This is a genomic window from Pleurocapsa minor HA4230-MV1 (assembly GCA_019359095.1).
GTDB classification, from domain to species: Bacteria; Cyanobacteriota; Cyanobacteriia; order Cyanobacteriales; family Xenococcaceae; genus Waterburya; species Waterburya minor.
Genome location: JAHHHZ010000020.1, coordinates 57,672 through 115,342, shown reverse-complemented (window position 1 = coordinate 115,342; position 57,671 = coordinate 57,672). Strand labels below are relative to the sequence as shown.

At 39.5% G+C, this 57,671-nt stretch carries 55 protein-coding genes (1 of these 55 only partly in view); 31 read left to right on the top strand and 24 right to left on the bottom strand.

What is annotated here, in order from left to right; genetic code table 11:
- Window positions 1-448 precede the first annotated feature (448 nt).
- Window positions 449-598, top strand: coding sequence for a hypothetical protein (locus KME09_11245; GenBank protein MBW4534500.1), 150 nt, complete (start codon window positions 449-451; stop codon window positions 596-598).
- A gap of 200 nt (window positions 599-798) precedes the next feature.
- Here the strand turns inward: KME09_11245 and KME09_11240 are convergent, their stop codons facing one another.
- Window positions 799-1,539: a rhomboid family intramembrane serine protease gene (locus KME09_11240; protein ID MBW4534499.1), complete on the bottom strand. Its 741-nt coding sequence runs from the start codon at window positions 1,537-1,539 to the stop codon at window positions 799-801.
- A 534-nt stretch (window positions 1,540-2,073) separates the two neighbouring features.
- Here KME09_11240 and KME09_11235 point away from each other — a divergent pair.
- Both KME09_11235 and KME09_11230 read left to right on the top strand, forming a co-directional pair.
- The gene (locus KME09_11235; GenBank protein MBW4534498.1) at window positions 2,074-2,712 is read left to right on the top strand and encodes a hypothetical protein; all 639 of its coding nucleotides are present in this window, start codon (window positions 2,074-2,076) and stop codon (window positions 2,710-2,712) included.
- A gap of 106 nt (window positions 2,713-2,818) precedes the next feature.
- Entirely contained in the window at window positions 2,819-3,715 is an 897-nt protein-coding gene (locus KME09_11230; protein ID MBW4534497.1) for a LysR family transcriptional regulator, read from the top strand.
- Between the two features lie 10 nt (window positions 3,716-3,725).
- On the opposite strand, the gene KME09_11225 is transcribed toward KME09_11230, so the two are convergent.
- From KME09_11225 to KME09_11215, 3 genes are all read right to left on the bottom strand, one after another.
- Window positions 3,726-4,313, bottom strand: a complete 588-nt coding sequence (locus KME09_11225) for a (2Fe-2S) ferredoxin domain-containing protein (protein ID MBW4534496.1) — start codon at window positions 4,311-4,313, stop codon at window positions 3,726-3,728.
- Window positions 4,314-4,517: 204 nt separating this feature from the next.
- Window positions 4,518-4,799, bottom strand: a complete 282-nt coding sequence (locus tag KME09_11220) for a hypothetical protein (protein MBW4534495.1) — start codon at window positions 4,797-4,799, stop codon at window positions 4,518-4,520.
- A gap of 143 nt (window positions 4,800-4,942) precedes the next feature.
- Entirely contained in the window at window positions 4,943-6,328 is a 1,386-nt protein-coding gene (locus KME09_11215) for a DUF1669 domain-containing protein (GenBank protein MBW4534494.1), read from the bottom strand.
- Window positions 6,329-6,544: 216 nt separating this feature from the next.
- Here KME09_11215 and KME09_11210 point away from each other — a divergent pair, with 216 nt between their 5' ends.
- The 3 genes from KME09_11210 (at window position 6,545) to grxD (ending at window position 8,002) form a co-directional block, all read left to right on the top strand.
- Window positions 6,545-7,207, top strand: a complete 663-nt coding sequence (locus KME09_11210) for a hypothetical protein (GenBank protein MBW4534493.1) — start codon at window positions 6,545-6,547, stop codon at window positions 7,205-7,207.
- Between the two features lie 149 nt (window positions 7,208-7,356).
- Window positions 7,357-7,608: a BolA/IbaG family iron-sulfur metabolism protein gene (locus KME09_11205; GenBank protein MBW4534492.1), complete on the top strand. Its 252-nt coding sequence runs from the start codon at window positions 7,357-7,359 to the stop codon at window positions 7,606-7,608.
- A gap of 70 nt (window positions 7,609-7,678) precedes the next feature.
- The gene (gene grxD, locus KME09_11200) at window positions 7,679-8,002 is read left to right on the top strand and encodes a Grx4 family monothiol glutaredoxin (GenBank protein MBW4534491.1); all 324 of its coding nucleotides are present in this window, start codon (window positions 7,679-7,681) and stop codon (window positions 8,000-8,002) included.
- Window positions 8,003-8,120: 118 nt separating this feature from the next.
- Here the strand turns inward: grxD and KME09_11195 are convergent, their stop codons facing one another.
- Entirely contained in the window at window positions 8,121-8,384 is a 264-nt protein-coding gene (locus KME09_11195; GenBank protein MBW4534490.1) for a hypothetical protein, read from the bottom strand.
- Window positions 8,385-8,718: 334 nt separating this feature from the next.
- On the opposite strand from KME09_11195, the gene KME09_11190 reads away from it, so the two are divergent.
- The gene (locus KME09_11190) at window positions 8,719-9,489 is read left to right on the top strand and encodes a response regulator transcription factor (protein MBW4534489.1); all 771 of its coding nucleotides are present in this window, start codon (window positions 8,719-8,721) and stop codon (window positions 9,487-9,489) included.
- 14 nt (window positions 9,490-9,503) lie between these two features.
- On the opposite strand, the gene KME09_11185 is transcribed toward KME09_11190, so the two are convergent.
- Complete coding sequence (locus KME09_11185) at window positions 9,504-10,262, bottom strand: ATP-binding cassette domain-containing protein (GenBank protein MBW4534488.1); 759 nt, start codon at window positions 10,260-10,262, stop codon at window positions 9,504-9,506.
- 220 nt (window positions 10,263-10,482) lie between these two features.
- Between KME09_11185 and KME09_11180 the strand changes: the two genes are divergently transcribed.
- Together KME09_11180 and KME09_11175 are read left to right on the top strand one after the other, a co-directional pair.
- On the top strand, window positions 10,483-11,295 hold the full coding sequence (locus tag KME09_11180; protein ID MBW4534487.1) for a hypothetical protein: 813 nt from the start codon (window positions 10,483-10,485) through the stop codon (window positions 11,293-11,295).
- 118 nt (window positions 11,296-11,413) lie between these two features.
- Complete coding sequence (locus KME09_11175; protein ID MBW4534486.1) at window positions 11,414-11,773, top strand: DUF1815 family protein; 360 nt, start codon at window positions 11,414-11,416, stop codon at window positions 11,771-11,773.
- Between the two features lie 121 nt (window positions 11,774-11,894).
- On the opposite strand, the gene KME09_11170 is transcribed toward KME09_11175, so the two are convergent.
- Complete coding sequence (locus KME09_11170) at window positions 11,895-12,872, bottom strand: ABC transporter ATP-binding protein (GenBank protein ID MBW4534485.1); 978 nt, start codon at window positions 12,870-12,872, stop codon at window positions 11,895-11,897.
- 187 nt (window positions 12,873-13,059) lie between these two features.
- On the opposite strand from KME09_11170, the gene KME09_11165 reads away from it, so the two are divergent.
- The 4 genes from KME09_11165 to yidD all read left to right on the top strand — a co-directional run bounded on the left by KME09_11165 (window position 13,060) and on the right by yidD (window position 18,346).
- Window positions 13,060-14,160 carry a glycosyltransferase family 4 protein gene (locus tag KME09_11165; GenBank protein MBW4534484.1) on the top strand — a complete coding sequence of 367 codons (1,101 nt, stop codon included), beginning with the start codon at window positions 13,060-13,062 and terminating at the stop codon, window positions 14,158-14,160.
- A 34-nt stretch (window positions 14,161-14,194) separates the two neighbouring features.
- The gene (locus KME09_11160; protein ID MBW4534483.1) at window positions 14,195-15,325 is read left to right on the top strand and encodes a DegT/DnrJ/EryC1/StrS family aminotransferase; all 1,131 of its coding nucleotides are present in this window, start codon (window positions 14,195-14,197) and stop codon (window positions 15,323-15,325) included.
- 145 nt (window positions 15,326-15,470) lie between these two features.
- The gene (locus tag KME09_11155; protein MBW4534482.1) at window positions 15,471-18,071 is read left to right on the top strand and encodes a polysaccharide biosynthesis tyrosine autokinase; all 2,601 of its coding nucleotides are present in this window, start codon (window positions 15,471-15,473) and stop codon (window positions 18,069-18,071) included.
- A gap of 35 nt (window positions 18,072-18,106) precedes the next feature.
- Complete coding sequence (gene yidD / locus KME09_11150) at window positions 18,107-18,346, top strand: membrane protein insertion efficiency factor YidD (GenBank protein ID MBW4534481.1); 240 nt, start codon at window positions 18,107-18,109, stop codon at window positions 18,344-18,346.
- A gap of 63 nt (window positions 18,347-18,409) precedes the next feature.
- Here yidD and KME09_11145 read toward each other — a convergent pair whose 3' ends face one another.
- Both KME09_11145 and KME09_11140 read right to left on the bottom strand, forming a co-directional pair.
- On the bottom strand, window positions 18,410-18,862 hold the full coding sequence (locus KME09_11145) for a YsnF/AvaK domain-containing protein (protein ID MBW4534480.1): 453 nt from the start codon (window positions 18,860-18,862) through the stop codon (window positions 18,410-18,412).
- An 85-nt stretch (window positions 18,863-18,947) separates the two neighbouring features.
- A complete protein-coding gene (locus KME09_11140; GenBank protein ID MBW4534479.1) occupies window positions 18,948-19,835 on the bottom strand; it encodes a DUF2382 domain-containing protein in 888 nt (295 codons plus the stop codon).
- Window positions 19,836-20,135: 300 nt separating this feature from the next.
- On the opposite strand from KME09_11140, the gene KME09_11135 reads away from it, so the two are divergent.
- Complete coding sequence (locus KME09_11135) at window positions 20,136-20,336, top strand: hypothetical protein (protein MBW4534478.1); 201 nt, start codon at window positions 20,136-20,138, stop codon at window positions 20,334-20,336.
- A 235-nt stretch (window positions 20,337-20,571) separates the two neighbouring features.
- Here the strand turns inward: KME09_11135 and KME09_11130 are convergent, their stop codons facing one another.
- Complete coding sequence (locus KME09_11130) at window positions 20,572-21,054, bottom strand: WGxxGxxG-CTERM domain-containing protein (protein MBW4534477.1); 483 nt, start codon at window positions 21,052-21,054, stop codon at window positions 20,572-20,574.
- A gap of 323 nt (window positions 21,055-21,377) precedes the next feature.
- Complete coding sequence (locus KME09_11125; protein MBW4534476.1) at window positions 21,378-21,665, bottom strand: hypothetical protein; 288 nt, start codon at window positions 21,663-21,665, stop codon at window positions 21,378-21,380.
- A gap of 219 nt (window positions 21,666-21,884) precedes the next feature.
- Between KME09_11125 and KME09_11120 the strand changes: the two genes are divergently transcribed.
- Window positions 21,885-22,517, top strand: a complete 633-nt coding sequence (locus tag KME09_11120) for a histidine phosphatase family protein (GenBank protein MBW4534475.1) — start codon at window positions 21,885-21,887, stop codon at window positions 22,515-22,517.
- A gap of 148 nt (window positions 22,518-22,665) precedes the next feature.
- On the opposite strand, the gene KME09_11115 is transcribed toward KME09_11120, so the two are convergent.
- The gene (locus tag KME09_11115) at window positions 22,666-23,970 is read right to left on the bottom strand and encodes an ammonium transporter (protein MBW4534474.1); all 1,305 of its coding nucleotides are present in this window, start codon (window positions 23,968-23,970) and stop codon (window positions 22,666-22,668) included.
- Between the two features lie 794 nt (window positions 23,971-24,764).
- Between KME09_11115 and KME09_11110 the strand changes: the two genes are divergently transcribed.
- Together KME09_11110 and KME09_11105 are read left to right on the top strand one after the other, a co-directional pair.
- Window positions 24,765-24,914 carry an isochorismate synthase gene (locus tag KME09_11110; protein ID MBW4534473.1) on the top strand — a complete coding sequence of 50 codons (150 nt, stop codon included), beginning with the start codon at window positions 24,765-24,767 and terminating at the stop codon, window positions 24,912-24,914.
- Window positions 24,915-25,180: 266 nt separating this feature from the next.
- Window positions 25,181-28,015, top strand: a complete 2,835-nt coding sequence (locus KME09_11105) for a cation-translocating P-type ATPase (GenBank protein ID MBW4534472.1) — start codon at window positions 25,181-25,183, stop codon at window positions 28,013-28,015.
- Window positions 28,016-28,371: 356 nt separating this feature from the next.
- Here the strand turns inward: KME09_11105 and KME09_11100 are convergent, their stop codons facing one another.
- Window positions 28,372-29,937, bottom strand: coding sequence for an AAA family ATPase (locus KME09_11100; GenBank protein ID MBW4534471.1), 1,566 nt, complete (start codon window positions 29,935-29,937; stop codon window positions 28,372-28,374).
- 766 nt (window positions 29,938-30,703) lie between these two features.
- Here KME09_11100 and KME09_11095 point away from each other — a divergent pair.
- The 3 genes from KME09_11095 to KME09_11085 all read left to right on the top strand — a co-directional run bounded on the left by KME09_11095 (window position 30,704) and on the right by KME09_11085 (window position 34,004).
- A complete protein-coding gene (locus tag KME09_11095; protein MBW4534470.1) occupies window positions 30,704-31,105 on the top strand; it encodes a hypothetical protein in 402 nt (133 codons plus the stop codon).
- 366 nt (window positions 31,106-31,471) lie between these two features.
- Entirely contained in the window at window positions 31,472-31,666 is a 195-nt protein-coding gene (locus KME09_11090) for a heavy-metal-associated domain-containing protein (protein ID MBW4534469.1), read from the top strand.
- A 64-nt stretch (window positions 31,667-31,730) separates the two neighbouring features.
- A complete protein-coding gene (locus KME09_11085; GenBank protein MBW4534468.1) occupies window positions 31,731-34,004 on the top strand; it encodes a heavy metal translocating P-type ATPase in 2,274 nt (757 codons plus the stop codon).
- Window positions 34,005-34,073: 69 nt separating this feature from the next.
- Here the strand turns inward: KME09_11085 and KME09_11080 are convergent, their stop codons facing one another.
- Window positions 34,074-34,382 (bottom strand): hypothetical protein, encoded by a 309-nt coding sequence (locus KME09_11080; GenBank protein ID MBW4534467.1) that lies wholly within the window; start codon window positions 34,380-34,382, stop codon window positions 34,074-34,076.
- A 160-nt stretch (window positions 34,383-34,542) separates the two neighbouring features.
- Window positions 34,543-35,118 carry a TetR/AcrR family transcriptional regulator gene (locus KME09_11075; GenBank protein ID MBW4534466.1) on the bottom strand — a complete coding sequence of 192 codons (576 nt, stop codon included), beginning with the start codon at window positions 35,116-35,118 and terminating at the stop codon, window positions 34,543-34,545.
- A gap of 50 nt (window positions 35,119-35,168) precedes the next feature.
- Between KME09_11075 and KME09_11070 the strand changes: the two genes are divergently transcribed.
- Window positions 35,169-35,672 (top strand): hypothetical protein, encoded by a 504-nt coding sequence (locus KME09_11070; protein MBW4534465.1) that lies wholly within the window; start codon window positions 35,169-35,171, stop codon window positions 35,670-35,672.
- Between the two features lie 7 nt (window positions 35,673-35,679).
- On the opposite strand, the gene KME09_11065 is transcribed toward KME09_11070, so the two are convergent.
- Together KME09_11065 and KME09_11060 are read right to left on the bottom strand one after the other, a co-directional pair.
- Window positions 35,680-37,224 carry a bifunctional pantoate--beta-alanine ligase/(d)CMP kinase gene (locus tag KME09_11065; protein MBW4534464.1) on the bottom strand — a complete coding sequence of 515 codons (1,545 nt, stop codon included), beginning with the start codon at window positions 37,222-37,224 and terminating at the stop codon, window positions 35,680-35,682.
- A 260-nt stretch (window positions 37,225-37,484) separates the two neighbouring features.
- Window positions 37,485-38,069, bottom strand: a complete 585-nt coding sequence (locus tag KME09_11060; protein MBW4534463.1) for a septal ring lytic transglycosylase RlpA family protein — start codon at window positions 38,067-38,069, stop codon at window positions 37,485-37,487.
- A gap of 416 nt (window positions 38,070-38,485) precedes the next feature.
- Here KME09_11060 and purM point away from each other — a divergent pair, with 416 nt between their 5' ends.
- Window positions 38,486-39,508 (top strand): phosphoribosylformylglycinamidine cyclo-ligase, encoded by a 1,023-nt coding sequence (gene purM / locus KME09_11055; GenBank protein MBW4534462.1) that lies wholly within the window; start codon window positions 38,486-38,488, stop codon window positions 39,506-39,508.
- Between the two features lie 86 nt (window positions 39,509-39,594).
- On the opposite strand, the gene KME09_11050 is transcribed toward purM, so the two are convergent.
- Both KME09_11050 and KME09_11045 read right to left on the bottom strand, forming a co-directional pair.
- A complete protein-coding gene (locus KME09_11050; protein ID MBW4534461.1) occupies window positions 39,595-40,434 on the bottom strand; it encodes a M56 family metallopeptidase in 840 nt (279 codons plus the stop codon).
- Window positions 40,434-40,856, bottom strand: a complete 423-nt coding sequence (locus KME09_11045; protein MBW4534460.1) for a BlaI/MecI/CopY family transcriptional regulator — start codon at window positions 40,854-40,856, stop codon at window positions 40,434-40,436. The genes KME09_11050 and KME09_11045 overlap by 1 nt, the downstream gene beginning before the upstream one ends.
- Window positions 40,857-41,139: 283 nt before the next feature.
- Here KME09_11045 and rpsB point away from each other — a divergent pair, with 283 nt between their 5' ends.
- From rpsB to recG, 6 genes are all read left to right on the top strand, one after another.
- Window positions 41,140-41,943 (top strand): 30S ribosomal protein S2, encoded by an 804-nt coding sequence (rpsB, locus tag KME09_11040; protein MBW4534459.1) that lies wholly within the window; start codon window positions 41,140-41,142, stop codon window positions 41,941-41,943.
- Window positions 41,944-42,233: 290 nt separating this feature from the next.
- Window positions 42,234-42,893, top strand: coding sequence for a translation elongation factor Ts (tsf, locus tag KME09_11035; GenBank protein MBW4534458.1), 660 nt, complete (start codon window positions 42,234-42,236; stop codon window positions 42,891-42,893).
- A 264-nt stretch (window positions 42,894-43,157) separates the two neighbouring features.
- Entirely contained in the window at window positions 43,158-44,177 is a 1,020-nt protein-coding gene (locus KME09_11030; GenBank protein MBW4534457.1) for a hypothetical protein, read from the top strand.
- 30 nt (window positions 44,178-44,207) lie between these two features.
- Window positions 44,208-44,954: an SDR family oxidoreductase gene (locus tag KME09_11025; GenBank protein MBW4534456.1), complete on the top strand. Its 747-nt coding sequence runs from the start codon at window positions 44,208-44,210 to the stop codon at window positions 44,952-44,954.
- 18 nt (window positions 44,955-44,972) lie between these two features.
- A complete protein-coding gene (locus KME09_11020; GenBank protein ID MBW4534455.1) occupies window positions 44,973-45,776 on the top strand; it encodes a methyltransferase domain-containing protein in 804 nt (267 codons plus the stop codon).
- A 116-nt stretch (window positions 45,777-45,892) separates the two neighbouring features.
- Complete coding sequence (gene recG / locus KME09_11015; GenBank protein ID MBW4534454.1) at window positions 45,893-48,397, top strand: ATP-dependent DNA helicase RecG; 2,505 nt, start codon at window positions 45,893-45,895, stop codon at window positions 48,395-48,397.
- A gap of 10 nt (window positions 48,398-48,407) precedes the next feature.
- Here the strand turns inward: recG and KME09_11010 are convergent, their stop codons facing one another.
- Entirely contained in the window at window positions 48,408-49,169 is a 762-nt protein-coding gene (locus KME09_11010; GenBank protein ID MBW4534453.1) for an HIRAN domain-containing protein, read from the bottom strand.
- Window positions 49,169-50,080, bottom strand: a complete 912-nt coding sequence (locus KME09_11005) for a HipA-like protein (GenBank protein ID MBW4534452.1) — start codon at window positions 50,078-50,080, stop codon at window positions 49,169-49,171. The genes KME09_11010 and KME09_11005 overlap by 1 nt, the downstream gene beginning before the upstream one ends.
- A 128-nt stretch (window positions 50,081-50,208) precedes the next feature.
- Here KME09_11005 and KME09_11000 point away from each other — a divergent pair, with 128 nt between their 5' ends.
- The 3 genes from KME09_11000 to KME09_10990 all read left to right on the top strand — a co-directional run bounded on the left by KME09_11000 (window position 50,209) and on the right by KME09_10990 (window position 53,603).
- The gene (locus KME09_11000) at window positions 50,209-50,946 is read left to right on the top strand and encodes a succinate dehydrogenase/fumarate reductase iron-sulfur subunit (protein ID MBW4534451.1); all 738 of its coding nucleotides are present in this window, start codon (window positions 50,209-50,211) and stop codon (window positions 50,944-50,946) included.
- 1,127 nt (window positions 50,947-52,073) lie between these two features.
- Window positions 52,074-52,280, top strand: coding sequence for a hypothetical protein (locus KME09_10995; protein ID MBW4534450.1), 207 nt, complete (start codon window positions 52,074-52,076; stop codon window positions 52,278-52,280).
- A gap of 108 nt (window positions 52,281-52,388) precedes the next feature.
- Window positions 52,389-53,603 carry an amidohydrolase gene (locus KME09_10990; protein ID MBW4534449.1) on the top strand — a complete coding sequence of 405 codons (1,215 nt, stop codon included), beginning with the start codon at window positions 52,389-52,391 and terminating at the stop codon, window positions 53,601-53,603.
- Window positions 53,604-54,112: 509 nt separating this feature from the next.
- On the opposite strand, the gene KME09_10985 is transcribed toward KME09_10990, so the two are convergent.
- From KME09_10985 to KME09_10975, 3 genes are all read right to left on the bottom strand, one after another.
- Window positions 54,113-56,842: a GAF domain-containing protein gene (locus tag KME09_10985; GenBank protein MBW4534448.1), complete on the bottom strand. Its 2,730-nt coding sequence runs from the start codon at window positions 56,840-56,842 to the stop codon at window positions 54,113-54,115.
- A gap of 208 nt (window positions 56,843-57,050) precedes the next feature.
- Window positions 57,051-57,425, bottom strand: a complete 375-nt coding sequence (locus KME09_10980) for a hypothetical protein (GenBank protein MBW4534447.1) — start codon at window positions 57,423-57,425, stop codon at window positions 57,051-57,053.
- A gap of 194 nt (window positions 57,426-57,619) precedes the next feature.
- Window positions 57,620-57,671, bottom strand: the end of a protein-coding gene (locus tag KME09_10975; protein ID MBW4534446.1) for an HlyD family secretion protein. 1,490 nt of this gene lie beyond the right edge of the window; only the last 52 of its 1,542 coding nucleotides appear in the window; the start codon falls outside the window, past its right edge; its stop codon occupies window positions 57,620-57,622.

The following is a 57,671-nucleotide window of genomic DNA, read 5'->3' as shown; positions in this document are numbered from 1 at the left end:
AATTACGATTATGTAGGGAAATAGGGCAATAAGGAGCATGAAATTAACGTATCACTGATTCCCCAAACCCCTAATTCCCCGACGCGAAGGACGCGAGCTTGCGAGCTAATCCTTGTATCTTGAAATTAGGATCTAAAATCCTGATAGTTTAGAGAAAGTAGTAGATCGTCTAATCCTTGGTCGTTCAAAATCGTCCTAAAGCTTGGTCGCTACTAATTCTCTCTCCAAAGCGTAAACTCAACAGCTTCAATAGCCTCAACGGGGGAAACCCCCGCGACGTGAAGGACGCGAGCTTGCGAGCTAATCCTTTAGGGCTAGTCCTTTAGGGCAACGGCTTTTCGCTCAAACAATCGCCTGGGTAAACCAAACCCGTATTTTAGCAAGGAAGAGTCAAAGATTGAGGAGAAAAAATAGCTCAAATTATAATTATTTTGATTCAAGAAAAGTAATGAGCAAGCAACAATGGGTAGGAATAGATGTTTGTCAGAAATATCTTGACGTTTATGTCCGTCCAGCAGGAAAGCTATCTCAAGTCACTAATAATGAAGTAGGCATCATCAAACTAGTCCAGACTCTAAACAAGAGATTGTCATTGTGATGACTGATTAACTTGACTGAATTGTTAAAGCAACGCGATCGCCTTTAAAAACAAATTAAACTTGACATTCAAGACAATCGCTTTAGGGCCAGTCGTTTAGGGCGCGAGACTTACAATTAAAATATTGAGTGCAACCTCATGAAGAAATGGTATAAGACAGCGCTTTAAGAAGTAGCTATGGGCGAAACCTGTATTCGCCCCTACGATTCATTGAAAGATCTAGTGGAAACAATACTCTTTTCCTCTGAACTATGAGAAAACAAACCCAATATAGGGCCTAATACAGCTCCTGCAATAAATCCACCTGCGTGCGCCCAATAGGCAACTCCACCGCTTTCCATCCCTACACTGGCGGTAACTTCAAAAGAGGCAATCCCGTTTAAAGCTTGTTCGACAAACCAGAAGCCTAAAAAATACACCGCAGGTATTCTAAATAAAGGAAAAAAGAATCCCAAAGGAATAACTGTAACAATTTTGGCTTGCGGGAACTTAAGAATATATGCTCCCATCACACCAGCGATCGCTCCACTAGCACCTAAAGAAGGTACGCTAGACATAGAGGAAAAAAACCATTGAGCCATTACTGCCAAGATCCCACAAGACAAGTAAAAGAACAAAAATTTAGCTCTACCTAACTGCTCTTCGACATTGTTACCAAAGATATACAGAAAAAGCATGTTGAAGCCAACGTGAGTAAATCCTGCGTGCAAAAATTGCGAAGTGATCGGCGTAACTGCTTCAGGAATACCCTGATGAAGATCGACGCCACTTAAACTCGCGGTTAACTCCTGGGGAACAACGGCGAATAAATGAAAGAAAAGCTCTAATTGATTGGAGTTAAGGGTAAGTTCATAAACAAAAACCAGGATATTAGCTGCAATTAAAATATAGGTAACATAAGGAGTTATTTTAACTGGGTTTTCGTCTCTTAAAGGAACCATGTTTAGAGGAAAAAAGAGTGATGGATCGACAGCGCAACTGGAACACCTAAAGATTTGCTTCTTTAGATTGTTTAGATTACTTTATGAGAACATTATTACTTGAAAGTTCATCAAATCAATCTGCCTTTAGAGCCTTTTTAAAATACAAATCAAGGTATACAATCATCACCGCTAATGTCAGGAACTATAGTTTACTATCTGACTTCAGTATGTATAACAAAAAGATGTCTGTTTAATTTATTACGGGTAAGACTGTTGCTAGAATCATAAAAGTAATAATGCCTAGAGCTAAATTGCGATAGATTCGCTTTTCTGGTCTACATCTTTGGTATTTGATTAAATACTTCATGGCGATAGATAGGATTAAATATAATTTTCTCCTTTATAACAAATTAAACTTACTCAAAAGCGTATAATCTTCACATGCTGCTCACAATAATCGGCGAGCAATTGCCTTAACAAGCTGTAATAATCGGTTGTTTTACTATTGCTGAGTAGATTGAAAGTCAAAGGATTTTGAGAATCAAAAAACCAATGCTAGATAACTATAAATCAATACCTTTCCTAGCTGGCATCTGCATTTTATTCATAACTCCCTTGAGTCTTGGCGCATTTGTCTATTCCTCTTTTCGTGCTGATTCAACTGACCAATCAACCAATTCAGCAGAGGACTCTACGGCAAAAAAGGACTCTTTGGGAGGATTGTCCACAGAGAGTAATATTAAGGCTGCACCATTACCCTTATCTGAATCTGGTAGTGGAGGAAGTAACAGTGATTCCACCACAGGTATTCCGACAGGAAAGTATTCTAATCCACCTACTACAATCGAAACTGGTAGAGAAGGACTAATCCCCCAGACAAGTCAGAATCCAATCGATAATTTTGAATCAAGCGTCGATCGCAATCGCGCAATCCAGCAGACAATGAACGATTCAATCAATGACTCAATGGATCCTTCAATTCCCGACTATAACGCTCCTGCTTCGAGCAATAATTATAATGACACTCAAGAAAACAGCTTGATCGAACCTTTAGAAGATGACAGTTTGCTCGAAGCACCTACAAGTACTTCTGAAACCGATCCTCTTGCTCCTGTTACTGAACCTTTGTCTCCGTCGTCTCCATCCTCTTTATCTTCGCCATCGTCTTCGTCTTCCCTATCTCAACCATAAAACTTGTCTGGTTTTCATGTCACCGTATTGAAATAAATTGCCTAAAGATTAAGAGATTGCCACGTATATCATTAAACTAAAGAACAACTGGTGAAAATCTCGTCTCATGAAACTTTCTCAGATTAGATCATTTGTCGCCGTGGCAAGGTGCGGTAAGTTTAGTCAGGCAGCAATTGAATTAGATCTTACCCAGCCTACTGTAAGTCATGCGATCGCTACTTTAGAAGCTGATTTAGGGGTGCAATTATTGTTTCGAGGCAAAAAAGGGGTAAATTTAACACCTGCTGGGGAGAGCGTCTTAGTCCACTGCGATCGCGTATTACAATCGATTGAAAATATTCAGCAGGAAGCTAACCGCTGTAAAAGCTTAGCTGGGGGAAAAGTGAGAATTTCTGCTTTTCGTGGCGCAGCAGCGCAGTTACTACCCAAAATTAAAGCCGAATTTCAATTTAAACATCCTCAAATTGAAATCAAGATTATCGAAGAAAAAGACTGTCCTCAAGTCGAGCAAATGGTTTATGAAGGGCAAGCCGATCTTGGCTTGACGATTTTACCCACTTCTAAGGATTTAGCCACAATTGAAGTGCTGCGGGATAACTATATTGTTCTGTTACCACCTAATTTCAAATTAGATGCACAGTCAGACGGACAGCAAATTAGCTGGACACAACTAGTTTCAATACCGATTATTTCCTATCCTCATCAAAATAGTTGTTTTAAACAGATCAAACATTATTTTGAATCGGCAGGGTATCAATTTAATCCTGCTGAACAAGTTCGCGAAAGTGATACGATTGTTAGCCTAGTTGCCACAGGTTCGGGTGCAGCTATTCTGCCCCAACTGTCGGTATTTTATCTTCCCGCAGGAGTTACTATCTGCCAGTTGCCCATACCTCTACAGCGTATTGTGGTGGCAGCAACTCCCAAAGATGTCGATCTTTCTCATGCCGTTTGGGCATTTACCGATTTTCTCCAGCAGCAATCAGCACGGTTAAATCAATGATCAGTAATTACTAATCAGCAATCAAATGTTTTTCTACCATCTTGGCTACCTGCTTGGGTTTAACTTGGTTGTAACGAGCTTTATCAGGCATCATTACTAACGCTGGAGCTTTCTTGCACTGCTTAAGACAGCCTGTTTTCTGAATGGGAATTTCTTTAGTTAAACCGCGATCGCTTAATATAGATTCTATTTCGGCACAAACTTTTTGACCGCCTTTTTTCCAGCAGTTAGATTTTTGACAAATCAGCACTTTTGCCTTGGACTTAATTTTGCTATCAAATAAAGGCAATAGGGATACTGTTTTGGTCTTAACTTTGGGCAGTGTGGCCAATGCCTCTGGCGCAACAATCGCTATTCTTTTAGCTTTATATTTGGTTTTGCCCGTTTCAGGATCTTGTTTTACTTTCCCTTCGACTTCCAATTGACATTCAGCAGATAAACCAGCAAGTTGTTTGCTTAACTGCTTAGAAACTTTGATCCAGTATTTACCCTGCTCTGTTTCTAGTTTGAGATATTTGATTTTCTTTTGCTTATAAGCAATTTTACTCAGCTTGCCCTTAAAATTAAAGCTGGTGACCATACTGTTAATGTTACTCATTTGTATTCTTGAGAGTAATCTTTATTATTAGCTAAAATTGCGCATATTTCTCTAGATAATGCTCAAAGTTTCAAAGAAGTTGGTAATTCATCTACCAAGCTACAATTTTAGTGATTTAAATTTATTGATTAGTGAGCAACTTACACTCTGCTTTAACGTTGATTTGCTCTAATTACTTTTTGTCTATCTTGCAAGGCGATCGCACTACATGTAATGATCGTAGTTCATACTCCAGCAATCATTTAACCAATCCACTAACTGATGACGCTGCGCAGTGGATTGTCTCATTACGCTCCATACTTGTGCCAAAGTTGTCGGGCTATCCAAGTTTACCAGTAGAGGTTCATTAGTCGAACATTGACAATCTATTTCTAATGCTTGCAATCGCCTAAACACCTCCCAACGATGAGCCCATTTTACGGCTATTACTTTTCTTGTTTGCTGACTTGTTAAAGAATTGGGTTTTTCTGAATTGCGATCGCTCATCTTGGATTTTGCTAAATATTTGAGGGTTAAATTAACTTGCTTATTGAAAATAAAAATCAATAATTGTCTTTGAAAAGATTATACACGCTAATTGATAATAAGTCTCAATAAAATTTGATCGATTTGCTACATATCCCAAGATCTCAACTACCGCATTTTTGTTGCTGTTGCTCAAGCTTGCTGTTGAGCTTGGTCGATAATCCCAGAAAAGCTGAAGTGTAGAGCCGTTGCAACTCTTGAACAAAATGCTGAGCTAGTTTGGAGTTGGTAATGATAATTACTGCCTCATCATTTTGATAGTTAGCCGCCTCTGACCAATTTTGTGAGCCAGAAATTATAGTTTTGTCATCTATAACTGCAACTTTATGATGGAGTTTGTCTCCAGAACTGACTAGTGCAGTTCCAACTGTATCCAAGTGATTGAGCCAAGGATTATTATTTGCTTCAGGTTGACAATTTAAATAGAGACTAACTCCTAACATATCTAACATTTCGCTGTAATAACGATAGGCAAAACCAGGATCGAATATTCCTTTAATTTCCACCCCTTGCTCGTGTTTCTCTTGTAGAATATCGGCCAATTCTTGTTCACTAAAGACAAATAGAGCCAAGTCAATTGATTTTGTGGCGCTGTCAATTGTTTCACCAATTAAACCATTAGTACTAAAACTCCAGTTTTGCTGTTGAGAAGTGGGAGAAAACTGGATGGTAATTTGAGTATTTTGCCAGTTAAAAGATTGTGGCGATCGCCAAGATTTAGCTACACCAAACCTACTCTCAATTCCCGCATTAGAATTACCCCACATATAGTTAAATTCTTCACTAAATAAATTAGCTACTTGAGTATTATTAATCCGTAAAAGATGATTAACATTACCTTGAGTTTCTGGATTATTAAAATCGCCATGTATATCACTAAGAGTATAGTTAGTCGAGCCAGCAATTACTTTTTTCTGGTCAATCACCATAAACTTATGATGCATTAAACCACTCCCTTTTGACCCATCAGCAGTATCATCAATTACCTTGACTCCTGCCTGTTTAAGAATGGTTAAAGCATCTTGTTGAGCCACTTCAGCAGAACTTAATTCATGGTCTTGATTAAGATCGACTAATTGTAAAAGCTGTTCGTATTTTTGCCGATTATGCTGATTTAATTGGCTAATTTCAGTAGAACTCAATTCCGTAAAAGACTGACTATTATCATTATCTAAAACTACTCTCACTTCAACTCCATCACGGTGCTTTTCAGCTAAAGCTTGAGCAATTAAAGGCAAGTTTAACTCATAAACAGCAAGCTCAATTGAAGACTGTGCGGTGGCAATTTCCTCAATAATTATTGCTTCTAAATTATCTCCTGAACGCTCAATTTGGCGATAGGGATCGATATATGTTTGTGACTGGGTTGCTCGATGGTTAAAGTAAGCTTGAATAAATTCATCTTGAGGTAGATTATTTGCTCTGTCAGTATCTTTTGCGCAAGAGGCAAGCAACAAACAGCAATAAAATAGCCTAGTTAGGCGATGCATATACAATTATCAGCGTACTGCCATTAAATAAACTGCTCCAGCATAAGGCAAGTAACTCAGAATCAACTACTCTTTTACCAAGAAAACCATCTCTTTTAATAGGTCTGACACTAAGCTGTTGGGGTGATAAGATACCTGAAGTCTAAATTCAAATCTAATTTCGCTTTCTCGCATAGTGAAACAGAGTCAAAGTAGATAACTGATATCAAAACTAATATGTCAAAGCAGAATATTATCCGCCACAGTACGCATTATTTATTATTTTTGCTCCTGTTAATCGGATTACCTGGAAAGCTACAGGCGCAGTCAGCAGTGGATTCTTCAAAAACCGAAGCGCAAAGCAAACCAGATACTCCCTCCAGTCAGCCAGCCAGTATCTTGAGTATCGAAGGTGGAAAAAAACTCATGATGGAGGCAGATCAGGCAATTGAGGCTCAACAATATGATCTAGCCGTCGAAAAGCTACAGAATGCGCGACAGGTCTATAACCAGCTATCTAACTTCTATCTCCAGCTATTCAATAGCTTTACAGGATTAGATAATGCTGCGGCTGAAGCTCACCGTAAAAAAGCCTTAGACACTAGCCTAGAAAGAGATCGAGCGACCTACCAATTAGCTTTAGTCCATCGCTCACAAAATAAACCAGAGCTTTCTGTTCCCCTACTGATTCAAATCATTACTTCTCAAAGTCCTGGTGTCGGCTTGGGTAGAAAGGCATATGAACAATTACTAGAAATTGGTTTTGTTGATACTCCCTATACTGCTCCCCAACCAGGTGCAGTTACCTCTCCTCCACCCCAAACACCGCCAAGTCCTGATAGTCCACCAGAAGGTCAAGCTCCATCTCCCGAAGCTGCACCCATAGCTCCTACTCCTTAATTTGTTTCATAACCAATCGGGATTCTACCTACAAGACTTAGGTGTTTTTGCTTAGAATAAATGTAAAATAGTTAGTCTAATTACTTAACTACTCTGAGCAAAAGTCATAACTTCACATCGATTAACTCCATCAAACCAACCACAAAATTATGATTAGTCCAGAACAAGTACAAATTATGATTCAAGAGAGGCTAAGCAATGCCGAAGTCAAAGTTGTTGGCGATGGACAGCATTTTGAAGCCATTATTATTTCTCCAGATTTTGCGGGTAAAACCAGAGTTAAACAGCATCAAATCGTATATGGAGCATTGCAATCAGAGCTGGCATCAGAGACTATCCATGCTTTATCGCTGAAAACTTACACTCCTGAAGCTTGGCAAGCTAATGGTCAAACCGTATAGGGTATTCATGGGACTAATCCCGACGAATCTTGGTTAGCGTAAACAATCAAAAAATAGATAATTAAAGATTATGACACCAGAAGTAAAAGCAAAAATAGAACAGTTGCTCAATCAAAACAAAATTATGGTCTTCATGAAGGGATCAAAATTAATGCCTCAGTGTGGTTTTTCCAACAATGTCGTGCAGATCCTCAATACCCTAGGTGTTCCTTATGAAACCGTAGATATTTTAGCCGATCCTGAAATCAGACAAGGAATTAAGGAATATTCCAACTGGCCCACAATTCCCCAAATATATATTAATGGAGAATTTGTTGGTGGTTCAGATATTGCGATCGAACTATATCAAAATGGAGAATTACAGCAAATGGTAGAAGTTGCTTTAGCTTCTTAAACAGCTTTTTGATTGAACTTAAAATTAACCACAGACGACTAACTAGATCTAGATTTAGTCGTCTTTTTTGCTCAAAGCTAAAATTTCCTGATTAATTTAATTTGACGTAATCTATTAATTAATAATAGTCAGTGTCAACTTCCATTTGAGTTTGGGGATTAGCTAATTCAAAATTTGAAGGGTCACGCAAAAAACTGAGTGCCTGCTCTTCAAGACGATGAATAAGATATTGTTCGACAAAATTACTGTTACGCAAACAGGAAATATAGCCGTCTAAATACAGCCTAATCTCTTCAAAGCTGTAGCGTCTACGCCATAGATCGACCATGCCGTCAGTAATTTTTTGATAGTGTCTAATTGTTTGTGCATCTTGGAGAATCATAAATCTAATTAGGCTATCCTGCCCAGAATGTCAGTCGAAATTGAACTGTTGTTAAGTTTTTTGTCTTTTTATATTTTACCGTGTTGGGTTTTAACAATCACACTTTTGGGAAAAATCAGTCTTTTGAATTAAGCCAAATCTATTAGCAGGTTCAATAATTAACTGACGTTACGCATTCCTCACGGCTACATATTACTAAGTACGTAAAAAATTCTTGGAAATGCAAAAGCAAACTGTCAGTGTTACTGCATCGTAACCTTTGCTACAAAATATCGTCAAAGCCTCTGTTAGCCTTATCTTTATAAGAATTTTCCTAAGCTTAAATGAGGCAAAAGTGGTTTCAGGACATATTTTGATAGTTGAAAGTAATCCTCACTTGCGCTCACTACTAGGTTGGCATCTGCAACAAGCAGGTTATACAGTTAGCCAATCTGCTAGTCTGCAACAAGGTCGGGATGCTTGTAATCGACATCAACCAACATTAGTTATTCTCGACTCAGATTTACCCGATGGGGATGGATTAGAGTTGTCTCATTGGCTTTATCAACAGCAAGATTCTTTAATTCTGTTGCTTTCGGCTCGCAGTGGAGAACAAGATGTTGTTAAAGGCTTAAAAACTGGCGCTGATGATTATTTGACCAAGCCATTTGGGATGCAAGAATTTTTGGCACGAGTTGAGGCTTTGATTCGCAGAAGACGCTCTGCTGGGATCGCTCCTTTGTCGATGGAATGTAAAGATCTTAAGATCGATCTAGCACAGCGGCGAGTGCAGTTAAAAGGCAGCTTTATTGAATTAACCCCACAGGAGTTTAGCCTCTTGTATGTTTTAGCTCAGGCGGAAGGAAACCCTTTAAGTCGCTCAGAGTTGTTGCAGCGAGCTTGGCCAGAAGCGATCGATAATCCCCGCACAGTAGACACTCATGTTTTATCTTTACGTAAAAAAATTGAGCTGAATCCAAGGGAGCCTAAAATAATTCAAACAGTACGTAATATTGGTTATCGTTTTAATCCTGAATTAGTGGAAGCAGATAATAGTTTTTTAGCCGCCGTTAATTTACCAGTAGGTCATCAATCTCATTTAAGCTCTGTATCCCATCTTGTTTAGAATCTTACCCAATCTTAAAGCCAATCTTGTGTTTCTTCTGACCGTAGCTGAAATATCTTTTGACTGACTTTTTGCCAGTTAGCTGTTGTTGCAGGTAGATCTGCTAACAGATTTCCCTGATTAAGCAGCAAAAGTCGATCGCCAAAATTTTGAATTAGCTCTAGTTGATGGTTAACCATGATAATGGTGAGGTTTTGCTCTCGATTTAACTTTTCTAATACTTTCAATAAGTAGGTTGCTGTTTCTACATCTAAAGCTGATGTTGGTTCATCTAATAAAATTACTTGAGGCTTCATGATTAAAGCGCGAGCGATCGCCACTAGCTGTCTTTGCCCTAAAGATAGCTGTAATTCGGTTTTCATCAGCCATTCTGCGGGAATACGCAGTAAATCAAGCCAAGTATCGATTTGAGCGCGGATTTCTGACTCTGATAACTGTTGTAACTGGAGAGGATAAGCTAAAGCATCGATTACCTTCATCCCTAATAACTTTGGTTCTTGAGGTGCTAGAATTAATCGGCGACGCAATTCTACTGGGGTGTATTCCTCAACTGCCAGTTCGGCAAAATAAATTTTTCCCTGGCTAGGAGAAACCAAACCGTTTAATAGTCTGAGTAGGGACGTTTTACCCGATCCTGATGCCCCAACAATATCGACAATTTCTCCAGGTTGAACCTCAAAAGAAATGTCTCGCAACAGCAAATCAGCACCTATAGTAGCTTGAAGAGTAACTTGCTCTAGACGCAATACAGGAATTGAATTGCGATCGCTCATACATTATTTAAATTAAATAGGGAGTGCATTACAATCCAGCATAGTCTAAATCTTAAGTTAGAATTTAGCTGAGTAATCCTAATTTTAGGTTGTTTTATGCTGTAATGTAAGTTCCTTGCCAAGCTGGCAACCTCTCTGGTTGGGATGTATAAACAAGGAAGATTAACTTGTGTTCCCCCATTCCCTGTAACTTAAACATCATTGCTAGAGGAGTAATATTTTGAAGCTGAAAAAACTGGCAAATTGGTTTTCCGACGAAGATCCTGACAAAAATAAGCTCGAACAGCCACCCCAGCAGACAGATGTTAAATCAGATGCTAAATGGGCAAAAATGCAGTCAACAATCGAGAAACTAAATCAGGAGCTACAAAAATCTCACAAAGAACTAGCTCAAACTAAAGCGCAGCTACAAATTAACCAGGGTTTTCAAATTGAGTTGGGAGAAACTCAGCTTAAACTGCAAAAAACGGTAGCTGAATTACAACGCTACAAACAAGAGCTTTTTGAACAACAAAAGCAGTTGAGCAACCTTCAGGCGCAGTATCAAAAAACTCAGCAAACTTTGGCACAAATAGCAGAACAACACAATTGGCTGAGTTTGCTCAAAACTCCAGTTCAAGTTATCGAGATCAAAAAGACTTTACCAAAACAAGAGTTTGAAACTTTGTGGGGTTTTGGGATTATGAGTCCTACTGTTGAAGAGATCGTTACCACAGGAGCAATTCTGGTTCGGGGTTGGGTATTGGGCAAAAAAGCTCAGGCTAAAACTGTAAAAGTTCTTTATCAAGGAGAAACCTTACTAGAAACGATCGTTGACCTGCGTCGTCCTATAATTGCACAGCAGTATCCTGATATTCTCACGGCTGGGCAAAGTGGTTTTGAGTTTTCTTTAGCTGTCACAGGAATAACCACCGAAACTGAATTAAATCTTGAAGCCTGCTTAAAAGATGAAACTATTGTCTCTTTGTGTAATTTTGTTTTAAAACCTCAAACAATTGAATCAAAAGACACACAAAGTTCTATTCTAGATTAGTTAAACTAGTCTAGAGAAGATGCACAAGAATGTGATGGTGCTTTGGCAAATCTTAAGAAAAAATTAAAAAAAGCACTTGAGCGTTTACAATAAAATTTAAGGTGTTCGGAGGAACAAAGTGTTCACAAGACTAGCGCAACAACATCGCCAATTTGTCCAAGATTTAGTAATGACTCTTCAGGCATTAGCGATCGTTTTGGAAAATAAAGGTTATTTAGCATCTTGCTATACCTGTGGCGGTGAAATGAACAGTGCTTCGTTTATGGTTAGCTTAGGAGACGGTCATCTAATTCGTTTTTTAGTCTCAGATTATGGTATCACCTGGACTGAAATGAGAGACGATCGCGAGTTAATGAAATTAGAAGGAGCAGAAGCAATAAATCAGCTACAGGATTTGGCAGACTTGATTAAACATCAATTTCAACCATCGGTATCTGCCGCTTCCAAATCAGGTTTTGATTCCCTACAATCCATTTAGCTGTCCATTTAGCTGTGACTTTGGTGATTTAATGAGCAACATTGCCATAGAGAATACCCAGGCTATATAGTTAGTCTGGGTATTTTAGCGCTTCAATATGTTCAATATTTTACTCATTACCTCAACGGCTGAATTCGATCCCTCTTTCACGCAATTGCTGCATAAAAAATTCTTCTAAAGAAGGTCTGGCTAATTGAATACTGACTAGTCGAGCATCACTATCATTAAGTTGAGCAATAAACTGATTCGGTTCTACTTTGAGTTGACCATGCCAGTAATGATTTTCTTGAGTCAGATTAGTCATCCAGGGAGCTAAAGTTTCTGAGGTTGCGCCGATCACTGTTGCCTGATAAGCATTACCCGTACCCAATAATTCATCTAGTGAACCCTGACAAATTAATTCTCCCAAGGCCAAAAAAGCAATGCGATCGCAAATTTGTTCAATATCAGATAGGATGTGGGAATTAAAAAAAATCGTTTTACCCTGCTGCTTGAGAGATAAGACAATTTCTTTCATCCGATAACGTCCCATTGGGTCAAGTCCTGACATCGGCTCATCCAAAAAAACAATTTCAGGATCGTTAATTAATGACTGTGCCATTCCCACACGCTGGAGCATCCCTTTAGAATACTGCTTAAGTTTCTTATTACGGGCGGTAGACTGAGCTAATCCAACTAAATCTAGCAATTCAGTAATGCGCTGGCGTTGTTTACTTTTAGGTATTTGGAACAATCCTGCAATAAACTCCAGAAACTCCCAAGCAGTCAAAAAATCATAGAGATAAGCATTTTCAGGTAAATAGCCAATTTTTTGCTTGACCTGGCGATCGCCAATTGGCTGCCCAAAAATAACTGCCTTCCCTGTAGTTGGACGGGTAATACCCAGTAAAGTTTTAAGCAAAGTAGTCTTACCTGCTCCATTGGGGCCTAATAAACCAAAAGTTTCGCCTTGATAAATACTTAAGGAACAGCTTTTGAGAGACTCAATTTTTTGGTTCATCCAGAAGCCAGTACGATAGGTTTTGCTTAAGTTCCAGGTTTGCACTACTGGTAGGGAATCACTAGGAGAATAAGAGGATGACAAATCAGCAGAATGCATAAATAACGTTTGCCTATGCTATGAAAGTATAATTTCCTCCTATCATTCCCGTTTAATCGTTTTTTGTTCAACTCATCATCATGTTTCTCGAATACTTCACCAAAAAATTATGAAATAAATCGTTGAATTCACTTATGGTAAATATAGTTTATACAACTCAATTTTTAGATTCCTATTTTATCAAATCATGAATGTTCTTTTTATCATCACTCGTTCAGATGCTATTGGTGGCGCACAAGTGCATGTTAAAGATCTGACGGTGGCTTTGCAAGAAGATGGTCACAAGGTTTTGGTTTTAACGGGAAAATCAGGTATTTATAACGAAAATTTACAGCAAGCAGGTATCGAGTCCGTAGCTTGTGACTCTTTGAAAAGAGCAGTTAACCCCATCCTGGATGGCAAAAGTCTGAGATACATCTTATATATAATTAATCAATTTAAGCCAGATTTGATTGCCTCTCATTCAAGTAAAGCAGGAATTTTAGGTCGTTTAGCTAGTCAAATTACCAAAGTCCCTAGTGTGTTTACGGCTCATGGCTGGTCTTTTACGACAGGGATTCCCGAACCTAATCGGACAATTTATCTCTGGCTGGAAAAGTTAACAGCATCTTTGGCGGACAAAATAATTTGTGTTTCCGAATACGATCGCCAAATAGGCTTGAAAGCAGGAATAAGTTCGGACAAACTGTTAACGATTCAAAATGGGATGAAAGATGTTGCAGGTGAGCTAAAGGCGAATCCAGCTCAAATACCAATTAAGGTGGCTATGGTAGCCCGTTTTGACCGACAAAAAGATCAGGCGACGCTGATTGAAGCTTTTAAAGATCTCAATGCGCAGCTAGTGTTGATTGGAGATGGGCCTAGCTTAGACAAGACCAAAGAGAGAGTAGAGCAGCTAGGAATGAGCGATCGAGTATCGTTTCTCGGTTTTCGCCAGGACATTGCAGAAATATTAGCGCAAGTCCAAATTTATGCTTTGATATCCAATTGGGAAGGTTTACCCTGTACCATCATTGAAGCCATGCGAGCAGGTTTACCAGTAGTAGCCTCAGATGTTGGTGGTGTCAGTGAAATTGTGCTTGATGGACAAACAGGTTATCTAGTTTCCCCTGGAGATGTCCAGACTTTACGTCAAAGGCTCAGTTATCTAATTAGTAATGAGCAAGCCAGAATTAGCATGGGTATTATGGGTCGACAAAAATATGAGTCACAACTGACGTTTCGACATATGTACGAAAAAACATTGTCAACTTATGAGGAGGCGATCGCTCAAAAATCTGAACTATAAAATTTATCCATAAATTTATTCGTCTTACAAATTAGTGAAACAACCGATTCTTCTATCAACTCCCCATATTGGGGAGCAAGAGCTAAAGTTTGTCCAAGAAGCTTTCGATACCAATTGGATTGCTCCTGTCGGGCCTCATATTGACGCTTTTGAGCAGGAGTTCTCTCAGGTAGTGGGCGCAAAATATTCTGCTGCCTTATCATCGGGTACGGCTGCTTTGCATCTAGCGTTAAAGCTAGCGGGAGTGTCGGCAGGGGATGAAGTTTTTTGTTCTACCTTCACTTTTATTGCCAGCGTTAGTCCAATTACTTATTTGGGAGCAAAACCTGTCTTTATTGATAGCGATCGCACTTCCTGGAATATGGATCCCGACTTACTAGCAACTACTTTGGCTCAAAAAGATAGAATCGGCAAACTACCGAAAGCTGTAGTGCTAGTCCATCTCTATGGTCAAAGTGCTGACATCGAGCCAATTCTCCAAGAATGCGATCGCTATGGCATTCCCTTAATCGAAGATGCTGCTGAAGCTTTGGGCGCAACTTATAAAAATACTTCTCCTGGTACTTGGGGTCGTGCAGGCATTTTTTCTTTCAACGGTAATAAAATTATTACTACCTCTGGTGGTGGCATGTTAGTTTCTGGCGATCGCGAGCTAATTAGTCAGGCGAAGTTTTTGGCTACCCAAGCTAGAGACCCCCAACCTCATTACGAACATACTGAGATTGGCTTTAACTATCGACTAAGTAATGTCTCGGCAGGAATCGGTCGAGGGCAGCTAATGGTGCTAAAAGAGAGAGTCGCTGCTCGTCGTCGTAATTTTGCCTTCTATCAAGAGACATTGGGTGATTTACCAGGAATTGAGTTTATGCCTGAAGCAGATTTTGGCACTTCTACTCGCTGGTTAAGTTGCTTGACTTTTGATCCTGATGTTGGCGGAATAGATCGCGAACAAGTTCGTCTCAAGCTCCTAGAGCAACAAATTGAAAGTAGACCTGTTTGGAAACCAATGCATTTACAGCCAGTATTTAGCAATTGTGAATGTGCCAATAATGGAATAGCAGAAGATTTATTTCACAAAGGCTTGTGTTTACCCTCTGGTTCTAATCTTACAGACGAAGATTTACAACAAGTAACCAATCAAATTAAAAAACTATACAGCAAATGACTTTATTTGAGCTATATATTCAACGAAACTTTATTATTTAAATTTTAGTTTTCCGCTACTATAGCATAATCAGATTTTTGTCTATAATTTACCTTAAATTTCTTAAATTAATTCCCACTAACGTCATCAAATATAACAATTGATTATGAACTCTTCACCAGCTTCTTTAGGAACTGATCAATATTGGCAAATAATTAAGAGACGTTGGCTTCCTGGTTCGATGGTTTTCCTAACAGTGCTTACTTTAGGAGTTATTGTTAATACTCTTAAACAAAGCGTTTATCAAGCAGATGCCAAATTAAAGTTTAAAGGTAATACCGTTAGTTCATCTCTAACTGAAGTTAGCAGGGCAATCGGTGAATTAACGCCAATTGTCGCTCAGGGAAACCCTCTTGATACTGAAGCAGAGGTATTGCGTTCTGTCCCTCTAATTGAGAAAACGATCAATGATCCAGAATTGCAGTTAAAAAACAGTGACGGAGAAAAATTAAGCGTTGATGAATTCTTAACGAATTTAAAAGTCGGTTCAATTGTGGCGACTGATATCTTGGAAGTCAGCTATGCAAGCAAAAATCCAGAAGAAGCAGCGAAGGTAGTCAATATTCTCATCAAAAACTATCTAGACAATAATTTAGTCGTTAATCAGGCTGAAGCAGTATCAGCTAAAGAGTTTCTTGAGGGACAGTTGCCCAAAGTACAAGCTTCTTTGAAAAAAACGGAAACAGAAATACGTCAATTAAAAGAATCTAACGAATTTATTGCTCCAGACGAAGATACTAGGGCATTGATTGAGGGCCTGCGAGAACTTCAAGCAGAAATATCTAAAGCCCAAGGAGAGATGGCAAGTGCTAATTCTCGAGCCAACTATATTAGAAATAAACTAGGTTTGACAGCCGAGCAGGCGGTAGTCTTAACGACAGTCAGTCAGGCACCTGAAGTAAGAGAAACCATAGCCAAGCTACAAAGTGCAGAATCTGAATTAGCAGTTGTCCAAGCTCGGTTTACCCCCAATAGCCCTAACGTAGTTGAGCTACAGGAGCAGGTCGGCTCTTTAAAAAAATTATTGGGACAGCAGACTATTTCAATTGGCGGCGAAAATGCAAAAGGCATTATCGACAAGATCAAAACTGGAGAAATTCAGCAGCAGCTTACTAACGAATTGATTAATCTCGAAGCCAGTAACTTTGGTCTGAAAAAACAGATTGCCAGTTTGACGGAAATTGAACAAACTCGTCGCAGTACAATGAAACGAGTACCCGAGTTAGAACAAAAACTACGGCAATTAAATAGAGAGCTAGATTCCTTTGAGTCCACATACAAAGTTTTATGGCAGCAGCTTCAGACAGTTAGAATCGCCGAAAGCCAAGACCCTGGTAATGTTAGGGTAATCTCTAATGCTGTTGTACCCACTGAACCAGTTTCTTCTCGTGCAGTGGGTTATCTAGCTTCTGGTTCATTAGCACTTTTGGCAGCAGCAGGAGTAATTTATCTGCTTGAAATTAGCGATAAATCGATCAAAACCATTGATGAAGCAAAGCAGCTTTATGGTTATGCTTGGTTGGGAACAATTCCCAGAACAGACAAAAGCAGAGTATTAAGCTTACCAGGATCTAAACAAAATGCTGCGGTTCCTAAAATAGTGGCTCGTGACTATCCTTCACTACCTCTAAGTGAATCCTATCGAATGTTGCAGTCTAATATTAAGTTTTTGAACTCTGGTCGTTCGGTCAATAGCATTGTCATTACTAGCTCTACGGCTCAAGAAGGTAAGTCAACTGTGGCTGCTAATCTAGCTGCATCTATGGCTCAGATCGGTAACAAGGTTTTATTGGTAGATGCCGATCTACATCATCCAATGCAGCACCATATTTGGAATAGGCACAACGATCGCGGCTTAAGTAATGTTGTTGCCGAGCAGTTAGATCCCAGAATGACCATAGAAGAGGTGATGCCAAATCTTGACTTGATTACTTCTGGAACAATGATTCCTTCTTCAGCTACTCTACTTGATTCCTCAAGAATGAGAATGCTAATCGACTACTGGTCTGAATCATACGACTATGTAATTATTGATACACCTGCTTTAGATTTAACTGCCGATGCGCCAATTATGGGTCGCATAGTTGATGGTGTTTTGCTGGTTGTTAAGCCAGGTTCTGTAGATCGCCCACAAGCTACATTTACGAAAGAAATTCTCGATCAGTCTGGGCTTAATATGTTAGGAATTGTCTTCAACGGGGTGGCTTCTCAATTTGATTCTCGTTCCTATTCTCTACCACCTATTCCAGAGCCAAGAAGTGTTCAGCCTTTGAGCAAGCTGCCAGCGAATTATGAGCAAGGTGAACTGTGGGATACAATTTCTATTTTGGCAAAAGAAGCTAAAAAAGGTTGTCTAGGCAGTAACCTAGATGATGCTGAATTAAGAGAAGCTCCTTTAGACAAGTTAGAGGAAATGGTATTCCATCTACAGCAAGATCTATCTGATTTGACTAGATTAGTCAAAGAGCAGGAAGATGAATTATCTGCACAACGTCACAAAGTCAAGAAGCTTCAGCGTCAGGCTAATATTGCCAGCGAGAATGAACTATTACAGATTGAGAATCAGTTGAATCAAGAGCAGGAAAGAAAAAACATGCTAGATGAAACTTTAATAGGTCAAAGACGCAATCTAGAAAAACGTCGTGAAATACTTCATCAATATCAGCAGGTACTCAAAAGTAGAAAAAATCCGCTTTTTATAATTTAAGTTCTCTGTTTATTTATTACTGATCGCCAGAAAACGTGAAAATTATTTTGCTAGGTATAATTCAAGCTTATCGTCGGTTCATTTCTCCTTTTTTTCCTCCCACTTGCCGATTTCAACCTACTTGTTCCCAATATGCGGCGGAAGCGATCGCCAGCTATGGTACGATTCAAGGTAGTTGGTTGGCGATCAAGCGGATTTTACGTTGTCACCCTTTTCATCCAGGTGGCTACGATCCTGTTCCTTGTAAGAATAAAGATCTTAAAGGCTCTGAATAATATCAGGTTCGATGCAATAGTTAACGATAAAATTGCTTTAATTACCTTTTAAAAAATAGACAATTATTGATAGCGATCGCAAATATGCTTAAGCTCTGATACGGTTTTACTATCAGAACAATTAGTAACTATTTCTAAACGTATTTTAATATTAGCTGTGGATGAAAGCTGTCTAATATCTGTTAGTAATTCTTGAGCAGTTGATGGTGAAAGAAACTGACTAGTATTAAGACAAAGACTATCATTATTATTTAGCTCGTTGTACTTAAAACCACTAACTCCTTCCTCAGCAACAACTACTTCAGTTAATTTTTGGGGATTCTCTCCAATTCTTTCAACGATTAATTTTTCTCGTCTGAGGGGTATGTTAATCATTCGTGTCTCAACTTGCTTACGAATGACTACTTCTCCAGCTTTCTCTTTACGGCGAGTAACCTTTAACCTTTCTTCTAATAGAGATATTTGATAGAATTCTGCTGGATTTATCTCGGAGCGTTTATCGTTACTTAAAGTCATATTATTAATATTATGTCGATTGTAAATAAACACAGGTAGAATAAGCTACCCTACCTGTATTAATTAACCTTTACACTGGAAGTATTTAAACTTGAGGATCTCGATTGATGACTGTATCACCATCGTTTTCGATTTCTAGTTCTTCACGACGGATTGTTTCTCTAGCAGTTACAGTCTCTTGTTCTACTTCTTTGTGTACATTGACTTCTTCACGTACAAAAGCCTGCTTTTCAATATCAGCAGTTTCTTCATAAACTTCGATGCGAGCTACTTCGGTGTCACTAAAGGTAGCTTCACCAGGGCTAACTGCTCTACCGCTAGTAGGAGTAGTGCGCTCAATCACGACTCTTTCTCTTTCCACAGGCACGGATACATTAGCAGTTTCTGTTTCAACTCTTTTGCCAACTTTGACGGTGCCAGCTAAGAAACGTTCTTTATTGGCTACTAAACGCTCTTCATACAGCTTGAGGCTTTTACGATCATCTGTGTCCATTTCATTATGAGCGTAAAGACTCGGTTCACGATCATGACTGTAGGTATCACGATTATAGGCGCTACTATCGTAACCTGTTGCTGCATTTTCGTTGAGATAAGCAGGGTTGTCCTTGTCGTATTCGACGCCTCGATAGACTGTTCTGACTCTTTCTTCGTAGTCGTAGTCGATTGTCATATTATCGTCATATTGTGGCAGACTTTCCACCTGTTCTTTGGTCAAGTCTTTGGCATAGATTCTTTCTTGGGCATAATCAATGCTAGCTCTACCTACGGGTAGCAAAACTTTTTTTCCAAAAACCCAAAAACCAGTGTCAATAACTAAATAACGAAACTTTCCTGATTCATCGACAATAATGTCATAAACTGAACCAATTTTATCGTTAGTGTGGTCATAAACAGAGAAACTTTTAATATCTTCACCGCCAAAAATATCTTCTTTATAATTGGGATATAAGTCTGCGATTTTAGCTAAAGCCATAGATATACTCCTATGTTTAATTTATTTACTGAATTCATGTTAGTAATTAGTCAATATTTTTCCATCTAACCTATGAAATAGATAAAAACAATAGTTAATATGTCTTAAGATATAAATCAATAAATATTTGTATTGACAATCTTTAAATATTTAGTGTTTTTCTAATAGATAGAGTTTTATTTTGACCGTAAATCCTCTTTCTATATCTTTAGATAGGTTTGCTCGACCATATTATTATCAATAATTACTAATAGTATTAAAAAGAAAAGGAACTTAAAAAACATGGACAATATGGACAATATGGACAACACACCTAAGCAAGAAGAAGAGAAGGAAGAAACAACTCCTATGGGAGATGGTGGAAAGCAAACTACCATCGAGCCTGGTCTACGCAAAACTGGGCAAGGTTCAAATCAGGACACGCGTTCTGGCGCGACACCTGAAGCTCCTGGAGGCAACAAAGTTCCTGGTAACCCAAATCAAGGTACTGAAGCTCGTTAAATAAACATAATTTTTTGATATTTTCACAGTGGTTAGGAATTACTTTAAGTAACTAACTACTGTTTTTACATGCTTATTAGTTTTCTAGAAAAAATAGCCAAAAAAACCTAAGGGCGAACAAAAGTTCGCCCTTGAAAAATAGTTAAGCTATTAGTAAGCTAATTAAAACGATTTAATATATAACTCAAGTTGTAGATTGAGCTATATATTATTAACCCAATCTACAATCAGTGATTTATAATGCAGTGGTACGGTTAACTTCGTTATGGTCTAGAGGATCTAAATCGCGATGTACTACTTCAGTTCTTCTATTTTTCCCAGCTAAACCAAATAGACCTAAAAGACCTAAAAGACCTAGCCAACCCCAGTTAGATTCTTCCTCAATTGCATTAGTAGCTTGGTTGACATTTTCTTCTGCATCAGCGGCAGTCTCATTTACATTTTCTTCAACTTGGTTATAGTTGCGTTCAACCGCTTGTCCAGCATTATTTAGGTCTTCTTCAACAGCTTCTCCTGTATTTTCTAGACCTTGTTTAGCGGCTTCTCCTGTATTTTCTACACTATTGCCGAGAGCTTTTCCTGCCTCCTGCAAATTTTCACCAGCTTGGTTAAGATTCGTGTCTACAGTTTGCTCTTTTTCCTGACTTAATACTTGACCAGTAGGTAAAGCAATTGTCAGAGCAAGAATAGTAGCAGCAGTTAATTTAGATAAATTCATAAAAACTCCTGTTTAGATTTGCTTTAAGTTTAAAATTATAAGATTTAGATTTGATGAATGTTTTTTATTAATTGTCGTAAAACATTCACCTGTACAATATTATTGCGTTGCTTTTTTCTCGACATCTCTCTAATGATATATGGTTTGTAAAAGAGAATCTTACAACACTATAATCAAGCTAGTTTAAATTAATTGGACGATGAATTCCTGCTCGCAATTATGGCAAAAAGACATATTTGGCACAGGAAAACATCTAAGAGCTTAATACAATTAAAATTTAATTAAAGCTCTTGGTAGCTAATTAAACTAGCATTAAGCGTTAATTACCATTTGCGATCGCCATCTTCATCAACTCTAGCTTGGCGAATAACATCAGAAATTTCGTCTGCATCTTTAACATGGTGTAATGCTTTTTCTTCCCCATCTTCTTCTACAGTAAAGTAAGTAGGAACTTTTACGTGACCAGCAATGTCCCAGCTATCTACTGCAACTTGCTCTTTTTTCTCTTCTAAAGATTTGGAATCATCAACGATATCGCCTTTATTAGCAGTGCGAAATCCTTCTTCGCTATTACTTTCGCGATATACTCTTTCATGTTCTTGATTACTCATGATTATCTTTAGTTATTTTGTTAAAGTGTAATTTACATTGAACTAAATTATTGACTAACTTTAATCCAGCTATTGATATAAATTACAATCCAACTAAAGACAGATTGGCTTTATTACTTAATCACAAATAAATAATACTTGTGATCGAAGTAAGATAAAGAGGAAAACCCAAAACAAAGGGTTGTCAACCTGTGAGGAAAACTATCAAAACTATCATTAATGACTCTCAATCTATTTTTTTTAAGACATGGTGAAACCGTTGCTAGTAAGACAGATGACTTCTGTGGAACTACCGATATAGAGTTGACCGCAACAGGAGTAATTATGGCAAAAGACTTCGCTGTTACTTATTCTAATCTGCACTGGACAGCGATTTTTTCTAGTCCGATGATTCGTACTATAGCTACAGCTCAACCTTTGTGCGATCGAATAGGGCTAAAAATGCAGCTAAGGGATGGCTTAAAAGAAATAAACTTTGGTCAATGGGAAGGTAAAACCCCCGCCCAAGTTAACCAGCAAGATCACGACAAATATGTGCGTTGGCAATCCGAACCTGGTTGGAATTCTCCCCCTGATGGCGAAAGAGCGATTGATATTGCTCGGCGTAGTTCTGAAGTCATTGAAGAAATTGAGAAGACTTATCAATCTGGTAATGTGCTAATTGTTTCTCACAAAGCCACTATTAGGATCATGTTGTGTTCTCTGCTAGGCATAGATGTAGGACGGTATCGCGATCGCATAGACATGCCTGTTGCTGCTCTGAGTATAGTCGAATTTTGCGCACAAGGGCCAAAACTGAAAAAGTTGAGCGATCGCTCTCATCTCAAGCATCGATCATCAAGGAAAAACTAATTTAAAATATCGAACTAAAAAATTGACTCAAGCATCGCCAAGATCTCTAATACTTTGATTAAAAACGACTAGGGTTATCTTGAGTCTAAATTTTAAAAATATTCTTGAAAAATATTTGTTGCCAATTTTGACATTATCGATCGGAAACTTAAGAAGCAATAGTTTTTGAATCAGTAGGCATACCAGAATTGTATTCAAATTCTTGTCCGTAAGCATCTTCTCCATGTTCAGGTACATCTAATCCCTGCTGCTCTATATCTTGTTTTACCCTCAAAGGCATAATCAACGACAAGAGTTTCAAAATCACAAAAGTGCCAACAGCAGCAAAGACATAGGTAGCAACAACTGATTGAAACTGAATCCAGACTAACCCTGGATTGCCAAACAGCAAACCATCGTTACCCGCTGCATTTACCTGCTTAGTAGCAAAGACACCAGTTAAGATTGCTCCCACTGTGCCACCGAATCCGTGAATCGGAAACGTATCTAAAGAGTCATCGAATTTTAATTTAATTCTGAGACTAACTGCGAAAAAGCAACAAACTGAGGTAATTGAACCGATTAATATTGCTCCAATTGGCAGAACAAAGCCTGCTGCTGGAGTAATGCCGACTAATCCAGCCAAAAAGCCACTAGCAATACCAATTGCAGTTGCTTTCTTTTGCAGTATCCATTCAACGATTAACCAAGTTAAACCAGCGGCAGAAGCTGAGATGAAAGTGTTTACCAAAGCAGTGGTTGCTAAAGAACCTGAACCCAAGGCACTGCCACCATTAAAGCCAAACCAACCAAACCAAAGCAACCCTATTCCCAATAAGACATAGGGAACATTATGTGGCGCATAAGGCTGTGTGGTAAAACTACGACGAGGCCCAATCATATAGGCAGCAACAACAGCAGACACTCCAGAACTAATATGAACTACTGTCCCTCCTGCAAAATCAAGCGCTCCCATGGCACCAATCCAGCCTTTTCCCCATACCCAATGAGCCAGTGGTGAGTAAAGAAAAGTTGACCAAAGTAATAAAAACCAAAAATAGGCTTTAAAGCTAATTCTTTCGACGATCGCTCCAGAAATTAAGGCGGGAGTGATGATGGCAAAAGTCAACTGGTACGCCATAAACAGTTGATGAGGAATAGTCGGCGCATAGCCAATGGGATCGGGTTCTGTAGCCGTCACTCCATTAAGAAAGAACCAATCAATTCCACCAATAAAAGCTTGTATTCCTTGACCAAAAGGCTGAGCATCAGTAATAGTGACATCAAAAGCGAGACTATAGCCAAATAAACACCAAGTGACGCCGATTAGCGCCATGGAAACAAAGCTCATCATCATAGTGTTGAGAACATTGCGAGAACGAACTAAGCCACCATAAAAAAACGCTAATCCTGGAGTCATTAGTAAAACTAACCCCGTAGCCATAAGCATCCAAGCTGTATCGCCTAAATCAATTGGGTTAGTAGATTCTTGTGCTAAAGCAGGAGGCATGACTAAAGCAAACAAAATAGCATTTGCAATAATCACTATGTAAATCGATTTTTTTTTGAGCATATTTTTTAGCCAAAATAAAGTCATTTGTCTGGAAAACAACATAATATTCGCTGATCTGTCACTTATATAGCTTTTAGCTTCCCGTCTTTTGTATATTTCAATACTGAATTTTTGAAGGACATGTTTTATGTGCAACTTATGTTTTAAGCAACTGATGAATATATACAAAATTAGGATTAAGTTGAACCTGGATTGCTTAAGAGGATATCTGAAAAGTCTAATTGCTCCGTTTCCAGTGGGTAGATCCCCCTAAATCCATGCCACTTGCTCTACTTGGGGAGACCCCAAGACCGCAGTGGCTCCCCTTGTTAAGGGGGACTTTGATTCCGATTCCCCCCTTGTTAAAGCGGGCTAGGGGGGATCTGCTAGGGTCTAAGCATAACCGAATTGAGTTCTCAGACATCCTCTAAGCCAAATAATTTTGCACAGCCTGCAAATTATAACAACACCAATACTCCAGAGATTTATGGTGGTAATCAATAGGTAAATAAAGTAAATCTTTGGTCATCCTCACAAAATCTTCAAATTTTATCAATACTCTTAAACCAAAGAACTAAATTCTTGCTCAATTTCACGATGGATAGCTTAACCGTAATGTTCCACGAGCAGAAAAAATTTAAAGACTATCCCATTTGACAAGTTGGCAGTTCAACCAAGACATCCGAGCTAAATAATAAATTAAAAAGGTAAAAGATATGAAGATTTTTACATGGATGCAAAGCACAGTTCAATATCTTTGGGATGGAGTTTCAAGACTTTTTAAACCTACAGACGATGACTATCCAAAAACTGGAGTGCAGCCATTTAGTGGAGAACCTGGCGATGACTCCCAGAAATATTCTTGATAGTTAAACAGTAAAAATTAATCTTCCCAAGACAAGCTAGTAGAGACAAAAAAATGTTCTACTGGCTTTTTAATTGATGCTACTACACTTTTTAAATCTTAATTAAACATGCTGGGGCTGGGATAAAAATTATTAATCGCGATCGCGTAACTTAACACTACCTTCTTTACATCAAAAAACATTTGACTAGAATGTTAAGATGAGTCTTCGTAATAAGTCTTACCTAAATACTTTGCTTTCTCAAGCGATTAAAACTGCCCTAAGCGATGAATTCTAAAACTACTTCAAGTGTCTTGAGTACATCTACAAGTACAAAAGATTGGCATACTCTTAGCTCTCAACAAGCAATTGAATTACTCGAAAGCGACCCGATTGCTGGTTTGAACAGTAACGAAGTTATTCAAAGACAAACATATTTTGGTGAGAACGAACTCAAACAGACAGATGGACGAGGAAAGTTAACTATTTTGTACGAGCAGTTTACCAATATTATGTTGGTAATGCTGATTGCGATCGCCATAATTTCGGCAGTCCTCGATCTGCGCAAGGGTGCTTTTCCCAAAGATTCCATCGCAATTTTCACGATTGTCATTTTAAATGGCATCTTAGGCTATGTTCAAGAAAGTAGAGCCGAACAAGCTTTAGCTGCTCTCAAACGTCTCTCTTCTTCTTCGGTGAAGGTGACCCGCGACGGTATAACTCAAGAAGTCGATGCTAAAGAGTTGGTTCCAGGAGATATCGTATTTTTAGAAGCAGGAGTACAAATAGCTGCGGATGGTCATTTGCTTGAGACGCAAAACTTACAGATTAACGAGTCTACCCTCACAGGCGAGGCTACGGCTGTTAATAAAAATGCCGATCCTATTTTCCCAGAAGATGCTCCTTTAGGGGATCAATTAAACCTGATCTTCAAAGGTACACAAGTGTTTCAAGGTCGAGGTAAAGCGATCGTTACCAAAACGGGGATGGACACCGAAATTGGTAAAATTGCCACGATGTTGCAAGGGGTAGAAGCGGAAGAAACTCCTCTGCAAAAACGCATGACCCAACTAGGAAATGTCCTGGTTAGTGGTTCTTTAGCTTTAGTCTTCTTGATCACTGTTGGCGGTTTACTAACATCAGGATGGCGGATTTTTGAAGAGATCTTGGAAACTTCTTTAAGTATGGCTGTAGCAGTTGTTCCAGAAGGATTGCCTGCTGTAGTAACCGTAACTCTCGCTATTGGTACCCAAAAAATGATTCGTCGTCAGGCATTAATTCGTAAATTACCTGCGGTGGAAACTCTGGGTTCAGTGACGACGATTTGTTCTGATAAAACAGGTACTCTGACCCAAAATAAGATGATTGTGCAGGAGGTACAAACAAACTCTTTTAACTTTGGAGTTACGGGAATAGGCTATCAACCATCAGGAGAATTTCAAGCGCCAGATCATCACCAGGTAGAAAAAGAGCCAGAAGTCGAAAAGTTGTTGCAAGCTTGCGTACTGTGTAACGATGCTTTGCTGCAATATTCACAAGACCAGACGAAAAAAACTGTAGAGTGGACAATTCTGGGAGATCCAACCGAAGGCGCACTGTTAGTTTTAGCGGGTAAAGCAGGAATTTTCAAAGCAGAATTAGAGAAGCAAATGCCTCGTTTAAACGAGTTTGCTTTTTCTGCCGAACGCAAACGCATGTCGGTTGTGGTGGCAAATCCAGAACCTGGCGAATTTCCCTATGTCATGTTTACCAAAGGCTCGCCTGAGTTGATTTTAGACAGATGCAATCGCATCGCTTGGACGAAGCCTAATCAGGAGCAAATTAAAGATAATTCTGAACCAATTACCAAGCCAAAAAAACAGCAGATTATCGAATCTAATGCTCATTTAGCTAGCACAGGCTTAAGAGTTTTAGGTTTTGCCTATAAATTCTTGAGTGAAATTCCCGCAGCAAATACAGAAGAAGAAAATGAGCAGGGACTTACTTGGTTAGGTTTGGTCGGAATGTTAGATGCACCGCGAGAGGAAGTAAAACAAGCTGTGCAAAACTGTCGTCAATCAGGTATTAGACCGATTATGATTACAGGCGATCATCCTTTAACTGCTATGGCGATCGCTAGTAAGCTAGATATTGCTAATGTAGGTGAGCCAGTGGTTTCAGGGCAAGAAATCGCCAGGATGTCCGCTGAAGAATTAGAGGAATCTGTTAAACAAGTTAATGTATATGCTCGCGTTGCTCCCGAACATAAACTGCGGATTGTTCAAGCACTGCAAAAACAGAATGAATTTGTGGCAATGACAGGGGATGGAGTCAACGATGCTCCAGCTTTGAAACAGTCCAATATTGGGATTGCAATGGGTATCACGGGTACTGACGTGAGTAAAGAAGCCAGCGACATGGTTTTGCTAGATGATAACTTTGCCACCATCGTGGCAGCGATTAAGGAAGGCAGAGTAGTCTATGACAATATTCGTCGCTTTATTAAATATATTTTAGGTAGTAATATCGGCGAGGTATTAACGATCGCCGCAGCACCTCTACTGGGTTTAACTGTTCCCCTCTCTCCCCTGCAAATCCTCTGGATGAACCTAGTCACCGATGGTTTACCTGCTTTGGCTTTGGCTTTAGAACCAGCCGAATCCAATGTCATGAATCGTCCAGCCTACGATCACCAGGAGAGTATTTTTGCTCGTGGTTTGGGAGCATATATGGTACGAATCGGGATTATCTTCGCCCTCGTAACTATCGCTTTAATGGCATGGTCTTTCAATTACGATCGAGCTACTGGAGCAGATCCCGATCACTGGAAAACAATGGTGTTTACTACCCTTTGTTTAGCACAAATGGGTCATGCCTTAGCTGTTCGCTCAGATAGTCGGCTGATCGTAGAATTAAACTTTTTTTCCAATCCCTATTTATTAGGTGCGATCGCCTTAACTACTATTTTACAAATGTTACTAATTTACGTTGCTCCTTTACGCAACTTCTTTGGGACTACCGTTCTTAGTTTGACAGATATATTAATTTGTTTGGGCTTTAGTATGTTGGTGTTTGTTTGGGTGGAAATGGAAAAGCTATACTACCGTCATTTTTCGGCTCGTCGTAGTCGTCCTAGTCGCTAATTTTCAGTTTGTAGTTTGTTATCACTTTGAATTGACCGACTTATCAATAAGCAGGCTTTAATCTAATATTAGAGCCTGCTTAACTAATTTCAAGATGTTTAAATGTTTTATAGCAATACTAGACAATGTTAGGACGTTTTTTAACTAAAATATATTACCTACTACCCAGGGCTATTTCGTTCTAAGTGAACCAAGAAATAAATTTCTTGGCTTAACATTAAAGTCCGTTTAAACGGACTTAATGTACTTAAACAGAGAATTTATTCTCTGGATAGATGAGAATGAAATAGCCCTGCCTACTACCTACTACCTACTACCTACTACCTACTACCTTCGAGCCGATTACTATTAATGTCCTAATCTAACTTTGTACGGCTATAAATGTTGCTCAATTTTTCTGACCAGTTTGCTTGAGACGTATCGATGGTGATGACATAATCTCGTTCTTGGCTGCTGAAATCTTCGGCTTTTGCCTGCTGAGTGGCGATTAAATCGGCTGTAGCATCAGATATATCATTTTGGCGCAGACTAAGGCGATCGCGTAATACTGATTCTGGAGCAGTACAATAAATTATCTTCAGTAGTATATTTTGTTTGGCTTGGGTGATTACAGCTTGGCGCAGACTAAGGCGATCGTATTTGGCATCGAGAATTACTGTGTATCCTTCTTTGACTAAAATTAAGCCTAGTTCTAAAAGGCGATCGTAGGTTTTTTGGGTCATAGCTGCTGTATATAAGCGATCGCTTGCCGATCGATCTACTCGATCTACAGGTATTCCTGCTAGATGTTTACGTACAGCATCAGAACGAATCTGAATTGCGCCTTTATTCCGCGCAATAGTTCTGGCGACAGTACTCTTACCCGAACCTGATAAACCAGACATCAGGAGCAAACTACCTGATTTAGTTTGAGTATACTGATAGGCTAATTGATAGTACTCCCTAGCAGTTTTTTTGGCTTGTTGTTTTTTGTCCTCACTAACTTGAGGATCGTCCAGCAGAAATGAATTTACCTTCGCCCTGACATAGGCTTGTCTACTTAGATATAAAGGTAAGACTAGTAAGCCTGTCCAGTCACCAGTATATTCTAAATAGCTATTCAGAAAAATATTAGCTAAATCTGGCTTTTTTCTCGCTTCTAAATCCATAACGATGAATGCTACATCGTACATCGTATCAACGAAGCGAAAGGATTCGTTAAATTCAAGGCGATCGAATAATTGAATTTGCTTGTGCCAGAGACAGATATTATTAAGATGCAAATCTCCATGACATTCTTTAATTTTTCCTTGCTTAACTCTCTCCTTCAGTAAAGATTCTCGCTCTGTAAAAAAATAGTCAGTATAAACTTTAGTAGCTTCTAACTGCTCCCTAGTTTGAACTTTTCCCACATATTTTTGAGATTGTTGATAGTTTTCATCAAAAGCTACTCGAATGTTGGCAGCAGTTCCAAACTTACTAATATATTCATTAGTATCAGCATTCTGATGAAATTTTGCGACAACTTTTCCTAATTCAATTAAGCGACCGCTGCTAAGTCGATCTGTTTCTAAAAGATTACTAAATAAATTTTCTTGCGGAAAGGCGTACATTTTAAGAGCATATTCAACAATATTAGCTGAATTAGCCAAAATAAATTTAGAATCATGCTGGCTAATGGGAAGAACTTCTAAATAAAGTTCTGGAGCAATTTTTCTATTTAGTCTTAATTCTTCATCTAGAAAAAACTTTCTTTTAGTTAAACTGGAATAATCAAGAAAACCATAATTTACATTTTTTTTAACTTTATAAACATAGTTTCCAGTTAAAAAAACATAAGAAGCATGAGTCTGAACTAATTTAAGATCTTCAACTACAGCATGAGGATAAAAATCTGGCTGCTGCATTTGAATAATTAGTCTAGAAGTATTACTATTAGCCATAATCAGAGAAGTATCACTATCGTATTTGCTGTATCTATCAGGTTTTGATGCGATCGCGATCGTCAATTAATAAAATATGCTTGATGCTCATATCATTAGAGGTCAGGTTCCCTGCCGTCCTAAAGGACGACGCGAAGCTAGTCCTAAAGGATAAGCTCCGCAAATGCTTTAGCATACACCTTCGGATATAAAACGACAGGGCTTGCCTGACCGTTGGTCAACAAACTTAAGGATCATATCTGCTAAATATGATTATGCTGTGATCATTGATTATTTTCCCACCTCAAATTACCAATAGCCGTTCGGCTTCTGACTTTCTGGTTATGGTTAGCGCGATCGCCTTTTGATACATAACTTAAACTCACGATTAACCTCGGACTTTAAAATTACTCGTTCTTCACAAGTTCCTCAAATTGTTATTTTATATTCTATTAATCAATACGGTCAGATAACTTTAATTCAATAACTCAAATGGTGATCTCAAAGTGTTAGGGCAATTAATTTTTTGTGAGCAGTGTGGCAGGGGGATATTGTTTGTTGTAGTGACTGTATCAAGATGCGTTCTGAAGTAAAAGTTTCTCAAGACGCAATTTATTTTGCCTAAAAATACAGGATCGAGGATTTAGTATCTTGCCTATAATTCTTTGGCGATCGAGATTGCTCAAATATCAACTAGTTAGATTTTGCTTTTGATCGGGGCTACATAGCAACTTAGGTTCGCTAGCTTGTAAGACCCGTTTAGTTAGAAGTATCTCAATTAAACACAATGAAAATAAACAAAGAATATACCTACTCCTTTTCTAACGCCAGTTTTACCCTGAGAGTTATCAAACATTTACGCAACCAATATCAACCATACTTAGATTCTGTGGCAGTTATCAACCAAATTGACCGCTGGATAGTTAAAGTATGTTTGAAAAATTTTATCCCTGCAGGATTAGCTGAGAATCTTCAGGCTTTTTTAAACGAAATGGGACTTTCTGCTCAACCATCATCGAAAGTAATTCAAGCCTTAGATAGATTAGAAGCTGGAGAATCTCCTACTACGGTTATGAACCGCTATCAAGTGGTTGTAGTAGTTCACGGCAAACCAGAGGCTAAAGAAATTGAAATCTTCCGCGATCAGATTGTCAACAGATTAGGGTATTGTCCGCAAAACATGGCGTAAATTTGCAGTGCTGCCATGACGTAAACAATTGAAAATCAGTTTAAATAAATAATCACAATTGTTGAAATCCATCTTTTAAGAGTGATTTAAAATATTTAACTTGTTGGGTTAAAACAATCAAAATCCGTAGGGTGGGCAATGCCCACCCTACTTTGTAATTATTTTCGTCGTTGAGAAGCTAATTATAAATATTAATAAAATTTTGCCTTAAAGCGATCGCTTTTAAGTTACGGCAATACTAGACATAGACAATGTTCGGACGTTTTTTAACTAAAATCTAAAATCTACTACCTACTAGGGGCTTGACTCTATAGTCGACTAGAGAGTTTAAACTCAATTTATAACCAAATAAATCAGGTAATCATTATGACAATAGAACTGAACGTTCCTGATATGGCTTGCGGTGCTTGCGCTGAAACCATCACTAAAGCAGTTCAATCAATCGATCCGACTGCCGAAGTACAAGCCGATCCTCAAACTAAACAGGTAATGGTAGAAAGTACTGTTTCAGAATCATCCGTGCGAAAAGCGATCGCTGCTGCTGGCTATACTCCTGCTTAAGTAGTCATGCAAAAATATAAAACTCTCTGTCAGGGTGGATGCTCATTCGCCCCAGCTATTAATCATGAGTACGACGACAAATACAGAAAAAATAAATCTCAAACTCAGAGGGATGAGTTGTGCTTCCTGTGCCAGCAGTATTGAACAGGCGATTAGCCGCGTACCTGGGGTAGAGTCGTGTAACGTCAACTTTGGTGCAGAACAAGCTAGCATCCAATATAATCCTCGCCAAACTAGTATTGAAGATATCCAAGCTGCCATCCAAGAGGCAGGATATTCTGCTTATTCTCTGCAAAAACAAGCAATGGTTACGGGAGAGGATGATCCAGAAAAAGCTGCCCGTAGATTAGAATCACGGGATTTAAAGCTCAAAATAATTGTCGGTGGCATAATTAGCCTGCTGCTGATCGTTGGTTCGTTACCAATGATGATGGGTTTAAACTTACCTTTCATTCCCACATGGTTGCATAACCCATGGCTACAGCTAATCTTAACTACCCCTGTACAATTTTGGTGTGGTTATCGGTTTTATATCGGTGCGTGGAAAGCTTTTAAGCGTCATGCTGCGACTATGAATACTTTGATTGCGTTAGGTACAAGTGCAGCCTATTTTTATTCTCTATTTGCTACCGTTTTTCCTAACTTCTTTCTTAGCCAAGGCTTGATGCCAGAGGTTTACTACGAAACCGCAGCGGTTGTTATTACTTTAATTCTTTTAGGGCAATGGTTTGAAAATCGCGCTAAAGGACAAACCTCAGCAGCAATTCGGCAACTGATGGGTTTACAGGCTCAAGATGCCAGAGTTATTCGTAATGGGCGAGAAATTGATCTACCGATTAATGAAGTACAGATTGACGACACCATCTTAGTACGCCCTGGGGAAAAGATTCCTGTTGATGGAGAAATTATTAGTGGTAATTCCACAATCGACGAAGCAATGATCACGGGGGAAAGTATTCCTGTTAAAAAAGAGCCAGGGGATCGGGTGATTGGCGCAACCATTAATAAGACAGGCAGTTTTAAATTTAAAGCTACTAGAGTCGGCACAGATACAGTCTTGGCGCAGATCGTGCAGTTGGTACAGGATGCTCAAGGCTCAAAAGCACCTATACAAAGACTTGCCGATCGCGTTACAGCTTGGTTTGTACCTGTGGTGATTGCGATCGCCATTGCTACTTTCATCCTCTGGTTTACCATCATGGGTAATGTCTCTGTGGCATTAATTACAACGGTAGGAGTATTAATTATCGCCTGCCCCTGTGCATTGGGTTTGGCAACACCTACATCTGTAATGGTAGGTACGGGGAAAGGTGCGGAAAACGGCATTTTAATTAAAAGTGCAGCCAGCTTAGAATTGGCTCATAAACTGCAAACAATAGTTCTTGATAAAACAGGGACAATTACTCAAGGTAAACCTACGGTTACTAATTACCAAACAGTTAGAAGATTCAGCCATGACGCAGAACTAAAGTTATTACGTTTGGTGGCAGCAGTCGAACGCAATTCTGAACATCCCCTTGCCGATGCAGTTGTTAGATATGCCCAGTTACAGGGTGTCGATTTATCAGAGGCGAAAGATTTTAACGCGATCGCAGGTAGCGGAGTTCAAGGTATAGTTTGCGATCATTTAGTCCAAATCGGTACTCAACGCTGGATGTCGGAGTTGGGCATCAAAACCGCTAGTTTACAACAGCAAAAAGACACCTGGGAAGCAGCAGCCAAAACTGTAGTTTTAATTGCCGTGGATGGTGAACTTGAAGGAATCATCGGTATTGCCGATGCCGTTAAACCTTCATCTGTCGCAGCAGTTAAAGCATTGCGTAAGCTCAATCTAGAAGTAGTGATGCTGACAGGAGATAACCAAAAAACTGCCGAAGCGATCGCCCGTCAGGTAGGTATAGTTAGAGTAGAAGCGCAAGTGCGCCCCGAGCAAAAAGCAGCCAAGATCGGGGAACTACAACAGGAAGGAAAAATTGTGGCAATGGTGGGAGACGGCATTAATGATGCCCCTGCCCTAGCTCAAGCCGATGTGGGTATTGCTATTGGTACAGGAACGGATATAGCGATCGCAGCTAGCGATATTACCCTTATTTCAGGAGAGTTACAAGGCATTGTCACCGCAATTGAACTAAGTAAAGCAACTATTAATAATATCCGTCAGAATCTTTTCTTTGCCTTTATCTACAATATTCTCGGTATCCCCATTGCAGCAGGGATTTTATTTCCTTTCTTTGGCTGGCTACTCAATCCGATTATTGCTGGTGGGGCAATGGCATTCAGTTCGGTTTCGGTAGTCACTAATGCTTTGAGATTGCGTAATTTTAAGAAAAGCTCTTAGCTATTGTAAATCCTTCTAAAAATAGTGCGATCGCTGTATAGTTAAGACTATTTCTTAAAACAATAGTTTTTATTCTTGATTTTCTTCGCCATAAATACGATCCAAAATACGGCGATTTTCAACTTGCAAACCTCTAATTTCACTCTGCATTTCTCGCATTACACCCATTGAGTCAATAAATATTTCTGTAGCTCGATCCATTTGTTGGGTAAGGCGATCTATTTTGAGATCTTGGCTAGCGATCGCTTCTGTATTAGCTTGAATTGCTTCTGCATTAGCTTCAATCTTAGCTGTGTTGCTATGACTCAGTTTGATTGCTGATTCTAGCAGTTTTTCGATTTGAGTCAGCCTTTGAGAAGGGGTAAGTTCTTGAGGCATATTTTAGAGGGTTTTTCTGATTAGAACCTATTATTATAAAGCGATCGCACTTTAAATATTACTGATGACTTTTAGAATTAGATGATATTCAAGCAGTTTTACTTTTTGCTGCAAGATTGAGTCAACTTAAAAGTATTCATAAGATATGTTTACCTGCTTTTTAAAACAACAGGTGTAATGCTTTGCGAACATATTGTGTCCAAGATTCGGTTTCAGGCGGAAAAATCAGGGCATAAAGCATAATTCCACTCATAGAGTCAAATATCAGACCAGAATCAACATCAACCTGGATTTCATTTCTCATTTTTGCTCGTTCAATCACACTAGCAAATGCTTCTCGTCGTGGCTGTAGATATTTTGTCCAATAAATTTGAGCGAATTGAGAATTGCTAGCAGCACTACTGATAATCATGGCTACTGTTTGCCTGCCTAAAGCGCTAAGAGTAATTTGTGCAGCATTTTCAATCAACTCATCAAGGTCATGATCGAGATTTCCCGTATCAGGAATCACCACATCTTGTCTAATGCTTTCAATTGCGTCAGCTACTAACTCCTCTTTGCTGTTATAACGCCGATAAATAGTAGTTTTCCCGACTCCTGCACGAGCCGAAATTGCCTCAATACTCATGTTTTCAAAACCAACTTCTCCTAGCAATTCTAAAGCAGCCTTTAATATGGCTTGATGAGACTTGGTACTACGAGGTCTACCTGGCGTTTTCTGATTAGTCTTATTCATAGGTGTTATTATAAAATTACGAAACAGTATCGTATCGTAACAATGGAATTATGATTAAACGTTCCCTGCCTAAGTACCTCAATAAACATAGCACCCAGACTTTACAGCAAGGATTAGAAGAGTATTACGCGATCAATTCTAATATTACCGATCCTAGAAAACTGCCTCCAGAATTTGCTCAAATTTTGTTGGCACATGATATTACTCATATTGTTTTGGGTTGCGACACCAATATGTATGACGAAATTAAGTTATTACCATTGAGCTTTTGGACGAGTGATTTTAAATTCAGCGATTATCTAAACACTCGCAAAGACCCCAAAATTAGACCAGCAATCGACATTATGTATGATGACCTAATTAAACAGCATGGATTATGGCTGTATAGTTCAATTTTGTTCGTATTACCGCGATTACTACCAGAAGTTATCGTTATCTGGTTTAAGACTCGTGGTACAAGAAAATATTACCCTTTTCTCGATTATGAATTTTTGCTCAATCGCTCTCTTTTAGAAATACGTCAAGAATTTAGTTTATTACCGTTAATCAGATGATTATTAACTAAATTTGTCGATATAAATCCATAATTGTTTTAATTACCTCATCAATGCTGAGATTATCGCTGATTAGCTCGATCGCATCATCGGCTTTTTTCAAAGGTGCGATCGCCCGATTGCTATCTTGTTCATCTCTGCGTTGAATATCTTGCTCTAACTGTTTAAGATCAATATCATTGATACCTTGAGCTTGTAAATCTGGTAAACGTCTTCTAGCTCTTTCTGCGGGTGTTGCGGTCAAAAATATTTTTAATTCGGCATCAGGAAAGACATTCGTACCAATATCTCGTCCTTCGGCAATTAAGCCTCCTTTTTCTCCCCATTGCTGCTGCATTTGCACTAACTTTTCTCTCACCGCAGCTTGAGCAGCGATCGCCGATACATTTGCCGTAACTTCTAAAGTACGAATAGCCGTAGTTACTTCTTGTCCGTTGATATGAACGATGGTGGGTAAATCCATGCTACTGGGAGAAGTTAATTTTAAGTCTAGATCTTGGAGTAAATTAGCGATCGCCTGATGGTCATCAAGGGCAATTCCCGACTCCATGACTAACCAAGTGACCGCACGATACATTGCTCCTGTATCCAGATACAGTAATCCTAACTGATGGGCTAAAGAACGAGTAACGGTAGATTTTCCAGCGCCTGCGGGGCCATCAATAGCAATAATAGGCTGACGTTTTTGCAACACGATATTATCAATTAAACGAGTAGAACCAAGATAAACAGCGATCGCCAGTAATCCAGTCTGCTTAATCTGTTCAATTGATTGCAGACTGAGAGGATCGACTAGCTCAACGTATTGAATTTTAACTTCTTCTGTGGCTGCTAATTCTTGTCTGACTAAATTAGTTAAAGCTGTGGCGTTAATTTCTCCTTGAGTAAAGGCTAGTTTTGCCTGGTGTAAACTGTGATAGATTTTAGCAGCCTGTTCTTTCTCTAACTCAGTTAAATATTGATTGCGTGAGCTTAATGCCAGTCCCGATGGTTTGCGAATAATTGGACAGGGAACAATTACCACAGGGATATTTAAGTCTTGGGCTAGACGCTGGATAATTGCTAGCTGTTGTGCGTCTTTTTGCCCAAAATAAGCCCGATCTGGCTGGATCAGATTAAATAACTGAGTAACAATCGTGGCAACTCCCGTAAAGTGATCGGGACGATATTTACCACATAGCACCTGAGTCATGCTTTGAGGTGGAACTACTGTAGTCGTATTATTTAAAGCACTAGTATCTCCCCTACTATTCATCTCTTCAGGGGAGGGAGCAAAAACTAGATCTACTCCCATTGATTCACAGAGTTTTAAGTCTAATTCCCACTGTCGGGGATAGCTAGCCAAATCTTCTGTAGGTGCAAACTGCAAGGGATTTACAAAGATGCTCACTACTACTAAACTATTTTCGGCGATCGCCTTTTTAATTAGACTTAAGTGTCCCTGGTGCAATGCTCCCATTGTCGGCACTAAACCGATTGTGCCTTGATTTGCCTGGCGATAAGCCTTTAAATGGGAGCGCAGTTCAGAAATCGTCCGTAACAAAAGCACCATGATTATTCAGTAAGCAGTGAGCAATTACCTATTATCAGCTATTTGGCAATTTTCGACTCTATCAAGATCAAATTAGATAGTTTAAAACTATCTTTCTCTCAGGGCTATTTCATTCTCATATATCCAGAGAATAAATTCTCTGTCTAAGTAGATTAAGTCCGTTTAAACGGACTTTGATTTTAAGCCAAGAAATTTATTTCTTGGTTCACTACAGTTAGAACGAAATAGCCCTGTCTTTCTCTTCTGACTTCTGATTTTTATTATTGTCCTAAAATAGTAAGTCTTACTGGTGCGACTCCCGAACTCATCATGTTTAAAGCACGAGCAGCAGCAGCAGATAAATCGATGATGCGATCGCGAATAAAAGGCCCGCGATCGTTAATTCTGACTACTACTGAGCGACCATTTTGTAAATTTGTAACTTTAACTTTTGTCCCAAATTTTAAATCAGGATGAGCAGCGGTCATCTCTTGCTGATCGAATGTTTCACCATTAGCAGTTAAACGACCATCAAACCCAGGGCCATACCAAGATGCATTCCCGTTAACAGAATTAGCGATTAAAAGTTGGTCTTCTGATAAGATTATTTGCCTATTTTTAGATATTTTAGAGTGATCTTGTTCTCTAGCTTTTTTTGTATTCTGATGATTGGAACTTTTAGGAAAAAATAGATTTTGGCTGATTGCTTGTTTTTTAACAGTATTCAAAGTAGATATTTTTATTGGCAATCTTTTTTTTCTGTTATTCACTTGTGCCGTGACAATCGAGCTGTTTAATAATACATTAGCGACAGACAAGAATGCTGTAATTGCAACTAGCTTGCCATATTTTGATTTGTTAAACATTACCTGTAGAAATTGAAAGTTATATATAGTGGTATTTTTCTTGAAGCAAATTTATATGGTTTTTTAATATTTGCATTCAGATTAAGATTGACTAATTTAAGCTAAAAAACCACAACCACTTAAAGTAGTTGCAAAATTTTGGCTGATTCAAATTAGAAATCATGGTTATTCTAAATATAAAAAAGGTAAAAATCGGAAAAAGAACTAGAAAGCTATATTGGTATATTTATTAATCAATTAAGTCTCGATTTACTGCTAAATTCTTGTTAGTATGGTTAATTGGCAAGTCAAGGCGATTGGGCAAAGCTCACGGTTCGCGATCGCTAATTAAATTATCATTTGCTCAAGCAACAACATTTCTGGTCTAATATTTCTAGACGGCAAGAGTAGTTATTTTTGGTTGGGCAATTAGATTTATGGACTATAAAGACGCTGGTGTTGATGTCGAAGCAGGACGCTCTTTCGTTAGTCAAATTCGTCAAGATGTTGAAAGCACCAATCGACCAGAGGTTTTGGGTGGCTTAGGTGGTTTTGGTGGTTATTTTCAGATGCCATCAGGCTATCAACAACCCGTCTTGGTTTCAGGGACAGATGGAGTGGGGACTAAGCTGAAAATTGCCCAAGAAACTAATCGCCACGATACTGTAGGTATTGACCTGGTGGCAATGTGCGTCAATGATATTTTGACCTCTGGCGCAGAGCCTTTATTTTTTTTGGATTATTTAGCCACAGGCAAACTCAACTCACAACAGCTAGCGGAAGTAGTCAAAGGAATTGCCCAAGGGTGTCGTCTTAGCGGTTGCGCTCTTTTGGGGGGAGAAACGGCAGAAATGCCTGGGTTTTATCAGTTAGGGGAATATGACCTAGCAGGCTTTTGTGTCGGCGTAGTGGAGAAAAGCAAGCTACTGGATGGCTCACGGGTGCAAATTGGCGATGTGGCGATTGGTATAGCCAGTGCAGGGCTTCATAGTAATGGTTTTAGCCTAGTACGGAAGATTATTGAAACAGGAGGCTATTCTTATTCAGATACTCCTGAAATGTTTAACGGTAATAGTCTGGGTGCAGAGTTAATTACGCCCACGCAAATTTATGTCCAACCGATCTTAGAATTGCTCAAGACGGAGATTGAAGTTCACAGCATGGCGCATATTACTGGTGGTGGTTTACCAGAAAATTTACCTCGTTGTCTAAATCAAGGACAGTCGATTGAAGTAAAGCAGGATAGCTGGATAATTCCGCCTATTTTTAATTGGTTAGCCCAAGCAGGTCAGATTGAATCAGAAGCGATGTTTAATACTTTTAATATGGGCATTGGCTTTGTGGTTATAGTTCCGCCAGCTCAAACTCAGTCTGTTTTAGACTGGTTGAAAGTAAAAAACATTACCGCCTTCCAAATTGGTCAAGTCGTATCGGGAGACGGAACATTATCTTTCAACTAGGGTTTTTCAGTTAGAGCGATCGCGATCACTCAAAATTACTCGTCGGGGCAAATAGTCATTCGCCCTTAAATAATCATGAAATGTAATTAATAATGCAGCGGAATAGTCAATAAAGGCATAATTAGCAAACATAACCAACTCCAATTCTGCCAACGATTATCAGGAACAGATTCAGTTTGGTTTAACAGAGAGTCAATTCTTTCTTGAAGGCGATCGCCAATTTGAGCATCATTTAAGCCAGCACACCAGACAGGAGCTTCTAGAGGAGCTTTCGCTACTGCTAATAAAGATTCCGCTAGCAACAGAAAATCGACTGATTCGGCTGCTTTTCGGTCTGCTCTTAGCTCTCTGAGCAATAGCAATTCATGCCATAAAATTTCTGTATTAGGTAGCCAAAAGCTAAAAGAGCGAATCCAACCTAACCAGAAAAACCAAAAAGTATCGCGATATTCTACATGAGCCTGTTCATGAGCAATTACTGCTGCTAGGTGTTCGCGATCCAAAGTTGTCAATAAACCCCTGCTAATCACTAATTCTGATTTCCAGAAACCAATCTGAGCGCTGTAGGGTAAATCAAACTCTAAAATTCTCGCTGTGGTATTTTCTACGACTTGTTGGGGATACTTCCGAACTTGGCAAATCGAGCGATCGCCTTGAACAGCTAGTTTAAGCAAAGAACCAGTGGCAAATAGGATTAAACCACCTGAAATAAAACAGCCCACAGAACCAGCTTCCACTCCCAACATCGCCCCATGACAACCCATGTACAGCACGGTAATTGCCGTAGTTAGCAGCAGTAAGCCAGGAAAACAAAACAGAAATAAGGTTCTATACCAACGTTGTGACCATTCTCCCAGGGAAGGAGTTGATTGATAACGGATGATTACCGCCAGAATGACGACGGTTAAAATTGTTAGCAAATGCATTAGCTTTGCTCCTCTCTTTGACGACGAATATTATTAAGGCGAGATGCGATCGCTTCTATTTGTTGCAAACTAGCAGTATCCAGGCTATCGGCAAAAGCTGCCACCACATCTGGATTGCTAACCGCTAAAAAACCATTAAGCTGCTCAAAAGAGCGTAATACCTGGGCTTGTTCCCGTGAGATCAAAGGCTGCCAAGAAAAAGCTTTTCCTTTCTTGCTGCACTTAAGCCAGCCTTTACTGGTTAATCGCTGTATCACTGTAGTTACTGAAGTATAGGCAAGTTCGCGTTCAGGATCTTGTAGAATTCGCTCATGGACGTTTTTAACTGTCGCTACTTTTAAATCCCAGATTATCTCCAGTATTTCCGCTTCTAAAGGGCCTAGAGACAACTTTTTGGGTCGATATTGAGGTAATGATGCCATTAACTATACTGTGATGTAACAATCTGCTTAAATTCTACCAAAAAGCTGTAAGCTACAAGCGCAGCGCTTAGCGCAGATCGTCGTAAGACGACTGGGACGTGGTAGCGTCCGCAGCTATAAGTTTTTTTGAAGCCTGTAGGTCTATCAAGAGCTTATAGTGCTAGACTAGTATACGCAAAATAAACAATTCACACATTCAGGTTTTCGGGTGTTTTTAGCTTGATTAAATCTTGATTAAAAATGTCCCTGAATGGAGGATTAACCCGAAGGAGTAAAAAATAATATGCCAGTAGTTTCTCTCGCAGAACTTTTAGAATCGGGGGTTCACTTCGGTCATCAGACCCGTCGTTGGAATCCTCGGATGTCTCAGTACATCTATACTGCCCGCAACGGTGTACATATCATTGACTTGGTGCAAACAGCGCAGTTAATGGAAGAAGCTTACGACTATATGCGCTCATCTTCAGAGCGAGGTAAGCGGGTTTTATTTGTGGGTACAAAACGCCAAGCAGCAGGTATTATTGCTCAAGAAGCGTCTCGTTGTGGTGCTTACTACGTCAACCAAAGATGGTTGGGTGGAATGTTAACCAACTGGGAAACCATTAAAACTAGAGTAGAAAGACTCAAAGAAATCGAAAATCTGGAAGAAACTGGTGCTTTAGACAGAAGACCGAAGAAAGAAGCGTCTGTATTGCGTCGTGAAATGGGCAAGTTACAAAAATATTTAGGTGGCATCAAAATGATGCGAAAAGTGCCTGATATTGTAGTAATTATTGACCAAAAGCGCGAACATAATGCGATCGCTGAATGTCAAAAACTAGGTATTCCCGTGGTTTCCCTCTTAGATACCAACTGCGATCCTCTAGTAGCAGATGTGGCAATTCCTGCTAATGATGATGCTATTCGCTCAATTAAGCTAATTGTTGGCAAATTAGCAGACGCTATATACGAAGGTCGTCATGGTCAGCCAGATAATCAGGATGATTATGATGAGCTAGAAGAAGGAGTCGATCTAGATGACTATCCTGGCGCAGAAGATGAAGTAGAAGAATTTGAAGAGGAAGTAGACGCTGATAGCGAAGAATAGACTTTACTTCACTAACTAAATTGCTAGGGAGTCGAGACTAGTTTCGACATTTACAGGGCTTACACATTAATCTATGCTTTTAATTGTGTAAGTCCTGAATCATCTAAAGTTAGATTTGTAGGCTGAAGTTACCTGTTTTATTTTTAGCAGCGAATAAAAACTAGCTGCTAGTTAATTTACGTACTCCAAGAAGGAGAGAAATAGATCTTAGCTAATCAATGATTCGAGCTTCTGCCAACATAATTTAAAATTATTTTGTCGTCACTAAAACTAAATTAAAACAGAAAAATATGGCAACTATATCGGCAAAAGTAGTCAAAGAACTTCGCGAAAAAACTGGCGCGGGGATGATGGATTGTAAAAAAGCCTTGACCGAGAATGAAGGCGACATGACTAAAGCGATCGAATGGTTGCGTCAGAAAGGAACTATTTCTGCTGATAAAAAACAAGGTCGTGTTGCTGCCGAAGGATTGGTAGAAAGCTACATTCATACTGGCGGAAGAATCGGCGTATTGGTAGAAGTGAACTGCGAAACAGATTTTGTCGCACGTCGCGAAGAATTCCAAGAACTAGTCAAAAATATTGCCATGCAAATTGCTGCTTGTCCTAACGTAGAATTTGTCAGGGTTGATGATATTCCTGAAGATACTGTCGCGAAGGAAAAAGAGATTGAAATGGGTCGAGATGACCTAGACGGTAAACCAGATAATATTAAAGAAAAAATTGTTACTGGTAGAATCGACAAGCGTTTAAACGAAATTGCTTTGTTACCTCAACCCTATATTCGTGACCAAAGCATTACTGTCGAAGAATTAGTCAAACAGAGTATATCTCAGTTGGGAGAAAATATTCAGGTGCGTCGTTTCGTCCGCTTTGTCATGGGAGAAGGGATTGAAAAAGTAGAATCTAACTTTGCTGAGGAAGTGGCTGCTCAAACAGGACAGAAATAGAGCAAAATAAATTCTTGGCAACAAATTACCATCTTACAAGTCGTAGACTATATTAAATTAAGATACCCATCTGGTTTAATAATTGTTCTACGACTTTTGCTTTTTTCAAAAGATAGAATTAAGATAACGAAGTGTATGCTAAAGCATTTGCGAAGTTTATCCTTTAGGACTAGCTGCGCGTCGTCCTTTAGGATAAACTAGCTAAGCATTACAAGGTTGCTTTCATTCTTAATCATCTGTCCGTGAATATATTTAAAACATAGGATGACAAAATCGATTCAGCAAGTAAAGCAAAACCTCGAAAATTTAACATCACAAGTAGCCGAAATCGCGACTGAACTTGAGGAGCTACATGGCAGCTATCTAGACCTTTTAAGTCATTCCCTCAAGCAGCAGCTAATTTTAGCTTGCTATCAAATTTGTACTCAACTTTATCCCCAATCATTTATTGATTTGTCTTTGAGTGCCAAGCAAGATTTACAGCAAAAACTAAGGCAGCTTAGTCTCGATCTCAAGCCAAAACTGACTGAAATTATCGCTCAAAAAGAACTAGAGTCAAAACCCTCGGAACTGAATTTGATGGCGGAGTTAATTAAAAAATTACCTAAGCCAAAACGGCGAGAAGGAGAAGCGGAAAATACTTTAGCTGAGAACGACTTGGAATTAATTAGAGCCGAAATAGCCAATCTTGAAAATATCGAAAACCTAGAAGATATTGAATTGATTGCGATCGATCCTAATTCTATCGATGTTAACTTAGATGATGAGCTAGAGCTAGAAAATTTGACCCAAGGAGTATTCAAGAAACAGATAGACTTTGAGAACCCTGAACATCTAATCTTATGGCATCAGCAGATTGAACGGGAAATTAAAAAAACTCTAGATGAAACTTCTAAGAAAGTTAATCAGCTTCTTCAAGAGTCGAAAATTATTCCCGATCGCCTGCCAAATAAAGTGATTGATGTGGCAATGCAGGCAGATGTGGCAAAAGGCATGAGAAATAATTCCCAGCCGCCTCAAATTCCTCATGTGATGAATTTGACAATTGAAAGTGACAAAAGTAAAAAATCTAAGTCAGGTAAAAAATCGCTGCAAATCAGCCTGTTACGTTTACGTTTAGCAGAAGTAGAATTTACCGACCATCTTTTAAATGCCAAACGGGGTCAAATCCGTAACCTGATGAGCAAAGTGAAAAAACTTGGTAGTCAATATCAAGCAATTCAACAAGAACTGGCGATAATTGAGGCACAGGCTGCTTGGCGATCGAGTTGGTATGAAGATTGATTTTTTGAAGTCAGAGTAGTTTCCATTGCAATGAACAAAGTCATCATCATTACAGGGGGTAGTCGTGGTATTGGTGCTGCTACAGCCAGTCTTGCTGCCAAAAAAGGTTATGCTGTCTGCCTCACTTATTTGCATAATCAAGAAGCGGCTAATAAAATTGTCAATTCTATTGAACAACTCGGTGGTAGAGCGATCGCCATTGCGGCAGATGTGGCCTCTGAGAATGATGTAATCAATCTATTTAACCAGACGGACGAGCAATTAGGTAGAGTAACAGCTTTGGTTAACAACGCAGGAATTCTAGAGCCACAAATGAAACTGGAATTTATGACTGCCAAGCGCTTAAAACGAGTTTTTGAGACGAATATCATCGGCAGCTTTTTATGTGCCAGAGAGGGTATCAAGCGAATGTCTACCTTGCATGGAGGTGCTGGAGGCGCAATTGTAAATATCTCATCAGGAGCTGCTCGGACTGGCTCTCCCAACAACTACATAGATTATGCTGCTTCTAAAGGAGCGATCGATACCATGACCATTGGACTGGCGAAGGAAGTTGCTCAGGAGGGAATTCGGGTAAATGCTGTTCGTCCAGGTCTAATTTACACTGATATTCATGCCAGTGGCGGAGAACCAGATCGCGTTGAGCGACTCAAGGAATTGATTCCTATGAAGCGAGGAGGACAGGTGATCGAAGTAGCCCAAGCAGTTTTGTGGTTATTGTCGGATCAAGCAGCCTACACGACTGGTTCGTTTATTGATGTTGCTGGAGGTTTGTAAAAAAAGTGATTTGTCAAAATGACTAAATATAAGCAACAAGTAATTGATTTTTTTAATAGTAGAACCACTTATGATTATGAAGGAAAAGGTCATCCTGAAAACGCTAAAAGATTATTAGACTTTGTTCAAGTACAACCAGGTCAAACAATCCTCGATCTGGCTACTGGTACTGGTTTAGTAGCAATCCCTGTGGCAAAAGTAGTCGCACCAAAAGGGTCAGTAATTGGTGTTGATATGTCAACAAAAATGTTAGCTCAAGCAAAAGCTAAAATTAAAGCTGAAGATCTAAAAAATCTAGAATTAATTGAAGCAGATGTAGAGTTAATTGATTTTAATAATGAGAAATTCGATCTTATTTTCTGTTGCTCGGCACTAGTATTTATTAGCGATATTCCCGCGCTGCTTAATAAGTGCTATCGATGGCTAAAACCTGGAGGGTGTTTGGCTTTTACTTCCTCCGATAAAGGTTCTCATTTATCAGAAGTAAGAATTATAGTCTGTAAGGATTTGTTCGGAATCGATTTGCCTCATATTATCAGACATCTGTGGACTCCAGAAAAATGTACTAAACTTTTACAAAATTCTGGTTTTCAAAATATTGAAATTGAACAACATCTTTTTCGTAGAGAAAGAATAAACGATAATTATGGCTTTACACAGATAGAAAAAGAATTTTATCCTAGAGGCAATCCTTTACTAAATTTGTCAGAAGCGGAAAGGAAATTGTTACAAGCTGAATATAAAAAAGCTGTTGAACGGCTAATTGCAGATCGAGGAGTCTGGCAAGAATCGATTAACCTGTATGTGAAAGCATTTAAGTAAAAGCGATCGCCAACAGCATAACAAAAAGATAGCGTCTGCCAGGATTCGACAATTTTGTCTGTGCAAGCCTACCAATAGTATTTAAAATATCAATTACTAATAGCTAAAGATTGGGCATGAGTGAGCTAGATTGGGTGAGGTTGCAAAAGGCATTATCTGTAGAGGCGGAAAGAGGATATGCAGATTTGGTGGGCAATCAATTTCGCTTTAGTGAGTTTCTCTGCTTGAGTTTGGGTAAGCCACCGAGACATATTGCTACGGGGGATAAGCTTCAGTGGCATGATATTGCTCAGAAGTTTGCTAGTTATAGTGAATTAAGTTCGACTCAAAGAAAGCAGTTGGTGATTAGTACCCGTAATTTTCTGCAACAGCAAAAAGCGATCGCCGAAACTCCTAATACTCCACCCCCGCCGAAAACTCCCCGCACCGCAGCTTTAAGTAGCCCTAAAGCAAAGACTTATTTTAAGGCGGCGCGTTTTGGGTGTGAAGATTCATACCCAAAAGCCGCCGCACAGGAAATTAGTTTAGATCAGCCTTTAAGTCAGGTAATTGATATTGGGCGTAGGAGTAACTATCTAGAGCGTTTGGGATTATATACTGTGCGGGATCTCCTGTTTTACTATCCCCGCGATCATCTAGACTATGCCCGACAGGTGCAGATTACGCATCTGGAAGCTGGAGAGACGGTAACGGTAATTGGCACAGTGAGAAGCTGTAAGTGTTTTAGCAGTCCCAGAAATAAGCAACTGACGATCTTCGAGTTAATCTTGAGTGATGCTACGGGTAGATTAAAGCTGAATCGCTTTTTAACGGGGGCGAGATTTAGTAATCGGGGTTCTCAAGAAAGATATAAAAATCAGTATCCTGTCGGTTCGATTGTGGCAGCATCAGGATTAGTTAAACAGAACAAATACGGCATTACCTTAGATAAGCCCGAAATTGAAGTTTTAGACGGCGCAGGGGCGAGTATTGAATCAATTAAAATTGGTCGGCTGCTGCCTGTCTATCCCTTAACCGAAGGAGTTCCCGCCGATACTGTGAGAAAATCGGTGATTGCTGCATTACCTGCTGCTGCTCAATTACCCGATCCTTTGCCGAGTGAATTGCGAAATCTCTATGGCTTAATTAAATTAAAAAATGCGATCGCCTGGCTCCATTATCCTGAAAATAGCGAAGAACTTGCCCATGCTCGACGGAGACTAGTATTTGATGAATTTTTCTATCTCCAGCTTGGCTTTCTCCAGCGTCGTCAGCAACTCAAGCAAAATCAATCGGGTGCCAGCTTTGTTCCTCAAGGGGAATTAATTGAGCAGTTTAATCGCATCTTACCTTTTGTTCTTACTAATGCTCAACAGCGAGTTGTTCAAGAAATATTCGAGGATTTAGCCAATTCTGATACGCCGATGAATCGTTTAGTGCAGGGAGATGTCGGTTCAGGCAAAACTATTGTGGCAGTATATGCGATCTTGGCGGCAATTCAATCAGGTTATCAGGCTGCATTAATGGCACCAACAGAAGTCCTGGCGGAACAGCATTATCGTAAATTAGTAGCTTGGTTTAATCTTTTACATCTGCCAGTAGAGTTGCTTACAGGTTCGACTAAAACCGCTAAACGTCGCGAGATTCATTCCCAACTGCAAAATGGCGAATTGCCTTTATTGGTGGGTACTCACGCCTTAATCCAAGATCCTGTTAAATTTAATCAGCTTGGCTTGGCGGTAATTGATGAACAACATCGTTTCGGAGTGCAGCAAAGAGCGCGTCTTTTAAATAAGGGCAAATCTCCCCATGTTTTGACTATGACGGCGACACCGATTCCCCGAACTTTGGCTTTAACCCTCCACGGAGATCTGGACGTTAGTCAGATTGATGAATTACCTCCTGGTAGACAGAAGATTGATACCATGATGAAACAGGGCAAGGATCGCAAAAAAATCTACGATCTCATTCGTCGTGAAATTGCTCAGGGTAGACAGGCTTATATTATTTTCCCTCTGGTAGAAGAATCAGAAAAGTTAGACCTTAAAGCAGCCACGGAAGAACACCAACGTTTATCAGAAGTTATCTTTCCTGAGTTTAGTATTGCGCTGTTACATGGTCGTATGAGTTCAGCCGATAAAGATATTGCCTTGACTTCTTTTCGCGATAACAAATGTCAGATTATTGTTTCCACGACAGTCATTGAGGTGGGAGTAGATGTCCCCAATGCCACGGTAATGGTCATTGAACATGCTGAACGTTTTGGTCTATCACAACTGCATCAGTTACGGGGACGAGTTGGCAGGGGAAATAGTAAATCCTATTGTTTCTTAATGAGCAGCACCAAGAATATTGAAGCCAGACAGCGTTTAGCGGTACTAGAAGAGTCTCAAGACGGTTTCTTTATTTCCGAGGCAGATATGCGCTTTCGAGGCCCTGGTGCGGTGTTAGGTACTCGCCAATCGGGACTACCTGATTTTGCCCTAGCAAGCCTGGTTGAAGATCAGGAGGTACTTAATTTAGCCAGAGAAGCCGCCGAGAAAATTATTGCTGCGGATCAGCTATTAGTCAATTCTCCGTCTCTCAAACAGGAATTAGAAATTCGTTATCGTCGCCTAATGGGGGGTGACATTCTGAATTAGCGATCGTTTTTTACTCTGAGACTAGGGATAATGATGGACTTACAATTGGCTGATATTCTTCACCAGCAAGAAAATTAAAATCATCTTCAACTTTTATTTGCATCTTACATAAAACTCTAAATTGCATCGGATTAGGTGCTAGATTTACTTTTTCAACTTCCACCAAAATAGATCTAGGATTGTGCTTCAAAAGCTGAGAAATGTCTGCTGTCAAATACCTTGGACAATATCCCAAGTTATGAAATTTTTTGGTACGTAATAACAAAGCATTAGAATCAAATGTGTTTTGAATATCTTGCATTAAATATAAAACTTCTTTCAGCTGTAACTGGTTCACTCGCTCGATAGACGCTTCAGGCATATACCGTAATCCACGTACAAAAAAATGAATTTCATATGTTCCGTCTTCTTTTCTTTCTGGATCAGGAAAAACTTCAAATGTGTCAGTAGCTTTTCTTCCCTCACTACGAGCCAAAATTGTTATAGGATGAGTTTCACCTTGGGGAAAATTCAATGATTCAATATAATTCACAAAGTCTGGACGAGAAGTCCGCATCAGACGGTTGGAAAATAGAGGAAAAATTTCTGGTGAAGTGTAAATGCGGTCTAGCTCTGGGTAAGAATGCAATAATCTGAAATTAGATTCAGCTTGAGCTTGTTCTACTCCATGAGTATAGACAAAATAGTAGTTTTCTCCATCAAAAGTTAACTGTCCGATAGGAAACCAACGACGAGTTTCTGGATTTTGCCATGCTAGAAAAAGTTTTCTCATTAAAGTTCTTGCTGAAAATCAATTAATTTGTTTTTGTTAATTTCTAATATCTTTTGAGCAAAGTCGATTGCAGTTGGGGAGATATATAAATCTGGAAGAAGGTCAAATAATACTAACGTATCTTGTGCTGTAATTTGTTTAAGGTTATTTAGCCAAATATTTGCGGCTTTTGGATAAAGTTTCGCTGCATCACAAAAGACATCGAAAGTTTTTAATGGTTGACGATTACCAGATTGAGCATATAAACAAGACTTACATTTATTCGCATAGGCTGATACAGAAAAGCCCCGATCTTTAGTTTCCAGTCTTCTTCGACGTTTTTCGTCAGCTTCATTTCTTCCTAGACTAGAAGCATGATCGTAAGTAGGTGCCAAATAACTTTTGCCATTAAGATTAATAAATCCCCAGTTCTCATGATGTCTATCGCTGTTCCCAATCCAAGAATCCAACAGCAAATATCCTACGAAAGTATCTATTGCAGTTTTTATGGATAATGGTGCTTGCCAATTTAAGGGCAAATCAACCGCTGATTCATTCATAACTTGGAAAACATTTACAAGAGTATGCTGTGACAAATCATTAATATTTTGTGGATAATCCAAAAAGATTTGCGCTAGGATTTCATTTCCTGTAGTCAAACTACCGTTTAGTGGCAAAAAAGACGGGGATATTACTCCATGTTGTTTCTTGTATAAGGCTAGTTCGTATTGAGCATGAGGCAACTTAAGCAACCTACACAATTCGGCTGCAATTTTTTCTGACCAGCTTTCACCTGTAAGAGGTCTAGCTTTTTTATAAAGACACCAACCTAATTCTTCATGATGAAACCAGAACTTTTCCTTTGTCCCCATTGCTTCGGACTCTTCAGGTGCTTCGAGGGAAATCTCGTACAATAGAAATTTCTGATTCATTGATTCTCTCTTGCAGAAACCTTTCTGAAAAATGATAATGCTTTCATAAGCTGCATTAGAAAACTAAATGCTTTTTTTGTCAAATTTAATTTACTCGATCAAGATCCATAACTGATTTAATTAATCTTATGCAAATTAACCTTAAAATTTGGCGACAAGCAAACCCAGAGAGCGCAGGTAAATTAGAAGAATATACCGTAGCTGATGCTCACCCCAGTATGTCGTTTATCGAACTGCTGGATGTTTTAAACGAACAGCTAATTAAAGATCATCAAGAACCTATTGCTTTTGATACTGATTGTGGTGAAGGTATCTGTGGCTCTTGTGGCATGATGATTAACGGGGTAGCTCATGGATCACAAAAACAAACAGCAGTATGTCAGCTACACTTAAGAAGCTTTCAAGACGGAGATACATTGACCGTTGAACCCTGGCGGGCTAAGGCTTTTCCCGTTATCAAAGATCTAGTAGTAGATCGTTCGGCATTCGATCGCATTGTTGCTGCGGGGGGTTATATCTCGGTTAATACTGGTGCTGCACCCGATGCTAATTCCTTACCTGTGCCGAAAGAAAATAGCGATCGCGCTTTTGACTATGCAGCCTGTATCGGTTGTGGTGCTTGTGTTGCAGCCTGTCCCAATGCTTCTGCATCTCTATTCACCGCAGCTAAAGTAGCTCACCTTGCTTTGCTCCCTCAAGGAGATCCCGAACGGAAACAGCGAGTATTAAACATGACTGCCCAAATGGCAACAGAAGGTTTTGGCGACTGTTCTAATCATGGTGAATGCACAGCAGTATGTCCTAAAGGTGTTCCTTTAGATGCAATTTCCTCTATGCGTCGGGAATATATCAAGGCAATGTTTTAGTTCATAGTTAGCCCTCTTTTGTCACTTTTCTAGATTAAAGAGTAGTAGAAACAGAATTTAGCCATCAGGCGAATAGAAAGAAAATTAATTCATGACACCAATGAGTCGATGAAAACCAAGTAGTAAAGAACCCTAAAGGGTATATCCGCATGTATATCGTTTAGGATCGCGTCGTACGTGATAGACAAGGGCATATAGCTTTAAACCTCACTCTTCAAAGACGGGAGAATTTTAGTGATGCAAGTAAGTAGTTTTACTTATTAATAAAAAGGCGTTTTTTTGAGGTTTTTCGCACTTGATAAAATCCAACAATCTGAGGTATGAAAAAGTGAAGTGCTTCCTAAAGACAGAGCGATCGTTTATGCTAAAGCCCTAAAGGACTAACTTCGTGTCGCATTTGCCCTAAAGGATTCACTAAAGGATAAGCTTCGCAAATACTTTAGGGCTTTTGTCTAATGTACAAAAATGACCAAAATAAATAAAAATAAATAAACTGTGAAATCGTTGCTAGAACAGCTTATTACCCCCCAAAACTATTTTTATCGCTATTTTTATTTCTATTTTGTTTAACGATGCACTATCACCGCTATACTTATTGATTGGTTCAATAATCCAGGCAAAATCTCTTGAAAAACTTTGGCTTGATTTTTCAGCTTAAAACAGGCGATCGCTCCAGCTATTTTTAACAATTTAAGGTGCGATCAGAAAAAATACCTAATTAAAAGCTTAAGTAAATATAAATAAGTAATAATACGGTTGATTTTAGCCTGAATAAAGAGCTTAATATAAATTATAAGGTACAGTAAAATTTGAGTTTTAGCTAATAAAATTTAAATGAAATATCTACCTTTTGATTGTTGACAGAACTGAAATATTAATTGAATTATGAATTAAGCTATCGCAATCCTGGCTACCTGGCACATTTATGTCAACCATAGCATTTTCGTAAAAATTGGATTTTAAAAGTACAATCCATCAATGCTTTTAAGCAATCGCATAATAACAAAATAGCCTTTGTGCATGAAAAACAAAATCTATACATAGTAAAGATTTAAGGTACTTGTGTCAGGCAGTCAGCGTTTGATCGATAACAACTTTAACAATTTATCCCCTTCAAGGAGTCCCCCATGAAAATTCAAAATATAATCGGTATCGACGGCTATACATTAATCGTTTATCGCTCGTCCGATCAACTATATCGTTTCAGCATTATTGACTCTTCAGGAATTGCTTTTAACTTTGATAACATTTTTTTGACCGCAGAAGAAGCAAATATCAAGGGACGCAACGCCATAGAAATTGCTTTTGATTTTGATAAGCATCCTCAATACTAGATTTTAATTTTTTTAAGCCAGCATTTTTTCTATAATTAGTATTATTTAGTCAATAAGAACTCAGATAAAAACTAAAAAACTAGTTTTTAATCGGCAACTTTAGAAGATATGGTTTTTACGGTTAAATCAGCCAAATCAATTGATTTTAGTCAAATTCGTCCTGAAATAAGCAAGTTACAGTCTAGCCTAGTCGAGTGGCGACGCAAGTTACATCAGAAGCCAGAAATAGCTTTTGAGGAACAGATGACCTCCGAGTTTATTCAGCAAAAGCTTCAGGAATGGAATATTCCATACCAAGGGGGAATTGCCAAAACAGGTGTTGTTGCCGTGATTGAAAGCGATCGCCCAGGCAAGGTCTTAGCTATTCGTGCGGATATGGATGCTTTGCCAATTCAAGAAGCCAACGAGGTATCTTACAAGTCGCAACATAAAGGTAAGATGCACGCTTGCGGTCATGATGGACATACAGCGATCGCTTTAGGGACAGCCTATTATCTTCAACAATACCGCGATCGCTGGCAGGGAACGGTAAAAATCATCTTCCAGCCTGCTGAAGAAGGGCCAGGCGGGGCGAAACCGATGATTGAGGCGGGAGTATTACGCAACCCAGACGTTGATGCGATTATTGGCCTACATCTTTGGAATAACTTACCTTTGGGAACAGTAGGAGTTCGTCCTGGGGCATTAATGGCTGCGGTAGAATGTTTTCGGGCTTCTATTTTGGGAAAAGGTGGTCATGGAGCGATGCCAGATCAAACCGTAGACTCGATTGTCGTTGCCAGTCAAATTGTGAATGCACTGCAAACGATCGTGTCCCGTAACGTTAAACCTTTGGATGCTGCGGTGGTAACGGTAGGAGAATTTCAGGCGGGAACAGCTTTAAATGTGATTGCGGATACGGCGAAGCTCAGTGGTACAATTCGCTATTTTAATCCTGAACTAGAAAGCTTAATCAGAGAGAGACTAAAAGCCATTATTGCTGGCGTATGTCAGATGCATGGCGCAGAATATGAACTCGCTCACTGGCAATTGTATCCCCCAACAGTTAATGACCAAGCGATCGCTGAACTAGTTCGTTCTGTAGCCATGGAAGTAGTCGAAACTCCTGTAGGAGTAGTGCCAGAGTGCCAAACTATGGGGGGAGAAGATATGTCCTTCTTTTTGAATGAAGTACCAGGATGCTATTTCTTTTTAGGTTCGGCTAATCCCGAGAAAAAATTAGCTTATCCCCATCATCACCCCCGCTTCGATTTCGATGAAACTGTTTTGGGGATGGGAGTAGAAATGTTTGTTCGCTGTGTAGAGAAGTTTTTGAATAGTTAGAGCAAAGCCATTAAAATTCCAGAAACTAACAATCGCGATCGCCATAATTGGCAACAATAAAAACAAAACAAATGATTCAATCCAACTAAACCCAACATTTCCCCAACTCTCGTGGGCCTTTCTGCTTCTGAGACTTTTAACTCTTTCTATTCTAGTTTAACAAAAGCTATTAGCTAAACGGGTTTAAATCCCCTCTTCTATCTCGAAAAGATGAAGAGTTTAAATTAATTAATAGTCTAGATCTACTAATTAATAAGCTAAAAGCGGTGCATCGCGGTGACGCGCCTCCAGGCGCTAATCCTTTAGGACTTGTTGGTTTCCAAAGGCGGCTTTTGAGTAAGAGTACTCTGACTCAAAACGCGCCGTACAAAGAGCGAATGCGCCAAGAAGCTAATAGCTAAGAGCTAATAGCTAACCGCTTCGCGGTTTAATTCTCGGAAAGTGACAGAATAGGGGTCTTTGGGGATGTTGCCAAGGAGTAAAAATTATGAATCATGAACTTTTTTGGGTTATGGCTGCTCCCCCCCAACTAAGTCAGAAATCGCTTGAATCAACTTATTGGGTTCGATAGGCTTGCTTAGATGCTTTTGAAAACCAGCCTGGAGAGCCTGCTGCCGATTAAACTCTCCAGCATAAGCAGTTAGGGCGATCGCACTTACCTGCCTGACTTGCTCTATTGTCCGAACCTGTTGGAGTAGCATATAACCATCCATCTCTGGCATCCCAATATCACTAATAATCAAATCGGGAATGGACTGCTTAATCATTGTAAGTGCCTCAATTCCAGATGCAACGCTGGTGACGCTCGCGCCTGAAAGTTCTAGAACCAAGGCAGTAAAATCTCTTGAGTCTGGCTCATCATCCACCACTAAGATACGAATGCCATTCAAATCATTGGTTGAAGTATCAGATGATTCTGTAGATGGCAGTTGACTTAAAGTCTGCGCCAGCGGAAGTTTCACGGTAAAGGTTGCCCCTTGCCCTTCGCCCGAACTGTCTACGCCAATCTGTCCGCCGTGCATCTCCACAATTTGACGCGCGATCGCCAGTCCCAAACCCAACCCACCAAATTTGCGAGTGGTGGCTCCATCTTCTTGCCGAAAATGCTCAAACACGTAAGGCAGAAAGTCAGGATTGATGCCTTTGCCAGTATCCATAACTTGAATCTGGGCATGAGTTCCTATTTGGGTTAAGGCAACCCTAATTTGTCCACCTTGATTCGTGAACTTGACGGCATTGGATAACAAATTCCCCACGATTTGCTGTAAGCGTCCAGCATCACCCATCACTGTGCCAACATCTGAGGGTAACACGGTCTCAATTTGTAATGACTTGGCTTCAGCGGCTAAACAAACGGTTTCTAAAGCAGAGGAAATCACCTTCTTCAAGTCAACAGGGGTCTGATTTAAGCTCAATTTGCCGCGCAGAATTCGAGAAATGTCGAGTAGATCGTCAATCAGTTGTGTCTGTAGTTGAGCGTTGCGCTCAATCGTTGCAAGTGCAGCCTGCGTTTGGGTAGGGTCTAATTTTCCTTGTTGCAGCAGCTTTGACCAGCCCAGAATAGGATTGAGGGGCGATCGCAACTCGTGGGACAACACTGCTAAAAACTCATCTTTGATGCGGTTGGCAGATTGGGCTGCTTCTCGTGCGGTTTCTGCGGTCGATCGGGCTTGCTGTTGTGCTTCATATAACCTCGTGTTTTCAATGGCGATCGATGCCAAAGAAGCGAGCTGCACTATAATCGATTCATCCGTTTCTGTAAACTCGCCCTCGTATTTGTCCGAAAGCCGAATCAAGCCGATGTTCTGCCCATCTCGTTTAAATAGGGGCGCTGCTAACAAACCTCTCATTGGTGGGTGTTTATCTGCTTCAGTGCTAAATTCCTGCCAACAAGAATGGGCTTTTAGTTCGGCTTGGGTCATTCGGAGCGGGCGATTTAGATGACAGACGTAGGCATTGATGCTCGCTCGGCTCGATTGTTCACCATTTCGCCATTGCTCGTATTTATCTGATAAATAAACTGAGTTGATTGCTACGCAATCCCTGCGGGAGATTTCTCTGACCGAGTTATGGTCGGTTGTCATGCTGGTAATGGACTGGTGAGCGCCAACGATCTCAGCAGCTTGGTAAGTAATCGCCTGTAAAAGTTCTTCAACCCGACGAGCAGAATTGATTGCCACGGCAGCAGTGGCTAATCCTTGCAATTGTTTGAGGTAGTGGCGTTTGCGCCTTAGTAAAGTTTCTCGTTCTAGTTCGGTAGCAATACGCGAAGCAAAGATCGTCAGCAAAGACTCTGTCAACTGCACATTCTCCAAAGGATCGCCATCCATAATTCCTAACAATCCAAGTACAGTACCGCTAGAGTCGAAAAAGGGAATAGCAACATAGCTTTCAACACAGAGTGGCTTTAATAGGGGTGCAGTGGGAAATCGAGTTTGCACGTTACGCGGATAACAGCAAATTTTGCGCTGTTCGATCGCTTGCCAACACGGTGTATCTTGCAATAAATATTCTAGATTTTCGACAATTTGACCGTGGGCGCAGGTGGCGATCGTTCTCATCATTTTGGGATCTTCACCTTCGACTAAACCAATGTAAACATAATCGACATCTAAAACTTTGGCGAAGTGCCGTACTAATGCATCGAGAAATTCTCCGCCCGTAACGGTTGCCACACCTTGAGTAATTTCTATTAGTGCTGCGTCTACTTGGGCAATTTTTGTGGCCGCCAATCTCAGTTCCAGTTCATCCACTACCATTGCTGCTAGATCGACCAAAGTTGCTTGCTGCTCTGCGCTTAAAGGGTCGTGAGGTTTACTATCGAGCAGACAAAGCGTTCCGAGATTAAAACCATCATGACTTAAAAGAGGCGCACCAGCATAAAACCGTATCCCTGGATCGGTTTTTACAAAAGGATTACAGGCAAAGCGCTCGTCGAGTCGGGCATCGGGAACGATGAGCGGTTCATCGGTTAACACGGCAAAGCTGCATAGCGTAGCATTACGAGAAACTTCACTCGCTGCAAAACCAATACAGGATTTAAACCAAGCTCTTGATTCATCTACCAAAGAAATAAGCGCGATCGGCATATTGAATATTTGAGATGCCAGTCTAGTAATGCGATCGAACGCAGCTTCGGGGGACGTGTCGAGAATTTTGTAACGATACAGCGCTGCCAATCGCTCGGTTTCATTCGCAGGAATGGGTGTAGCAGGCTTTTGAGGTAGTGACTCTGTCATTGAAACTAGTTAAGACAATATATTAAATTTATTAAAAATCAGCAAAAGCAATTATCTATCCTAAGATAGATTTATTTTTTTCTTTTATCTTAATTAATTTGACAGTGTTTATTCTTTCTTTGATTTGACTCAAAGATCGAAAGTTATTGATCTTAGAAGCGATCGCATTGAATACCCACAACAAATCAATTAACAGTTTTTGTAAATACTATTGATTACGTTCGATTAAAGTATCAACCTTGTTTTCGATCGCCATTAATCTTCTAAGCATAGTGGGCTGGGCTTCATCTATGTTGGCTAGCATTCTATTTTGACGGCGAGGGGTGCGGAGGTTTCCTCCGCATACCCAATCGCCGTGTTGACCCTGTTCGATATTAGCAAGAGCAGCCATTAAATCTTCTAGACGCGCCATGCGTTGTTCATGCTCAATTTTTTCCTCTTCTCGCTTGAGTCGATCTGTAGCCTGTTGTTCCATCATGGCTTGAACCGCACGGGAATTAGACTCAATAATTGCCTCAATTCGGTCTAAGCGATGCCTTCGGCTAGCTTCGCAAACGCTATTGTTTCCGTTACTACTTGTCATTGGTATACTATGAATAAGTTTTTATTTGGGGAAGCTTCTAGATGTCCAGTCGGGAAGTTTCCTTTTTAATTGTATTATCTTACTCTGTACTGAGCGATCGCCCTACGAAACATTAGTTCTGATTTTGAATAAAGTCTTATAAGAAATAGTAGTGCTGCATTGTTGTGCCAAAGAATTGTATCTAATCAGTTAAGTTACTTGGCGTTTTGAAGGCTGTCTAATTTCTTGGTGACAAAGCCAGAAAAG

Excerpts from the sequence above, each read along its gene's own strand:
- KME09_10990 (MBW4534449.1), top strand. The coding sequence starts at position 52,389 with ATGGTTTTTACGGTTAAATCAGCCAAATCAATTGATTTTAGTCAAATT.
- KME09_11065 (MBW4534464.1), bottom strand. The coding sequence starts at position 37,224 with ATGGTGCTTTTGTTACGGACGATTTCTGAACTGCGCTCCCATTTAAAG.
- KME09_11030 (MBW4534457.1), top strand. The coding sequence starts at position 43,158 with ATGACAAAATCGATTCAGCAAGTAAAGCAAAACCTCGAAAATTTAACA.
- grxD (MBW4534491.1), top strand. The coding sequence starts at position 7,679 with ATGACACCAGAAGTAAAAGCAAAAATAGAACAGTTGCTCAATCAAAAC.
- KME09_10980 (MBW4534447.1), bottom strand. The coding sequence starts at position 57,425 with ATGACAAGTAGTAACGGAAACAATAGCGTTTGCGAAGCTAGCCGAAGG.
- KME09_11145 (MBW4534480.1), bottom strand. The coding sequence starts at position 18,862 with ATGACTTTAAGTAACGATAAACGCTCCGAGATAAATCCAGCAGAATTC.
- KME09_11050 (MBW4534461.1), bottom strand. The coding sequence starts at position 40,434 with ATGCATTTGCTAACAATTTTAACCGTCGTCATTCTGGCGGTAATCATC.
- KME09_11165 (MBW4534484.1), top strand. The coding sequence starts at position 13,060 with ATGAATGTTCTTTTTATCATCACTCGTTCAGATGCTATTGGTGGCGCA.
- KME09_11085 (MBW4534468.1), top strand. The coding sequence starts at position 31,731 with ATGAGTACGACGACAAATACAGAAAAAATAAATCTCAAACTCAGAGGG.
- KME09_11045 (MBW4534460.1), bottom strand. The coding sequence starts at position 40,856 with ATGGCATCATTACCTCAATATCGACCCAAAAAGTTGTCTCTAGGCCCT.
- KME09_11060 (MBW4534463.1), bottom strand. The coding sequence starts at position 38,069 with ATGTTTAACAAATCAAAATATGGCAAGCTAGTTGCAATTACAGCATTC.
- KME09_11095 (MBW4534470.1), top strand. The coding sequence starts at position 30,704 with ATGAAAATAAACAAAGAATATACCTACTCCTTTTCTAACGCCAGTTTT.
- KME09_11090 (MBW4534469.1), top strand. The coding sequence starts at position 31,472 with ATGACAATAGAACTGAACGTTCCTGATATGGCTTGCGGTGCTTGCGCT.
- KME09_11000 (MBW4534451.1), top strand. The coding sequence starts at position 50,209 with ATGCAAATTAACCTTAAAATTTGGCGACAAGCAAACCCAGAGAGCGCA.
- KME09_11105 (MBW4534472.1), top strand. The coding sequence starts at position 25,181 with ATGAATTCTAAAACTACTTCAAGTGTCTTGAGTACATCTACAAGTACA.
- KME09_11170 (MBW4534485.1), bottom strand. The coding sequence starts at position 12,872 with ATGCATTCTGCTGATTTGTCATCCTCTTATTCTCCTAGTGATTCCCTA.
- KME09_11005 (MBW4534452.1), bottom strand. The coding sequence starts at position 50,080 with ATGAATCAGAAATTTCTATTGTACGAGATTTCCCTCGAAGCACCTGAA.
- KME09_11140 (MBW4534479.1), bottom strand. The coding sequence starts at position 19,835 with ATGGCTTTAGCTAAAATCGCAGACTTATATCCCAATTATAAAGAAGAT.
- KME09_11210 (MBW4534493.1), top strand. The coding sequence starts at position 6,545 with ATGTCAAAGCAGAATATTATCCGCCACAGTACGCATTATTTATTATTT.
- KME09_11215 (MBW4534494.1), bottom strand. The coding sequence starts at position 6,328 with ATGCATCGCCTAACTAGGCTATTTTATTGCTGTTTGTTGCTTGCCTCT.
- KME09_11155 (MBW4534482.1), top strand. The coding sequence starts at position 15,471 with ATGAACTCTTCACCAGCTTCTTTAGGAACTGATCAATATTGGCAAATA.
- tsf (MBW4534458.1), top strand. The coding sequence starts at position 42,234 with ATGGCAACTATATCGGCAAAAGTAGTCAAAGAACTTCGCGAAAAAACT.
- KME09_11220 (MBW4534495.1), bottom strand. The coding sequence starts at position 4,799 with ATGAGCGATCGCAATTCAGAAAAACCCAATTCTTTAACAAGTCAGCAA.
- KME09_11025 (MBW4534456.1), top strand. The coding sequence starts at position 44,208 with ATGAACAAAGTCATCATCATTACAGGGGGTAGTCGTGGTATTGGTGCT.
- KME09_10985 (MBW4534448.1), bottom strand. The coding sequence starts at position 56,842 with ATGACAGAGTCACTACCTCAAAAGCCTGCTACACCCATTCCTGCGAAT.
- KME09_11020 (MBW4534455.1), top strand. The coding sequence starts at position 44,973 with ATGACTAAATATAAGCAACAAGTAATTGATTTTTTTAATAGTAGAACC.
- rpsB (MBW4534459.1), top strand. The coding sequence starts at position 41,140 with ATGCCAGTAGTTTCTCTCGCAGAACTTTTAGAATCGGGGGTTCACTTC.
- KME09_11245 (MBW4534500.1), top strand. The coding sequence starts at position 449 with ATGAGCAAGCAACAATGGGTAGGAATAGATGTTTGTCAGAAATATCTT.
- purM (MBW4534462.1), top strand. The coding sequence starts at position 38,486 with ATGGACTATAAAGACGCTGGTGTTGATGTCGAAGCAGGACGCTCTTTC.
- KME09_11195 (MBW4534490.1), bottom strand. The coding sequence starts at position 8,384 with ATGATTCTCCAAGATGCACAAACAATTAGACACTATCAAAAAATTACT.
- KME09_11130 (MBW4534477.1), bottom strand. The coding sequence starts at position 21,054 with ATGAATTTATCTAAATTAACTGCTGCTACTATTCTTGCTCTGACAATT.
- recG (MBW4534454.1), top strand. The coding sequence starts at position 45,893 with ATGAGTGAGCTAGATTGGGTGAGGTTGCAAAAGGCATTATCTGTAGAG.
- KME09_11205 (MBW4534492.1), top strand. The coding sequence starts at position 7,357 with ATGATTAGTCCAGAACAAGTACAAATTATGATTCAAGAGAGGCTAAGC.
- KME09_11230 (MBW4534497.1), top strand. The coding sequence starts at position 2,819 with ATGAAACTTTCTCAGATTAGATCATTTGTCGCCGTGGCAAGGTGCGGT.
- KME09_11235 (MBW4534498.1), top strand. The coding sequence starts at position 2,074 with ATGCTAGATAACTATAAATCAATACCTTTCCTAGCTGGCATCTGCATT.
- KME09_11070 (MBW4534465.1), top strand. The coding sequence starts at position 35,169 with ATGATTAAACGTTCCCTGCCTAAGTACCTCAATAAACATAGCACCCAG.
- KME09_11010 (MBW4534453.1), bottom strand. The coding sequence starts at position 49,169 with ATGAGAAAACTTTTTCTAGCATGGCAAAATCCAGAAACTCGTCGTTGG.
- KME09_11185 (MBW4534488.1), bottom strand. The coding sequence starts at position 10,262 with ATGAGCGATCGCAATTCAATTCCTGTATTGCGTCTAGAGCAAGTTACT.
- KME09_11100 (MBW4534471.1), bottom strand. The coding sequence starts at position 29,937 with ATGGCTAATAGTAATACTTCTAGACTAATTATTCAAATGCAGCAGCCA.
- KME09_11120 (MBW4534475.1), top strand. The coding sequence starts at position 21,885 with ATGACTCTCAATCTATTTTTTTTAAGACATGGTGAAACCGTTGCTAGT.
- KME09_11110 (MBW4534473.1), top strand. The coding sequence starts at position 24,765 with ATGAAGATTTTTACATGGATGCAAAGCACAGTTCAATATCTTTGGGAT.
- KME09_11080 (MBW4534467.1), bottom strand. The coding sequence starts at position 34,382 with ATGCCTCAAGAACTTACCCCTTCTCAAAGGCTGACTCAAATCGAAAAA.
- KME09_11240 (MBW4534499.1), bottom strand. The coding sequence starts at position 1,539 with ATGGTTCCTTTAAGAGACGAAAACCCAGTTAAAATAACTCCTTATGTT.
- KME09_11125 (MBW4534476.1), bottom strand. The coding sequence starts at position 21,665 with ATGAGTAATCAAGAACATGAAAGAGTATATCGCGAAAGTAATAGCGAA.
- KME09_11075 (MBW4534466.1), bottom strand. The coding sequence starts at position 35,118 with ATGAATAAGACTAATCAGAAAACGCCAGGTAGACCTCGTAGTACCAAG.
- KME09_11225 (MBW4534496.1), bottom strand. The coding sequence starts at position 4,313 with ATGAGTAACATTAACAGTATGGTCACCAGCTTTAATTTTAAGGGCAAG.
- KME09_11135 (MBW4534478.1), top strand. The coding sequence starts at position 20,136 with ATGGACAACACACCTAAGCAAGAAGAAGAGAAGGAAGAAACAACTCCT.
- KME09_10995 (MBW4534450.1), top strand. The coding sequence starts at position 52,074 with ATGAAAATTCAAAATATAATCGGTATCGACGGCTATACATTAATCGTT.